Raw genomic sequence first — 49,202 nt, 5'->3', positions numbered from 1 at the left:
CATGATCACCAGCCCGGTTACGCTGGTCTCAATGTTGTAGTTGTCGGTCTGGATCAGCACGTAGCCCTGGTGGCCCGCCAGCAGCGGCCCGACGACGATGCCGGCAATCAGGATAAGGAACAGCACCAAAACACGAATCATGTTTTAGCCCTCCTGATTGGCGGAAGCCGGCGCTTGCGCCAGCAGGTTACGGACGCGCGTCTGCATCAGTTTTTCCAGCATCGGCTGGCTCTTCAGTTCCGCAGGCACATCCATCGAAATAGATTGCTGGCTCAGGTTATCCAGATCGTCCAGGAAGGCCTTGGTGGCCGGGTCATTGGCATCAAAGTAAGAGCGCACCCAGCCGGAGACCGTCTCCAGCGACTGTTTGTACACTTCGTTCTGATGGCGCGGCACCGCCTGGGCGGCCACTAACAGACGCGAGCGGATGTTTTCACGCAGGTAAACATCCTGATTTGGGGCCAGCAGCGGCTCGGCGCTGGTGTCACGGCGGCGGATGGTGATGAAGTCATCCATAAAGTTGTGCCAGCTTTTGGTCAGGTTCTGCCGCCACTCGGCCAGCGACGCAGACAGCTCGCTGCTGTCTTCGTCCATCGGCGAATCATCGGTGTTGTCATCGGCCAGGCGCAGGTTATCGACCTGATTGGAGAGCTGGTTCACTTTCAGAATGATGCCGTCGAAATCGACCTGCGACACCACCGACAGCGCGCTGACGTCTTCGGTAATTGCGCGGCGCGCCTCCAGCAGGCTCGGGTCATTCATGTCCGCCAGGCTGGCGTCAGCGCTTTTCAGCAGGGCTGCCGCGGTGGTGACGTCCTGATCGCTCCAGAGCTTGCGCCCGGCGAGTTTGACCAGAAAATCAGCCTGCGCCAGCAGCCAGGTTTTGGCATCACTGCCGGAAATGGTCGCGACCTTCTCCTGCAACTCATTCAGCTGGCGCGCCAGCGCCGCCTGTTGCTGACCGGCATTTTGCAGCGCACCGGCCTGCTGTTGCAGCAGTGTGCTCTGCTGCTGTTTATCCTGCTGCTGGCTCTGCTGCAATGCGGTTAACTGCGTGCGCAGGGCCTGGTTCTCTGCCAACTGCGCCCTGGCCTGCTGCTGCCCGTGGTAGTAAAGGCCGGCGCTCAGGGCGAGGGCCAGCGCAATGGCCACGGCACCCAGCACCAGCCCAGTGCGGTGCGCCTTGCGGGGTTCAGCATCTGGCTGGAGGGGTGTCTCCACCGCTGGCGTGATCTCATCTACCGGCGCGGATGGGGTTTTTTGTTCCGTCATGTTGGCACATCCCATAGTCAGGTTATTGTAGCGCGCGGATCAGCGCGTCATTATCGGCATTGTCAGCAACACGGACATCCTGCCAGCCAAGCCGGCGCGCCAGTGTTGCCAGGCGTTCACTTACCACTATCAGGTTGCAGCGCAGCAACCATGAAGTCCGATAGTAATCAGGAACTAAAGTATAGAGCTGTTGTAACATTTCACCGCTGGTGACCACCAGCCTGCTGACGCCCATCCGTTGCCAGTGGGCGCTCTGCTCACTGCCGTCATAGTGGATGGGGCTGCGCTGGTAGCATTCGCAATAGCTGACGTCGGCCCCGCGTTCCGCCAGGGTCTCAGCCAGCAGCTCCCGGCCGCCGTTGCCGCGCAGGATCAGCGCCTGTTTGCCGGTGACCTGTTGCAGGTCAGGCAGGCAGAGCAGGGTTTCGCTGGTTTCGCTGCCCGGTGGGTAGGTTACCGGCAGGCTGGTCAGGGTATGGAGTTTCAGGCCGGTGGTCCGGCCGATGGCATAATAGTGAAGGTGCGCGGGCCAGGCCGCCTTGCGGAGGGTCAGGGCGCGGTGGGCGTAATCCACCACATGCTGCGACAAAACAAACACCAGATCGCCCGGTGCCAGAGCGGCAAGGCGATCCGGCAGGGTGGCCACGTCCCGCCCCGGGGTGAACGCAATCAGCGGCGCGTGATACGCGGCCAGGCCAAGCTGGCGTAACCGGCTGACCAACTGTTCGCCTGACGGGGAAGGGCGGGTCACCAGAATGGTCATGCAGGCGGGTTCCCCTGGTAGACCTCGGCGAGGATCTCGCGCGCGCCGCGGGAGAGCAGCTCCTCGGCGAGGTCGATGCCCATCTGCTCAGCCTCTGCCGCGCTGCCGTAGCGCTCACCGCGTACAATTTCACTGCCGTCCGGTGCGCCGACCAGCGCCCGCAGCCAGAGGCGATCGCCCTCCAGCACCGCGTAACTGCCGATCGGCACCTGGCAGCCGCCTTCAAGGCGGGTGTTCATTGCGCGTTCAGCCCGCACGCGGATGTCCGTTTCCGTGTGGTTCAGCGGTGCCAGCAGGGCGCGGGTGACGCTGTCATCCAGGCGGCACTCAATGCCCACCGCCCCCTGGCCCACTGCCGGCAAACACTCTTCCGGTGAGATGGCATTGCGGATGCGGGACTCCAGCCCCAGGCGCTTCAGCCCGGCCACGGCCAGGATGATGGCGTCATACTCGCCCTTGTCGAGCTTGCTGAGCCGGGTGCCGACGTTGCCGCGCAGGTCACGGATCACCAGATCCGGGCGCATTTCACGCAGCTGGCACTGGCGGCGCAGGCTCGAGGTGCCGACCACGCTGCCCGGCGGCAGGTGCGCCAGGCTTTCAAAATTCGGGGAGACAAAGGCGTCACGCGGGTCATCACGCTCGCAGATGGTCACCAGCCCCAGCCCTTCGGGGAAATCGACCGGCACATCTTTCATCGAATGCACGGCGATGTCCGCCCGGTTCTCCAACAGCGCCAGCTCCAGCTCTTTGACGAACAGCCCTTTGCCGCCGACTTTGGCCAGCGGCGTATCAAGAATAATGTCGCCGCGTGTCACCATCGGCACCAGCTCGACGCGCAGGCCGGGGTGGGCTGCCTCCAGGCGGTGTTGCACGTAGTGGGCCTGCCACAGGGCCAGCGGACTTTGACGGGTGGCAATCCGGATAATTTTGTCTAACATGCTTGTTACCGTTTTACGATTTCGCCCACATCCTACCATCTACCGGGGAAAGCTGTCAGCGGAAGAAGCCCCGGCTTGCCGGGAAGAGGTCGGTCAGAACGGCGCGCCCAACAGGTTTTACATGACATGGCGGGTGGAGAAGAGTATACAAAGGGACCAGAATAAGTCTGGTGCTATACTTTCTTTACGGTCAATCAGCAAGGTGTTAAATTGATCACGTTTCCAGCAATTGCCTGTCAATTATTCGTCTAAAACAGAGACAGGTGTGGAAAACGGGGATTTTCAAAGACACTGGGATAAATCAGGCGAAACGTCTTGTACCTCTACATTGAGACACTCAAGCAGAGACTGGATGCGATCAACCAACTGCGTGTCGATCGCGCCCTGGCGGCCACCGGGCCGGTTTTCCAACAGGTCTACAGTCTGCTGCCGATCTTATTGCATTACCACCATCCTCTGATGCCCGGCTACCTTGAAGGCAGCGTTCCGTGCGGCATCTGCCTGTTCACGCCTGATGAAAAGCAATCTCGTTATCTTGCTGATATAGAAGAAAAAATCGGCAAACCCCTGGATAAGACCCCCCACGGCGAATTGCCGGTTACCGCCCTCTATACCATGGGCAGCACCTCCTCGATCGGCCAGAGCGACAGCTCAGACCTCGACATCTGGGTCTGCCACCAGTCCTGGCTTGACCCGGAAGAGCGCCAGCGCCTGCAACAGAAATGCAGCCTGCTGGAAGCCTGGGCCGCCGATCTGGGCGTTGAAGTCAGCTTCTTCTTAATTGATGAGAACCGCTTCCGCCACAACGAGAGCGGCAACCTGGGCGGCGAAGATTGCGGCTCCACCCAACATATTCTGCTGCTGGATGAGTTCTACCGCAGTGCGGTACGGCTGGCCGGCAAGCGCATCCTGTGGAACATGGTGCCGTGCGAGGAAGAGGGCAACTATGATGACTACGTCATGTCGCTCTATGCGCAGGGCGCGCTGACGCCCAATGAGTGGCTGGATCTCGGCGGCCTGAGCACGCTGTCGGCGGAGGAGTACTTTGGTGCCAGCCTGTGGCAGCTCTATAAAAGTATCGACTCGCCTTACAAAGCGGTGCTGAAAACCCTGCTGCTGGAGGCCTACTCCTGGGAGTACCCGGAGACCCAGCTGCTGGCGATGGACATCAAACGCCGCCTGCACGGCGGGGAGATCGTCTCCTTCGGGCTGGACGCCTACTGTATGATGCTCGACCGCGTGACCCGTTACCTGACGGCGATTGAGGATGAGACCCGCCTCGACCTGGTGCGCCGCTGCTTCTACCTGAAAGTGTGCGAAAAGCTGTCACAGGGGCGCGAGTGTGTGGGCTGGCGGCGTGAAATCCTGGTGCAGCTGGTGCAGGAGTGGGGCTGGAGCAGCGAGAAGCTGGCGATTCTGGACAACCGCAACAACTGGAAAATCGGCCGGGTGCGCGAGGCGCATAACGAACTGCTGGATGCGATGATGCAGAGTTACCGCAACCTGATCCGTTTCGCCCGCCGCAACAATCTAAGCGTCAGCGCCAGCCCGCAGGACATCGGCGTGCTGACCCGCAAACTCTACGCCGCTTTTGAGGCGCTGCCGGGGAAAGTGACGCTGGTCAACCCGCAGATTTCGCCGGACCTGTCAGAAAACGATCTGACCTTTATCCATGTGCCGGTGGGCCGGGCCAACCGTACCGGCTGGTACCTCTATAACCAGGCGCCGTCGATGGACTCCATCATCAGCCATCAGCCGCTGGAGTATAACCGCTACCTGAACAAGCTGGTGGCCTGGGCCTACTTCAACGGCCTGCTGACGCCGCGCACCCGGCTGCATATCAAAGGCGGCAGTCTGTGTGATATGGCCAAACTGCAGGAGCTGGTGGCGGATGTGTCGCACCACTTCCCGCTGCGCCTGCCGGCCCCGACGCCGAAAGCGCTCTACAGCCCGTGTGAAATCCGCCATCTGGCGATTATCGTCAATCTGGAGCATGACCCGACCGCAGCGTTCCGCAACCAGGTGGTGCATTTTGACTTCCGCAAGCTCGACGTGTTCAGCTTCGGCCAGCAGCAGCAGTGCCTGGTGGGCAGCATCGACCTGCTCTACCGCAACTCCTGGAATGAGGTGCGCACGCTGCATTTCAGCGGCGAACAGGCGGTGCTGGAAGCGCTGAAAACCATCCTCGGCAAAATGCACCAGGATGCCGCGCCGCCGGAGTCGGTCGAGGTCTTCTGCTACAGCCAGCATCTGCGCGGGCTGATCCGCACCCGCCTGCAACAGCTGGTTTCCGAGTGCATTGAGCTGCGCCTCTCCAGCACCCGGCAGGACCCGGGCCGCTTCAAGGCGGTGCGCGTCTCCGGCCAGACCTGGGGGCTGTTCTTTGAGCGCCTGAGCGTGTCGGTGCAGAAGCTGGAAAATGCCGTGGAGTTTTACGGTGCCATCTCCAACAACAAGCTGCACGGCCTGTCGGTGAAGATGGAGTCAGATCAGGTGCATCTGCCGGCGGTGGTGGACGGCTACGCCAGCGAGGGGATTATCCAGTTCTTCTTCGAGGACTCGCCGGACGACCGCGGCTTCAACATCTATATTCTGGATGAGTCGAACCGGGTAGAGGTGTTCCACCATTGTGAAGGCAGCAAAGAGGAGCTGGTCAAAGATGTGAGCCGCTTCTACTCCTCCTCCCATGACCGCTTCACCTACGGCTCCAGCTTTATCAACTTCAACCTGCCGCAGTTCTACCAGATCGTGGTACTGGACGGCCGCAAACAGGTGATCCCGTTCCGCAGCAAGGCGCTGTCGGCGCTGAACCTGGCGGTAAACAACGACGCGTTGCCGCAGTCGCTGAAGCAGTTTTACCAGTTGCATTAAGGGCTGCCGCGGGTGGAAAAAAGGGTCCGGCTTGCCGGGCCCTTTTTTATGGCGCGCCGGTAACGGCAATGCCGCGGGCCGGATGCAATTCCTATTGCTTTTCATGATCCACCTGCGATTATAGAGAGCTTGGACGCACGAAACACAGGCATCAATCGAATGAAAAAAGAATTACGCTGGGCGCTGGCGGCGGTGGCATTGCTGAGTCTTTCCGGCTGTGGCCTGAAAGGCCCGCTCTACTTCCCCCCGGCGGACAAGCCGAAGGTCTCTACCGCACCGTCTGACTCCGGTGACGTGCAGAAAAACCAACAATCCTCGTCCGGTACGCAGAGCACCTCATCGTCTGCCGGTATGTAACAGGGTGAACCACGGCAGGCGCGGCCTGCCCGGGCACCCGGCGTCCGGAATTCGCCGGCAGTAAGCGGAGTATGATATGCAGTTCTCCAAAATGCATGGGCTGGGCAACGACTTCATGGTTGTCGATGCCGTAACACAGAACGTCTATTTCTCACCCGAGCTGATCCGGCGGCTGGCCGACCGCCATACCGGCGTCGGTTTTGACCAGCTGTTGATCGTCGAACCGCCCTACGACCCGGAACTGGATTTTCATTACCGTATCTTCAATGCGGACGGCAGTGAAGTGGCCCAGTGCGGCAACGGCGCACGCTGTTTTGCCCGCTTTGTCCGCCTCAAAGGGCTGACCAACAAACGCGACATCCGCGTCAGTACCCAGACCGGCCGCATGGTGCTGAGCGTGACGGAAAATGATGATGTCTGCGTAAACATGGGTGAACCGAATTTCGAGCCGCAAGGGGTGCCGTTCCGCGCCGCCAAAGCGGAAAAAACCTACATCCTGCGCGCCGCGGAGAGGACGATCCTGTGCGGTGTGGTGTCGATGGGTAACCCGCACTGCGTGCTGCAGGTCGAGGATGTGCTCACCGCCGACGTGGAAACGCTGGGGCCGGTGCTGGAAAGCCACGACCGCTTCCCGGAGCGTGTGAACGTCGGGTTTATGCAGGTGGTGAGCCGTGATCACATCAAGCTGCGCGTGTTTGAGCGCGGAGCCGGGGAAACCCAGGCCTGCGGCAGCGGTGCCTGCGCGGCGGCGGCGGTCGGCATTCTGCAGGAGCTGCTCACCGAGAGCGTGCTGGTGGAGCTGCCGGGCGGCAACCTCAACATCCGCTGGAAAGGGCCGGGCCACCCGCTGTTCATGACCGGGCCGGCCACCCATGTTTATGATGGATTCATTCATTTATGAGTAATGTTGACGATCAGGCGGCCGCCGTCGCGGACCTTAACGACGAGCGGGTACTGCACTATCTGCTGGAACATCCTGATTTCTTTATCCGCAATGCGCGCCGCGTGGAGCAAATGCGCGTCCCGCATCCGGTGCGCGGCTCGGTGTCGCTGGTGGAGTGGCAGCTTGCGCGCCAGCGTAACCAGATCGGGCGGCTGGAAGAGGAGATCACGCTGCTGATGGAGCAGGCCACGGTGAACGAAAGCCTGTTCAACCGCCTGATCCAGCTCCAGGCCGATCTGGCCGGGGCGGAGAGCTTGCAGGATATGCTCGACCGCCTGCACCGCTGGGCGCGCAGCCTCGGGCTGGCCGGGGCGCATGTGCGCCTTTTCACCGAAAGCTGGAAGCTCGGCGCGCCGTCGCACTTTACCCACCTTGGCCTGCCGCGCATGACGTTCGAGTCGTTCCGCATTCCCCGCATGGGCGAGGATAACCACTTCCTCGGCAGCCTCACCGGCCCGGAGCTGCTGCTGCTGTTGCCGCAGGCGAAGCAGGTCGGTTCGGTGGCGCTTTCGCTGATGGGCAGGCAGGGCGAGCTGGGGATGCTGATCTTCAGCAGCCGTGACCCGCACCACTACCACAACGGCATGGGCACCGTGATGCTCGACCAGCTGGCGCGCATGTTGCCCGGCCTGCTGGCGCGCTGGGTGGAACGCGCATGACCGGTTCAGCGGGTGACGCCCTGTTCCCGGCGCTCAGTGAGCCGGTAGAACACTTTCTGCGTTTTTTGAAAAACGAACGGCAGCTCAGCCCGCTGACCATTAAAAATTACCAGCGTGAACTCACCCTGCTGGCGGCGATGGCCGCTAAAGCCGGGGTGCAGGCGTGGCCGCAGCTTGACCCGGCGCGGGTGCGATCACTCGCCGCCAACAGCAAACGCAGCGGCCTGAAAGCGGCCGGCCTGGCGTTAAGGATGTCCGCGTTGCGCAGCTTCCTGGACTGGATGGTCAGCCAGGGCGCGTTGCCGGCCAACCCGGCCAAGGGCATCTCCACGCCGCGCGCGCCGCGCCACCTGCCGAAAAACATGGATGTCGATGAGGTAGACAAGCTGCTCTCCATCGACGTCAACGACCCGCTGGCGGTGCGCGACCGGGCGATGCTGGAGATCATGTACGGGGCCGGGCTGCGTCTGGCGGAAACCGTGGGCATCGACTGCCGCCATGTTGACCGCGCAGGCGGCGAGGTGTGGGTGCTGGGCAAAGGCAGCAAAGAGCGCAAAGTGCCAATCGGCAGCACCGCCTTGCAGTGGCTGGAGAAGTGGCTGGCGCTGCGCGACCAGTTCGGCCCCTCGGATGATGCGCTGTTCCTGTCAAAACAGGGGAAACGTATCTCGGCGCGCAACGTGCAGAAACGCTTTGCCGAGTGGGGCATCAAGCAAGGGGTGAACAGCCATATCCACCCGCATAAACTGCGCCACTCTTTCGCCACGCATATGCTGGAGTCGAGCGGCGATCTGCGGGCGGTGCAGGAGCTGCTGGGCCACGCCAACCTCTCCACCACCCAGATCTATACCCACCTCGACTTCCAGCATCTGGCATCGGTGTATGATGCCGCGCACCCGCGAGCCAAACGAGGAAAATCCTGATGATTGTCTACCGCCCGTTACAGACCATCTCGGCCCTTACTTTCGATCTGGATGACACGCTGTATGACAACGCGCCGGTGATCCGCCGTACCGAGCTGGAGTCGATGAACTTCCTGCGCGGTTACCATCCGCTGCTGGCGGAGGTGGAGTCCGGCCACTTCCAGCAGTTGCGCGCCGAATTGCGCCGGCAGGAGCCGGAGATTTACCACGACGTCACCCAGTGGCGCTGGCGTGCGGTGCACCTCGGGTTGACCCGGCTGGGGCTGAGCGAGGCCCAGGCCTCACAGGGCGCAGACGAGGCGATGGCGCACTTTGCCGAATGGCGCAGCAAAATTGAGGTGCCGCAGGAGACGCACGACACCCTGGCGGCGCTGGCCGCCCGCTGGCCGCTGGTGGCGGTGACCAACGGCAACGCTGACCCGGCCGCTTTCGGGCTGAATGACTATTTCCAGTTCGTGCTGCGTTCAGGGCCGCATGGCCGCGCCAAGCCCTATGAGGACATGTACCACCTGGCGGCGCGCCAGCTCGCCCTGCCGCTGCATGAGATCCTGCATGTCGGTGATGACCTCACCACGGACGTGGCGGGATCGGTGCGCTGCGGGATGCAATCCTGCTGGATTAACCTGCGCGAAGGCAATCTGATGAAAATCCGCGACGCGCGCTTATTGCCCCATATTGAGATTTCGCGGTTGGCTTCGCTGACAGCATTGTTATAATCCTCTGCAATTCTGTATATATCCCCAGTGAAATGCCCGGCAACGTGTTGCCCGGCATTTTCTTCTTACCCAGACAGACGGTGCCTATGGACGTTTCTGACCTGCTCGACAGCCTGAATGATAAACAACGCGAAGCCGTGGCGGCGCCACGCAGCAACCTGTTGGTGTTGGCCGGCGCGGGCAGCGGCAAAACGCGGGTACTGGTGCACCGCATCGCCTGGCTGCTCTCGGTAGAGAACTGCTCGCCCTATTCGATCATGGCGGTGACCTTTACCAACAAAGCGGCGGCCGAAATGCGCCACCGCATCGAGCACCTGATCGGCACCAGCCAGGGCGGGATGTGGATCGGCACCTTCCACGGGCTGGCGCACCGCCTGCTGCGCGCCCACCACCTGGATGCGCGGCTGCCGCAGGATTTCCAGATCCTCGACAGCGAAGACCAGCTCCGCCTGCTCAAGCGCCTGATCAAGGCGATGAACCTGGATGAGAAGCAGTGGCCGGCGCGCCAGGCGATGTGGTACATCAACGGCAAAAAAGATGACGGCCTGCGCCCGCAACACATCGAGAGCTACGGCAACCCGGTGGAGCAGACCTGGCTGCGCGTCTATCAGGCGTATCAGGAGGCGTGTGACCGCGCCGGGCTGGTGGACTTCGCCGAGCTGCTGCTGCGCGCCCACGAGTTGTGGCTGAACAAACCGCACATCCTCAACCACTACCGCGAGCGCTTCACCAATATTCTGGTGGATGAGTTCCAGGACACCAACAGCATCCAGTACGCCTGGATCCGTCTGCTGGCCGGGGATCAGGCCAATGTGATGATCGTCGGCGACGATGACCAGTCGATCTATGGCTGGCGCGGCGCACAGGTAGAGAACATCCAGCGCTTCCTGAACGATTTCCCGAAAGCGGAGACCATCCGCCTGGAGCAGAACTATCGCTCCACCAGCAATATCCTGACCGCAGCCAACACCCTGATCGCCAACAACAACGGCCGGATGGGCAAAAACCTCTGGACGGAAGACGCCGAGGGCGAGCGTATCTCCATCTACTGCGCCTTTAACGAGCTGGACGAAGCGCGCTTTGTGGTGAACCGGATTAAAACCTGGCAGGAGACCGGCAACGCGCTGAATGACTGCGCCATTCTCTACCGCAGCAACGCCCAGTCGCGCGTGCTGGAAGAGGCGCTGTTACAGGCGTCGATGCCGTACCGCATCTATGGCGGGATGCGCTTCTTCGAACGCCAGGAGATCAAGGATTCGCTGGCCTACCTGCGCCTGATCGCCAACCGCAACGACGATGCCGCCTTTGAACGCGTGGTCAACACGCCGACCCGCGGCATCGGTGACCGCACCATCGACGTGGTGCGCCAGACGGCGCGTGAACGCCAGCTGACGCTCTGGCAGTCGACCCGCGCCCTGTTGCAGGAGAAGGCGCTGGCCGGGCGGGCGGCCTCGGCGCTGCAACGCTTCACCGAGCTGGTGGACGCGCTGGCCCATGACACCAGCGAAATGCCGCTGCATGTGCAGACTGACCGGGTCATCAAAGATTCCGGCCTCTGGATGATGTACGAGCAGGAGAAGGGCGAAAAGGGGCAGGCGCGCATCGAAAACCTGGAGGAGTTGGTCAACGCCACCCGCCAGTACAGCTATCAGGATGAAGATGAAGACCTGATGCCGTTGCAGGCGTTCCTCTCCCATGCTGCGCTGGAGGCGGGCGAAGGCCAGGCGGACGCCTATCAGGATGCCGCCCAGCTGATGACGCTGCACTCGGCGAAAGGGCTGGAGTTTAAACAGGTGTTTATCGTCGGCATGGAAGAGGGCATGTTCCCGAGCCAGATGGCGCTGGACGAAGGCGGGCGTCTGGAGGAGGAGCGGCGGCTGGCCTACGTGGGTGTGACGCGCGCGATGCAGAAACTCACCCTGACCTACGCGGAGACGCGCCGCCTCTACGGCAAAGAGGTGTTCCACCGGCCGTCGCGCTTTATCGCGGAGTTGCCGGAGAACTGTATTGAAGAGGTGCGGCTGCGCGCCAGCGTGTCGCGCCCGGTCAACACCCGCCGCATGGGCGCGCCGGTGGTGGCCAATGACAGCGGCTACAGCCTCGGCCAGCGTGTGCGCCACCCGAAATTTGGTGAAGGCACCATTATCAATCTCGAAGGCAGCGGCGACCACAGCCGGTTGCAGATCGCGTTTAACGGCGAAGGCATCAAGTGGCTGGTGGCCGCCTACGCCCGGCTCGAAACGGTCTGACCCGCTTCGCCGGAAGCCCGCCGCGGCGCGGCTTCCGGCCTGCACTTTCCCCTTCCCAATGCCGTGATCCTTTGTTGCACATTAACTGTCGGGCGGCGGTTGACAGTCTTTTTCGTCTCAGCGTAACATGCGCGCACTATTCTTAATGAGGATCTTCGCCTTGGACACACCCAGTAGATACTGGCTCAATAACCTGTTCATAAGGTACAACTTCTAAGGCTATCCTCCTTGCTGATAGCCTTCGTGGTTGTCAGCGACCCTCCTATTGCGTCGCCCCTGAGTCAGAGCCTATCGCGGTCTGAAACACATCCGTGTGACACACCCTTTCGGTGCCGGTGATCCATTGCGTTGCCTCTTTTTGTCGTCACAAGGGAGCCATCGCCTATGCTGAGCGCATTCAAATTAGATAACAGCCGCTTATCCCGCTTAGAGCTGGATGACGCGGACGACCTCACCACCTCGCTGTGGGTTGACCTGATCGAACCCGACGTGGATGAGCGTGAAAAAGTTCAGGCGGAACTGGGCCAGAGCCTGGCGACCCGCCCGGAACTGGACGACATCGAAGCCTCGGCGCGCTTCTTTGAAGATGAAGACGGCCTGCACATTCACTCCTTCTTCTATTACGAAGATGCGGAAGACCACGGCGGCAACTCCACCGTGGCCTTTACCATCCGCGACGGCCGCCTCTACACCCTGCGTGAGCGGGAGCTGCCGGCGTTCCGCCTCTACCGCATGCGCGCCCGCAACCAGATGCTGATTGACGGCAACGCCTACGAGCTGCTGCTGGATCTGTTTGAGACCAAAATCGAACAGCTGGCGGATGAGATTGAGAACATCTACAGCGATCTGGAAAAACTGAGCCGCGTGATCATGGAAGGGCACCAGGGCGACGAATATGACGCCGCGCTCTCGACGCTGGCGGAGCTGGAGGACGTCGGCTGGAAAGTGCGCCTCTGCCTGATGGACACCCAGCGCGCCCTCAACTTCCTGGTGCGTAAGGCGCGGCTGCCGAACGGCCAGCTGGAGCAGGCGCGTGAAGTGCTGCGCGACATCGAATCCCTGCTGCCGCACAACGAGTCGCTGTTCCAGAAGGTGAACTTCCTGATGCAGGCGGCGATGGGCTTTATCAACATCGAGCAGAACCGCATCATCAAGATCTTCTCGGTGGTCTCGGTGGTGTTCCTGCCGCCGACGCTGGTGGCCTCCAGCTACGGGATGAACTTCGAATTTATGCCGGAGCTGAAGTGGTCATTCGGTTACCCGGCGGCGATCGGCCTGATGATCCTGGCCGGGCTGGCACCCTACCTCTATTTCAAACGCAAAAACTGGCTGTAATGGCGTGTCGCTCCCCGGCCCTCGGGGAGCAACGTTCCTTTCTGTGATTTCCCGCACACTTCATCGCCTTTTCCCCCCGCTTCAGCGTACACTGGTCTCTTAATTGTTAACGAAATGTAGATATGGGCACCATGCAGATTAAAAGGATGTCACCCGGCGGCCAGTGGGCACTGCTGTTGTCGTTGTCACTGGTACTGGGCTTCGGCTTACAGTCGGTTCACCTGCCGGCGGCGCTGCTGCTCGGCCCGATGATCGTCGGCGTGGTCATGGGGCTGCTGGGGGCAACCATCCGCGTGCCGCCGCGCGGCTTTATTCTCTCGCAGGGGATTCTGGGCTGTATGATCGCCCAGAGCCTCTCACCCGGCATCCTCACGCCGCTGCTGAATGACTGGCCGATGGTGGTGGCGGTGCTGCTCGGCACCCTGCTGGCGAGCGGCCTTTCCGGCTGGCTGCTGGTGCGCTTCAGCGCGCTGCCGGGGCCGACCGGTGCCTGGGGGTCGTCACCCGGCGGGGCGTCCGCGATGGTGGCGATGGCCGGTGACTTCGGCGCGGATGTGCGGCTGGTGGCCTTTATGCAGTATCTGCGGGTACTGTTCGTCGCCACTGCCGCTGCGCTGGTGGCGCGCATCGGGCTGGGGGATGAGGCGGGCAGCCAGGCGGTGGCGCAGGTGTGGTTCCCGGCGCTGGACTGGCGCTTCCCCGGCACGCTGGCGGTCGCCCTGGTGGGTATCCTGCTCGCGCCGCGGCTGCGCATTCCCTCCGGGGCGCTGCTGGTGCCGGCAATCCTCGGCGCGGTGGTGCACTCCGGCGGCTGGATGACGCTGCAAATCCCGGAATGGTTGCTGGCAATCGCCTATGCGCTGATTGGCTGGACGGTGGGGCTGCGCTTCACGCGCGACATTGTGCTGCTGGCGCTGCGCACCCTGCCGCAGATGCTGGCGTCGATTTTCGGGCTGATGCTGGTGTGCGGGGTGATGGCCTGGGGGCTGACGCAGGTGCTGCCGGTGGATCTGATGACGGCGTATCTCGCCACCAGCCCTGGCGGGCTGGATACGGTGGCAATCATCGCCGCCGGCACCCGGGTGGATATGTCGTTTGTGATGGCGATGCAGACCCTGCGGCTGGTGACAATTCTGGCTACCGGCCCGGCGATGGCGCGCTTTATCTCGCGCCATGCCGGTCAGCCGCAGCCGCGTTAACGCGGTTTGCGCGTGCTGTAGAGGGCGTCCAGGGTGAACAGCAGCAGGCCTCCCCAGATGAAGGCGAAGGTCACCAGCTTGTCGCGGCCGATGGTTTCACCGAAGAAGGTCACTGCCAGCACAAACATCAGCGTCGGGCCGAGGTACTGGAAGAAGCCCAGCGTCGAGAGGCGCAACCGGGTAGCGGCCGCGGTGAAAAACAGCAGCGGGATGGTGGTGACAATCCCGGCCGCCACCAGCAGCAGGTTCAGCGTCATCGGGTTGGTGGTGAGGTGGCTGGTCGGCGTATCGGCAATAAAGAACAGGTAAACCACCGCCGCAGGCAGCAGCCACAGCGTCTCAATCAGCATCCCGGTCTGGGCGTCGATGCCGATCTTCTTACGCAGCAGCCCATACAGCGCGAAGCTGAAGGCCAGCCCCAGCGCAATCACCGGCAGGGAACCGAACTGCCAGAGCTGCACCAGCACGCCGCACACGGCCAGCGCCACCGCTACCCACTGCAAACGGCGGAATCGCTCTCCCAAAAACAGCATCCCAAGCAGCACATTCACCAGCGGGTTGATAAAGTAGCCGAGGCTGGCTTCCAGAATGTGGTGGTTATTCACCGCCCAGATAAACAGCAGCCAGTTACTGCCCACCAGCAGGGCGGTGACGGCCAGCAGCAGCAGTCGTTTCGGCTGGCGCAGGATCCCGCGCACCTTGCCCCAGTTGCGGCTGACGGAGAGCAGGATCAGCATAAAGAAGAATGACCAGACTACGCGGTGGGTCAGGATTTCGCCGGGCGGCACCTGCTGGATCAGTTTGAAATAGGCGGGGGCGATGCCCCAGATAAAATAGGCGGCCAGGGCAAAGAAAATGCCGTGCCGGGTCTGTTTCGCATCCATGTTGTTGGCCTGAAAGAAAAAAGAGGGGGTAGTGTACCGGCATCACCGGGCATTTTCCCGACACTTGTGTGCCGCACAGGGACGATTTAACCGACCAGGTAGGTCGCGGTCGCGCTGGCAATATGCAGCTCGGCGTCATTGTGCAGCTCTACCCGGGCCACGGCCACCTTATTGCCGGCGCGCAGCAGGGTGCCGGTGGCGGCGAAGTGCTCACCGCGCCCCGGCCGCAGGTAATCGACCCGCAGGTCGATGGTGCCCATTTTGGCCATCCGCTCATAGAGCATCTGTTCGGTCAGTTCGCTGTGGCGCAGCAGGGCGCTGCCGACGCACACCAGCCCGGCGGCCACGTCCAGCACGGAGGCGATCACCCCGCCGTGCAAAATCTGCTGGGCGGCATTGCCTACCAGCCGCGTCTGGTGGGTGAAAGTCAGCACCACCTGCTGTTCATCAAACGCGGCCAGCTCCAGGCCAAGTTCACGGTTAAAGGGCATGTCATACACAAAACGTGAGCCGATAAGGCGGCGGGCTGTATCCTGGGAGAGTGGCGTGGCGGTCATAGATCCTCTTGCTGAAAACGTAGGCGGAAAAAGGCGTTAATGTTAATGTAATGTGGATTCTATGCTTCTAATTTGTTGCTTTCCAGCCGCGTGCCGATAATTCGAAACACCACTAATCGCCAATCGCATTTGTGTGTAAAATGGCCTCCCTTCGGGGTGAGCCTATTTTTTTTAAGAATGATTGGAGGGGTTATGCGCAGTTATTGGGGGATCGGCATGGTGTTATTAGCAGCACCGGCACTGGTTCAGGCTGAAGAGGCCACCGTTAAAAAAATTCATGATTACCCCACAGTACGTGGCAGTGTGATTGCCAGTATGTTGCAGGACCATGATAACCCTTTTACCCTGTACCCTTACGAAACCAACTATCTGCTGTATACCTACTCAGATAAGATAAACACCAAGGCGATTGAGTCCTACGACTGGGCCGACAACACCAAAAAAGATGAGGTCGAGTTCCAGCTGAGCCTGGGCTTCCCGATCTGGCGCGGCATCGCCGGGGACAACTCCCTGCTGGCGGCCTCCTATACCCAGCACTCATTCTGGCAGCTCTCCAACCGCGGCGAATCGTCACCGTTCCGCGAAACCAACTATGAGCCGCAGGTGTTTGTGGGCTGGGCCACGGACTATACCTTCGCCGGCTGGACATTGCGCGAAGTGGAGACCGGCTTTAACCATGACTCCAACGGCCGTTCCGACCCGACCTCCCGCAGCTGGAACCGCCTCTACGCCCGGTTCATGGCGCAGCACGGCAACTGGCAGGTGGATCTCAAACCCTGGTATCGCCTGCCGGAGAGCGAGGCCAACGACGATAACCCGGACATCACCAAATACATGGGCTATTACCGCCTGAAAGTCGGGTACGCCTGGGGCGACAGCGTCTTCAGCGTCAACGGCCGCTATAACTGGAACACCGGCTACGGCGGCGCGGAAGCGGGGTGGAGCTATCCGATCACCCGCCATGTCCGCTTCTACACGAAGGTCTTCAGCGGCTACGGCGAATCGCTGATCGACTACAACTACAAGCAGACGCGCATTGGTGTCGGTGTCATGCTCAACGACATCATGTAACCGGCGCGTTTGCGCATCATCACCGGCGGGGCGGTTGCCCGCCGGTTCGTAAAAATTGGGGAAACGAGTGTCTACGGCGGCAGTAATCAATAAAGCGTTGCTGGCCGAGCAGGTGTTGCACGACACCTTCGGCTACCAGCAATTCCGTCCGGGTCAGCAAACCATCATTAACACCGCGCTTGAAGGGCGCGACTGTCTGGTGGTGATGCCCACCGGTGGCGGCAAATCCCTGTGTTACCAAATCCCTGCCCTGGTTATGGATGGCCTGACGCTGGTGGTCTCACCGCTGATCTCCCTGATGAAAGACCAGGTTGATCAGCTGCTGGCCAACGGTGTGGCGGCGGCGTGCCTCAACTCCAGCCAGACGCGCGAGCAGCAGCACGAGGTGTTGTCAGCCTGCCGCAACGGCCAGATCAAGATGCTCTACATCGCGCCGGAACGGCTGATGATGGACAACTTCCTCGACCAGCTGCCGCAGCTTAACCCGGCGTTGCTGGCGGTGGACGAAGCGCACTGTATCTCCCAGTGGGGCCACGACTTCCGCCCGGAGTACCGGGCGCTGGGGCAGCTGAAATCCCGCTTCCCAAATTTGCCGGTGATCGCCCTGACGGCCACCGCCGACGACGCCACGCGCAACGACATCGTGCGCGGGCTGGCGCTGCACGACCCGCTGATTGAGATCAGCAGCTTTGACCGGCCCAACATCCGCTACACGCTGGTGGAAAAGTACAAACCGCTCGACCAGCTCTGGCGCTTTGTGCAGGACCAGCGCGGCAAATGCGGCATTATTTACTGCGGCAGCCGGGCGAAGGTGGAAGACACCACCGCCCGGTTGCAGGCGCGCGGCCTGAGCGTCGGCGCGTACCACGCCGGGCTGGAGAGCGAGCGCCGCGCCCAGGTGCAGGACGCCTTCCAGCGTGATGATTTGCAGGTAGTGGTGGCGACCGTGGCGTTCGGCATGGGCATCAACAAGCCCAACGTGCGCTTCGTGGTGCATTTCGACATCCCGCGCACCATTGAGGCCTACTATCAGGAGACCGGGCGCGCCGGGCGTGACGGCCTGCCCGCCGAGGCGATCCTGCTCTACGACCCGGCCGACATGGCCTGGCTGCGCCGCTGCCTGGAGGAGAAACCCGCCGGGCCGCAACAGGATGTGGAGCGCCACAAGCTCAACGCGATGGGCGCATTTGCGGAAGCGCAGACCTGCCGCCGCCTGGTGTTGCTGAATTACTTTGGCGAAGGGCGGCAGACGCCGTGCGGCAACTGCGACATCTGCCTCGACCCGCCGAAACGCTACGACGGCCTGCTCGACGCGCAAAAAGCGCTCTCCGCCGTGGCGCGTGTCGGCCAGCGGTTCGGCATCGGCTATGTGGTGGAGGTGCTGCGCGGGGCGAATAACCTGCGCATCCGGGATAACGGCCACGATAAGCTGTCGGTGTATGGCCTCGGCCGTGACCAGACCACCGAGCACTGGGTCAGCGTCTTCCGCCAGCTGATCCACCTCGGGATGATCAGCCAGAACATCGCCATGCATTCGGCGCTGCAACTCACCGAGGCAGCCCGCCCGGTGCTGCGCGGTGACGCGCCGCTGCAACTGGCGGTGCCGCGCATCCAGGCGCCCAAAGCGCGCAGCGGCAGCAGCCCGAAAAGCTACGGCGGCAATTACGACCGCAAACTGTTCGCCAAATTGCGCAAATTGCGCAAGTCGATCGCCGACGAGGCGAACGTCCCGCCCTATGTGGTGTTTAACGACGCGACCCTGCTGGAGATGGCGGAACAGATGCCGACCTCGCCGGGCGAGCTGCTCAGCGTCAACGGCGTCGGCCAGCGCAAACTAGAGCGCTTCGGTACGCCGTTCCTCAGCATGATCCGTGATCATCTCGACAACGACGATGACTGATCCCCGCCGGTAAAAAGCCTCACCGTATGTGATGGCGGCGTTGCCCGCCATCACATACTATGTAGGCCTCTCTTCTCTTTTGTGAGCGTCCTGCTGATGTTAATCCTGTTTTTGACTGTTGCTCTGGTTCATCTGGTGGCATTAATCAGCCCCGGCCCTGACTTTTTCTTTGTCTCCCAGACGGCCGCCAGCCGTTCGCGCCGTGAGGCGATGATGGGCGTGGTGGGGATTTCACTGGGGATCGTGATCTGGGCGGGGGTAGCGCTGATGGGCCTGCACCTGCTGCTGGAAAAAATGGCCTGGCTGCACCAGGGGATCATGGTCGGCGGCGGCCTCTACCTGCTGTGGATGGGCTACCAATTGCTGCGCTCCGCGAAAGCCAAGGCCGCGCAAACGGCCTCCGCCACCGGTGAGACCCCGAAAGTGGAGCTGCCGGCGCGCGGCCGCACCTTTATGCGCGGCTTCCTGACTAACCTCTCCAACCCGAAAGCGGTGATCTACTTCGGCAGCGTCTTCTCGCTGTTTGTCGGGGATGACGTCGGCAGCGCTGAGCGCTGGGGCCTGTTCGTGATGATTGTGGCGGAAACCTTCGCCTGGTTCTCTATCGTCGCGGTGGTGTTCGCCCTGCCGGTGATGCGCCGCGGCTATCAGCGCCTGGCGAAGTGGATTGATGGCGTGGCGGGGGTGTTGTTTGCGGGGTTCGGGATTCACCTGATTATCTCCCGCTGACGTGCCGGCGATTAACGCAGAACAATAAAAAAGGGCAGCCTCGCGGCTGCCCTTTTGCGTCAGGGGTTTCTACACCCGCCGGGCGGTCGCCAGCAGGGCACCGACCAGCATAAACAGCGAGCCGAAAATGCGGTTGAGCAGGGTCATCTGTTTCGGCGCTTTCACCCAGTTGGCCAGGCGGCGGGCGAGGGTGGCGTAACCAACCATCACGATAATGTCCACCACCACGGTGGTGACCCCGAGGATCACATACTGCATCGCCTGCGGCTGGTGCGGCACGATAAACTGCGGGAACAACGCGGCCAGAAACACGATGCTTTTCGGGTTGGTCAGGTTCACCAGTACCGCGCGGCGGAACAGCTGGCGGCGCGGCATACTGCCCGCCAGCGCGTGCAGATCCACCGCCCCGGCGGCGCGCCACTGCTGGATGCCGAGCCAGATCAGGTAGGCCGCGCCCAGCCACTTCAGCAGCTCAAACGCCAGCAGCGATTGTGAAATCAGTGCCCCCAGCCCAATCCCCACCAGCACGATGTGCAGGCTTAAGCCGAGCTGCAACCCGGCGATAGAGGCCACCGCGCCGCGGTAACCGTGGCTGAGGCTGGTACTCATGGTATTAATGGCACCCGAACCGGGCGACAGGCTGAGAATAACGGTTGTCAGAAGGTAGGTTAACCACCAGTCCAAGGTCATGGGCAAAGCTCCCTGATTGCGCTGTTTTGTGCCACAATACGCTATTGTCAGGGGTTGCGCTACAGCCTGACATGGCGCGTATTTCGCGGTATTACCGGGCTACGGACAGACACGATGTCACACATTTACGAGAGCTGGCTTACACGGGAATTAGGCTTTGCCGCCTTTTCTACCGGGCCGCTGCTGGATTTCTGGCGCGGGCGGCAGGAAGGCGAGTTCATGGGCGTCAATAACGTGCCGATCCGCTATGTGCGGTTCTGCCATCCGGCGGGTGAGAAAGTGATTGTGGTGTCGCCGGGGCGCATCGAGAGCTACATGAAATACCCGGAAGTGGCTTACGATCTGTTCCACTGCGGCTATGACGTGATGATCCTCGACCACCGCGGCCAGGGCCGCTCCGGCCGGGTGCTGGAAGACAGCCACCGCGGCCATGTCCACCTGTTCGATGACTACGTGGATGACTTCGCCACCTTCTGCCGTGAGGTCGTGGCCCCGGCCGGTTACCGCCACCACTATGCGCTGGCGCACTCTATGGGCGGCGCGATTCTGGCGCTGTTCCTGGCGCGCCGCCGCGCCGCCGGCACCCCGCGCTTTTTTGAGGCCGCGGCCCTGTGCGCGCCGATGACCGGCATCTTCCTGCCGATGCCGGGCTGGATGGCGCGCCGCATCCTGAACTGGGCGGAGAGCAAACCGGCGCGGCGTGACTTCTACGCCATCGGCACCGGCCACTGGCAGCCGTTGCCCTTTCTGGTGAACCGCTTAACCCACAGCCGTGAACGTTACCGGCGCGCCGTGCGCTACTACGCGGATTACCCGGAGCTGCAGGTCGGCGGGCCGACCTACCACTGGGTGCGCGAAGGGGTGCAGGCCGGGGAGCAGATCCTGGCGCAGGCGAAACACATTGATACGCCGCTGCTGCTGTTACAGGCCAGTGAGGACCGGGTGGTGGATAACCGCTCGCAGTTGTTATTTTGTCAGGCGATGGCTAAAGCGGGGCGCCCGTGTGAAGGGGGCAAGCCGCTGGTCATTAAAGGCGCGCGCCATGAGATCCTGTTCGAACGGGACGACCAGCGCGCGGAGGCGCTCAACGCCATCATGCGCTTTTTTGCGCAACACCCTCAATCCGGCGGCGATGGCTGCCCTTAACTCCATCAGAGGTTAGAAGTATCGCTATGTACCATGTTGTCGCATCCGATTTAGACGGCACCCTGCTGTCGCCCGACCACACCCTGACGCCCTACGCCAAAGAGACGCTGAAACTGCTGACCCGTGAGGGCATCCATTTTGTGTTTGCCACCGGCCGCCACCATGTGGACGTCGGCCAGATCCGGGATAACCTGGAGATCAGCGCCTTTATGATCACCTCCAACGGCGCGCGCGTGCACAATACCGAAGGCGAGCTGATCTTCTCGCATAACCTCGACGGCGAGATCGCCCGCGATCTCTATGGGATCGTGCATGACAACCCGGCGATCCTCACCAACGTCTACCGCAATGATGACTGGTACATGAACCGCGACCGCCCGGACCAGGATGAGTTCTTCCAGGAATCCGTGTTCAACTACACGCTGTTTGAACCAGCGCTGCTGGAAACCGACGGCATCTGCAAAGTCTACTTTACCTGTGAAGACCACGACGAGCTGCTGCGCCTGGAAGAGACCATCAATACGCGCTGGGGCGACAGGGTCAACGTCAGCTTCTCTTTCCCGACCTGCCTGGAAGTGATGGCGGGCGGCGTCTCCAAAGGCCATGCGCTGGAGCAGGTCGCGGCGCTGCTGGGCTACTCGCTGGCGGACTGCATCGCCTTTGGTGACGGCATGAACGATTTCGAAATGCTCTCAATGGCGGGCAAAGGCTGCATCATGCGTGACGCGCACCAGCGCCTGAAAGATCGCCTGCCGCACCTGGAGCAGATTGGCTCAAACGTGGATGATGCAGTGCCGCACTACCTGCGCCGGATGTACCTGTCGGGCGGCTAAGCCCACAAAAAAGAAAAGCGAGGCCGGGGCCTCGCTTTTTTTAGGTCAACGGCTGGGTTACTTGAACTTCAGCGTGTTGATGATGCTTTCCGCCTGGGTCTGCGCCTGCTGCTGGTTATCTGCCGGCAGGGTGATTTGCAGAGTCAGCAGGTGGTTATCCACCTTCGCCAGCACCACGGAGGAGTAGGCTTTCTTACCGCTGGTGGCGATGACGCTGTCCAGCTGTTGTGCCGGCTGGCCGTCAACGGTGATGCTCTTATTGGTCACGACCTGCAGATCCGGGTCGCGTGAGCGCTGCTGATCTTCCAGGCGTGTCGCCAGCACATCCAGCCCGTCAGGGCTGTTGTCGCTCAGCAGCACAATAATCGCTTTCTGGCCGCTCTCATCAGCGTAGACGTGCATATTATTGGCCTGGGTGCCCAGCTTGCCGCTCTGGTCCGTCATGTCACCCGGCATGGTGAATGTGACGTTGCCGTTGAGCAGGTTCACCTGCTGGCCGGCCGCGGTCTGGGTGGTGGTCTGGTCGGCGTCCGGCGCAGCGTGGGTCTTCTCATCGCTGTTGCCGTCACAGGCCGCAAGGCCCGTAACCAGCAGGCCAATCCCGATATAGCTAACAAGTTTACGCATTAGGGCTTCCTTCTTGATCATGAATCCATGACTTTCGGCCCTTATCGCACCTTATTCAGTTCCGAAAAGCAAGTCAGACTTTTGCGCAAACTGCCCGGCAATCAATGCATCCGGTACTGCATCTGTTGGCTGCCGTCGCTGAGGCGCTTCAGCAGGCGGTTCAGCAGCAGGCCATACATCGGCAGGAAGAAGATCAGGCAGATAAGCACCTTGAAACTGTAGTCCACCAGCGCGATCTCCACCCAGTGCTGCGCCATGAACAGGTCGCTGCTCTTGTAAAAGGCGATGAAGAAGAAGGAGAGCGTGTCACTGATGTTGCCGAAAAACATCGAGGCGGCCGGGGCGACCCACCAGCGGTGCGTCTGGCGCAGGCGGTTGAACACATGCACATCCAGGATCTGGCCGAGCACATAGGCCATAAAGCTGGCGATGGCGATACGCGCCACAAACAGGTTGAACTGCGTGACGGCCTCCATCCCCTGCCAGTTACCCTGGTAGAACACCACCGAGACCAGGTAGGAGATCAGCAACGCCGGCACCATCACCGCCAGGATAATCCGCCGTGCCAGTGACGCGCCGAAGATGCGTACCGTCAGGTCAGTGGCCAGGAAGATAAACGGGAAGGTGAACGCGCCCCAGGTGGTGTGGAAGCCGAAAATGTCGATCGGCAACTGCACCAGATAGTTACTGGAGGTAATGATCAGGATGTGGAACAGGGAAAGCCAGACCAGCGCAGACATCCGCTGCTGCGGGGAAAAATGGTACATCGATGTCACCTTTTTAGTGATGGGGTGAGGGAACCCAGTAGTGCACCCGCCGCCCCAGAGCGGGCAGGCGCGCGATTCACCGCAGTATAGCGGCGCGGCGCGCATATTACCTGTTTGCGCAACTGATGCAAGTGGTTAAATGATGCGCAAACGTTCACGTGGCTTGCGCCAGATTTCAGCGGCGGTACACTGTGCCCCTTTCCGGCCGCGGCCTGCTGCCGCGCCCTGCCGGGTCATGCCCGGCCAGCTTTGAGTGAGAGAAACCATGACAGACTTATTTTCCCAGGCAGATAAAACGCTGGATGCGCTGGGTCTGCGTTGCCCGGAGCCGGTAATGATGGTGCGCAAAGCGGTGCGCCATATGGAAGAGGGGGAGACGTTGCTGATTATCGCGGACGATCCGGCCACCACGCGGGACATCCCCGGTTTCTGCCGTTTTATGGAACATACCCTGCTGGCCTCGGAAACGGACACCCTGCCGTACCGTTACCTGCTGCGCAAAGGCGTCGCCTGAAGGGAAGCGGGCCTGCGCCGGGGCGGCGCAGGCCTCTGGGTTACAGCACCATCGACCGGACAATCATAAAGTGCCCGCCGAAATAGCAGGCCGCGACCAGCGCATCCGCCGCGCGGAATTTTATGCGGTAGTGGTTTACCAGCCCCAGAATCACCGACAGCAGCAGCAGTGAAGAGCCGACCAGGATGGAGAAGGTGAAATCGGTGCTGCGCATGTAGTACTGCTCACCCGCCAGCCACACCATCAGCAGCGTCATCGCCACAAAGGTCACCACCGGCCAGCGCAGATCCTCCAGCCTGCTCCAGATTACCGCCAGCAGCACTGCCCCGATGATCACCAGCGTCAGCGGCAGCGGCCAGAACAGCGAAATGGTCATCTGGGTGGCGAAACTCAGCGTATAGAACAGGTGGGAGAGGAAAAACGCACCGAGTGCGTACATCACCCGCGATTTCGGCAACAGCATCAGCGCGTCACCGAGCAGGGTGGCGACCAGCCCCATGATAATCAGGTAGCCATACACCGACAGCACCGGGGTCTCCAGCGCCAGCAGCAGCAACAGCAGCAGGGTGACCGGCTTAAACAGCCAGCGCTGCCAGTCCGGGCCGCGATAACTGGCATCCACATATAGCCAGGCCGAAAAAACTACCGCAAGTAAAGGCCAACTCATTCTGTTTCCCTCTTAACGTTTATGTTTTTCATCATGACAGCCCTGCGGCTGCCTTTCCCTCTGTCTGATTCAGTGTAGGGGAAAGCGCCGGGGGCGGACAATCGGATTCCCGGTGCTTTACCGTCCGTTACACTGGCCGCCGCCACCGTGATATGTTAGCGAAAAGCGGGCGTTTTCCCGCTGACAGCAGGAGGGGAGAGTGATGAGCAATGAGCAACCGCTGTACCGGATTCAGTTCATGAATAACGGCAAGAATTATCAGCTCTATGTGCGGGAAGTGGTGCAGGGCGCGCTGTTCGGCTTTATAGAGATTGCGGACTTCGTGTTTGACAGCCACTCCACGGTGCTGGTGGACCCGTCCGCGGAGCGGCTGAAAAGCGAGTTTGCCGGGGTGACCCGCAGCTACATTCCGCTGCAGGCGGTGATCCGTATCGATGCCGTGACCGAGCGCGGCAGCGCGCGCATTTCAGAACTGGGCGATAACGTCGCGCCTTTTCCCCACCTGCCCGGCAGGAAACCGTGACGCCGCGCCCTGGGGCGGATTATTTCTTCTTCTTCAGGGCCGGTTGTTTCTTCTGCCACGCCAGCAGCTCAAACACCCCGAACAGGAAAATGCGGAACTGCTGCGCGCGGCTCAGCGCCGGGCCGTCTTTCGGCTGGGTCGACTTCAGCAGCGTCAACTGCAGGCCATGCATCAGCGCCATAAAGATCATCGCCACATTCAGGAAGATGTTCAGCGGCTTCGGGAACGGGTGAACCAGGTTCGCGAGCAGGAAAGCCCAGATGCAGAGCATCAAAACGCGGCCAATATTAATCAACATCAGGGGAGTTCTCCTCAGGTGCCGGCGGCGTCTCTGCACACGGGCGGATATAGAGCCGGTAGGCGACCTGCCCGGCGACTTTTTCACGGTGTAACTGCCAGCCCGCAGGCACGGCGGTGGCCGCGCTTTCGGCCTCTGCTTCAATATAGATCCAGGCATCCGGCGCCAGCCAGTTGCGCTGCTCCAGCAGCGTGACGGTGGCGTCCAGAATGCCTTTGCGGAACGGCGGGTCGAGGAACACCACATCGTACGGCGTGCCGGGCTGATCCAGCCAGTTCAGGGCGTTGGTGTTGACCACCTCGGCGCTCTCCGGGCGCAGCAGCGCCAGGTTTTTCTCCAGCTGCTGCGCCACCGGGCGCTCATACTCCAGCAGAGTGGCGTGCGCGGCGTAGCGGGAGAGCGCCTCCAGCCCCAGCGCGCCGCTGCCGGCAAAGCAGTCCAGGCAGCGTGCGCCGCGGATCACCGGGGCGAGCCAGTTGAACAGGGTTTCACGTACCCGGTCGGTGGTCGGGCGCAGGCCGGGGCTGTGCGGCACCGGGAGTTTCCGGCCACGCCACTGCCCGCCGATAATGCGGATTTGCCCGGCCGGGGCGGATTGCGGTTTTTTTGCCATATCTCGTTTCAATTTTCAGCGGCCGAACCGGCAGCACTCACATACAGTTTGGTGGGCTATTCTACCGGTGTGGCGTTTCAGGGCAAATGTTTCGCCATGCCCGTGAAAACAGCGGCTTTGCACCGGCTGAGGTGTATTGACGCTTACATAAAGTGATAGACTGCCGGGTTCATAACGTTTTAATGCCCTGACGCCCGGTCACTGGCGAGGAGTGAAGTCTAAAAATGGCAAAAGAGAAAAAACGCGGGTTTTTCTCCTGGTTTGGTCGTAACCGTCAGGAAGAGAAAACCGAACAGGAAGAGGTTGTCGTCTCACCGGAAGAGGCCACCGCACCGGAGGCACCCACCGCGGAGCCGCACGTTGAGCCGCCGGTCGCTGAGCCTGCCCCACCGCCGCGCGCTGACGCGCCGGCCCCTGCAACCGCCGAACCTGAACCGGTCGCTGAACCGGCAGAACCCGAGCCGGTGGCGGCTGCCGTGCCGGAGCAGCTGGCGCAGGAGATTGTTACCATCACTGAGCAGGTGGCTGACGAGCAGGCTACCGCCCACCAGCCGGTGGAGCAGACCAGCGCCGCCATCCCGGCGCTGGCAAACGACCGCGGCGAGACGCTGACGGAAGCGGCGCTGGAAGAGGACGCGGCCCCGCTGGATCTCGCGCCGATTGTGCCCGCCGAGGCGCTGCCGCAGGAGCAGGAACGCCCGACCAAAGAGGGCTTCTTCGCCCGCCTGAAACGCAGCCTGGTCAAAACCAAACAGAACCTCGGCTCCGGCTTTATCGGCCTGTTCCGCGGCAAGAAAATTGATGACGACCTGTTCGAGGAGCTGGAAGAGCAGCTGCTGATCGCCGACGTGGGCGTTGAGACCACCCGCCGCATCATCACCTCGCTGACCCAGCACGCCAGCCGCAAAGAGCTGAAAGATGCCGAGCAGCTCTACGGCAAACTGAAAGAGGAGATGGCGGAGATCCTGGCGAAAGTCGATGAGCCGCTGGACGTCACCACCCATACGCCGTTTGTGATCCTGATGGTCGGCGTCAACGGCGTCGGGAAAACCACCACCATCGGCAAGCTGGCGCGCCAGTTTGAGGCGCAGGGCAAATCCGTGATGCTGGCCGCCGGTGACACCTTCCGTGCCGCGGCGGTGGAGCAGCTCCAGGTCTGGGGCCAGCGCAACAACATCCCGGTGGTGGCACAGCACACCGGCGCGGATTCCGCATCAGTGATCTTTGACGCCCTCCAGGCGGCCAAAGCGCGCAAAATCGATGTGCTGATCGCCGACACCGCCGGCCGTCTGCAGAATAAATCGCACCTGATGGAAGAGCTGAAGAAGATTGTCCGCGTCATGAAAAAACTGGACGAGAACGCCCCCCATGAGGTTATGCTCACGCTGGATGCCAGTACCGGGCAGAATGCGGTCAGCCAGGCGAAATTGTTCAATGAGGCCGTGGGCCTGACCGGCATCACGCTGACAAAACTGGACGGCACGGCGAAGGGTGGGGTGATCTTCTCTATCGCTGACCAGTTCGGTATCCCGATCCGTTACATCGGCGTCGGGGAAAGCATTGAAGATTTGCGGCCGTTTAAGGCCGACGATTTTATTGAGGCACTTTTTGCCCGAGAGGATTAATACGGATGATTCGCTTTGAACAGGTCAGTAAAGCTTATCTCGGTGGCCGGCAAGCGTTGCAGGGGGTGGATTTCCACCTCCGTCCGGCGGAAATGGCGTTCCTCACCGGCCACTCCGGGGCCGGGAAGAGCACGCTGCTCAAGCTGATTTGCGGCATTGAGCGCCCCAGCGCCGGGCATATCTGGTTCGGCGGGCATGACATCAGCCGCCTGAAAAACAGCGAAGTGCCGTTCCTGCGCCGCCAGATTGGGATGATTTTCCAGGATCACCACCTGCTGATGGATCGCACCGTCTATGACAACGTGGCGATGCCGCTGGTGATCGCCGGGGCCAGCAGCGAGGACATCCGCCGCCGCGTCTCAGCCGCGCTGGACAAGGTCGGCCTGTTGGACAAAGCGAAAAACTTCCCGATCCAGCTCTCCGGGGGTGAACAGCAGCGCGTCGGCATCGCCCGTGCGGTGGTCAACAAACCGGCGGTACTGCTGGCGGATGAGCCGACCGGCAACCTTGACGAAGCACTCTCCGAAGGCATTCTGCGCCTGTTCGAAGAGTTCAACCGGGTGGGCGTCACCGTACTGATGGCCACCCACGACATGGGCCTGATCGCCCGTCGTGATTATCGCATTCTGACCCTGAGTCAGGGACGCATGGGCGGAGGGCACACGCATGGCCAGTAATCCGAAAACCACCCGCAACGCCGCACCGGCCAACACCGCCAAAAGCAAATCTCTGCGCGGCGGCTGGCATGAGCAGTGGCGTTACGCCTGGTCAAACGCCTTTTCCGATATGCTGCGCCAGCCGCTGGCGACGCTGCTGACCATCATGGTGATCGCCATCTCGCTGACGCTGCCGAGCGTCTGTTACCTGGTGTGGAAGAACGTCAGCACCGCGGCCCAGCAGTGGTATCCGACGCCGCAGCTCACGGTCTACCTCGACAAGGCGCTGGATGATGACGCGGCAGAGAACGTCATCAAGGCGCTGAGGGCCGAAGCCGGGGTGGAGAAGGTCAACTACCTCACCCGGGACGAGGCGATGGGCGAGTTCCGCAACTGGTCAGGCTTTGGCGGCGCGCTGGACATGCTGGAGGAGAACCCGCTGCCGGCGGTGGCGATTATCACGCCGAAGCTCAACTTCCAGAGCCAGGAGACGCTGAACACCCTGCGTGACCGGGTCTCCGCCGTGCAGGGCATCGACGAAGTGCGGATGGATGACAGCTGGTTCGCCCGGCTGGCGGCGCTGACCGGGCTGGTTGGCCAGGTGGCGGCGATGATCGGCATCCTGATGATCGTCGCGGTGTTCCTGGTGATCGGCAACAGCGTGCGGCTCAGCATCTTCAGCCGCCGTGACACCATCAATGTCATGAAGCTGATTGGCGCGACGGACGGCTTCATCCTGCGGCCGTTCCTGAACGGCGGCGCGATGCTCGGCCTGTTCGGGGCGCTGCTGTCGCTGGTGCTCTCCGAGGCGCTGGTGCTGCGGCTGGAGAGCGTGGTGCTGCATGTCGCCGCGGTGTTCGGCACCACCTTCACCCTGCATGGGCTGGCGTGGGACGAAAGCCTGCTGCTGTTGCTGATTGCCGCGATGATTGGCTGGATCGCCGCGTGGCTTGCTACCGTGCAACATTTACGGCGCTTTACACCACAGTAACGATTTTTTGATATACTCTTCCCCTGCTGCTCTGAGTGTGTACGCAGGGGAAGAGCCTCCACGCAGTCACCTTTCCGGCCTCTTCCTTTCGCACATTTTCCCTACCTAAAGTTGACGCCATCACGTAGGGTTGGCTGTCCGGTAAAGATTGTCTGGGAACTTGTGACGACGATCACGGTCAAAGAGTGAGCAATGTAAGGGCGGCTGCCCGTGGCTACGCAAACAGATGAAAAAAGCCCGGCGGTAAACGCAACCTGCATGAACGTTCTAATCAAGAGAGGGTTTGAATGACCAAAGAAATGCAAACTTTAGCCTTAATTCCCCAAGGTAGCCTGGAAGCCTATGTGCGGGCCGCCAATGCTTATCCGATGCTGACGGCAGAGGAAGAGCGGGAGCTGGCTGAACGGCTGCATTATCAGGGCGATCTGGACGCAGCTAAACAGCTTATCCTGTCTCACCTGCGCTTTGTCGCTCACGTAGCCCGTAACTATTCAGGCTATGGCCTGCCGCAGGCAGACCTTATCCAGGAAGGCAACATCGGCCTGATGAAAGCGGTACGCCGCTTCAACCCGGAAGTTGGGGTGCGTCTGGTCTCCTTCGCGGTGCACTGGATCAAAGCGGAAATTCACGAGTACGTGCTGCGTAACTGGCGCATCGTGAAAGTCGCGACCACCAAGGCTCAGCGCAAACTGTTCTTCAACCTGCGCAAAACCAAGCAGCGTCTGGGCTGGTTCAACCAGGATGAAGTGGAGCTGGTAGCGCGTGAACTCGGCGTGTCGAGCAAAGACGTGATGGAGATGGAATCCCGCATGTCGGCGCAGGATATGACCTTCGACCCGACGCCGGATGATGAAGGCCGTGACGGCCAGGCGATGGCCCCGATGCTCTACCTCCAGGATAAAAGCTCTGACTTTGCCGAAGGCATTGAAGAGGATAACTGGGAGAGCAACGCCGCCGACAAACTCAGCTATGCGCTGGAAGGGCTGGACGAGCGCAGCCAGGACATTATCCGCGCCCGCTGGCTGGACGATGACAACAAGTCCACGCTTCAGGAGCTGGCTGACAAGTACGGCGTTTCCGCTGAGCGCGTGCGCCAGCTGGAAAAAAATGCCATGAAGAAATTGCGACTGGCGATCGAGGCGTAACCGCCGCCCGTCACCGCACTGAATAAAAAAGCCCGGCTTGCCGGGCTTTTTTGTGCCTGTTATTTAACGATCTATCTGGCGGTCTGGCTATTTCTGCCAGCACCCCGCCACGTTCCGGAAACCGCACGCGGCCATAAACGCCTGTAATACCGCATCGCCGCCCGCCTCCTCCAGCCACCAGTGGTTCACCTCCGGCATCTGGCGCAGCGTCTCCTCCAGCAGGTAGCGCCCCACGCCGCGGCGGCGCGTTACCTCGCGCACCATCAGGTCATGCAGGCGGGCCGACGCCCCCTCCGGTTCCACTTTCACCGCCGCCAGCAGCCGTTGGTTAAAGCGCGCGGCGAACAGCGCGTTCCCCTCGTCCAGCCACTGTTGCCAGATGCCAGGCGTCTGGCCCGGCCAGATTTTGCCGAGGTCGAGAAGATCCTGCGCGGAGAAAGAGGTTAAACGCTCAATGGTCAGTTTCATGCTTTCTGTCCTGGGCGAAGCCGGTTATGAACTGAAAACCGCAAGGCCTGCCTGATAGGGCCGCTGCCTCCGCCGTGTAATGTTAAGTGTACGAAAACTGCGCACAATGTTTTTTCCGGCGCGCATTTTCAGAGTTATAGATCACCGGCTGCGGCAAAAGCCAGCATAAGCGACCATACTGATCTCAAGGTGCGCGAATTTACTCCGATTTTTATTCTGTTTACACCGCTTGTTCCTGAGGGGGCGAGTTGATTTGCAGAAGAATATTCCTGTTTAATGGCATGAAAAATAAAGTCTTATTATAAAAAAACGCCTGCGAGAAAACTAACCCGTTATTACCTATACAGAAAAAGGCATAAAGGATCGTTTTCCAGGCAATAACCACAACAATGACATCACAAACACACATGGGGTAGTTCGGATGAAAGTAACCAGAACAGGCAGGGCACTGCTGGCAGGGTGTATCGCCATGGCGATGGCGCAGGTTGCCGTGGCAAAAGAGATTAAAATCGCCATCGTCGGCGCGATGTCCGGCCCGGTCGCCCAGTATGGCGACATGGAGTTCACCGGCGCGCGCCAGGCGATTGCCGACATCAACGCCAAAGGGCTGCTGAAAGGCGATACCCTGGTCGGCGTGGAATATGACGACGCCTGCGACCCGAAACAGGCGGTGGCTGTCGCCAACAAAGTGATCAATGACGGCATCCGTTACGTCATCGGCCACCTCTGCTCCTCCTCCACCCAGCCGGCGTCTGATATTTATGAAGACGAAGGCATCATCATGATCACCCCGGCCGCCACCAACGCTGACCTGACCACCCGCGGCTACAAGATGATCATGCGCACCACCGGCCTGGACTCCGACCAGGGGCCGACGGCGGCGAAATACATTGTTGATACCATCAAACCGCAGCGCATCGCCGTGGTGCATGACAAACAGCAGTATGGCGAAGGGCTGGCGCGCTCGGTGCAGGATAGCCTGAAGAAAGCCGGTGCCAACGTGGTGCTGTTCGAAGGGATCACCGCCGGGGATAAAGACTTCTCCACGCTGGTGGCGCGCCTGAAGAAAGAGAACGTCGATTTCGTCTACTTCGGCGGTTACTACCCGGAGATGGGGCAGATGCTGCGCCAGGCCAAACAGGCGGGGCTGACCGCCAAATTCATGGGGCCGGAAGGGGTCGGCAACTCCTCCCTGTCGAACATCGCCGGGGCCGCTTCTGAAGGGATGCTGGTGACGCTGCCGAAGCGCTACGACCAGGTGCCGGCCAACCAGCCGATTGTTGACGCGCTGAAAGCCAAGAAACTTGACCCGACCGGCCCGTTCGTCTGGACGACCTACGCGGCGTTGCAGTCCCTGACCACCGGCATGGTGCGCAGCGGCAGCCAGGAGCCGGAAGATATCGTGAAGGATCTCAAAGCCAAACCGGTTGAGACGGTGATGGGCCCGCTGAGCTGGGATGAGAAGGGCGACCTGAAAGGGTTCGAATTCGGCATCTTCGAGTGGCATGCGGACGGTACGTCCACACCGGTTAAATAATCCCCCGTTATTGCTGGACGCCGACGGGTAAACACACAGGGAGGGGCGCGGAGAACCGCGCCTCTTCTGCCTTTATCACCCCGGGCCGGGCGTCCGCTCGCTAAGGTCAGAGTATGTCAGAGCAGTTTCTCTATTTTCTGCAGCAGATGTTCAACGGCGTCACGTTGGGCAGCACCTATGCACTCATCGCCATCGGTTACACCATGGTCTACGGCATCATCGGCATGATCAACTTCGCCCACGGCGAGGTTTATATGATCGGCAGTTATGTCTCCTTTATCGTGATCGCCGCCCTGATGATGATGGGCATCGACGCAGGCTGGCTGCTGATTGGCGCAGGCTTTATCGTGGCGATTGTCATCGCCAGCGCCTACGGCTGGAGCATTGAGCGCGTGGCCTACAAGCCGGTGCGCAGCTCAAAAAGGCTGATCGCGCTGATCTCCGCCATCGGCATGTCGATCTTCCTGCAAAACAGCGTCAGCCTGACGCAAGGCTCGCGCGATCTGGCGCTGCCGGCCATCGTCACCGGCAAATGGACGCTGGGCGAAAGCAACGGCTTTGCCGCCACCATCAGCACCATGCAGATCACCATCTGGGTGGTTACCTTCCTCGCCATGCTGGCCCTGACGCTGTTTATCCGCTATTCGCGGATGGGCCGCGCCTGCCGCGCCTGTGCGGAAGACCTGAAGATGGCCAGCCTGCTCGGCATCAGCACCGACCGGGTCATCTCCCTGACCTTCGTGATCGGCGCGGCGATGGCGGCAGTGGCAGGTGTGCTGCTCGGCCAGTTCTACGGCGTGATTAACCCCTACATCGGCTTTATGGCCGGGATGAAGGCCTTCACCGCCGCGGTACTGGGCGGCATCGGCAGTATTCCGGGCGCGATGATTGGCGGGCTGATCCTCGGCGTCGCCGAGGCACTCACCTCCGCCTACCTGAGCACCGAATACAAAGATGTGGTCTCCTTTGCGCTGCTGATTGTGGTGCTGCTGGTGATGCCGACCGGCATCCTTGGCCGCCCGGAGGTTGAGAAAGTATGAAACAACTCAATCTGGTCAACGCGCTGGTCTCGTCGCTGGTCTTACTGGTGCTGGCCTCGCTGCTGATGGGGGTGCAACTGAGCCTCGACGGCACCCGGCTGGTGGTGAACGGCGCATCCAGCGTGCGCTGGGAGTGGATCGGCATCGGCTGTGCGGTGGTCTTCTTCTTCCAGCTGTTCCGCCCGCTGCTGCAAAACACGCTTAAGCGCGGCAGTGCGCCTGCCTTTGTGCTGCCAAGTTTTGACGGCTCCACGCCGCGGCAGAAAGTGCTGGCACTGGTGCTGCTGGCGGCGGCGATCGCCTGGCCGTTCCTGGTGTCGCGCGGCACGGTGGACGTCGCCACTCTGACGCTGATCTACATCATGCTGGGGCTGGGCCTCAACGTGGTGGTCGGCCTCTCCGGGCTGCTGGTGCTGGGGTATGGCGGCTTTTACGCCATCGGCGCGTACACCTACGCGCTGCTCAACCACTACTACGGGCTGGGCTTCTGGGAGAGCCTGCCGTTGGCGGGGCTGATCAGCGCCGCGTTCGGCTTCCTGCTTGGCTTCCCGGTGCTGCGGCTGCGCGGGGATTACCTGGCGATTGTCACCCTCGGCTTCGGCGAGATCGTGCGCATCCTGCTGCTGAACAACACCGAGATCACCGGCGGGCCGAACGGCATCAGCCAGATCCCGAAACCGACGCTGTTCGGGCTGGAGTTCAGCCGCACGGCGCGTGACGGCGGCTGGGACACCTTCAGCAACTTCTTCGGCCTGCCTTACGACCCGAGCGACCGCATCATCTTCCTCTATATGGTGGCGCTGCTGCTGGTGGTACTGACGCTGTTCATCATCAACCGCCTGCTGCGGATGCCGCTGGGGCGCGCGTGGGAAGCGCTGCGTGAGGATGAGATCGCCTGCCGGTCGCTGGGCCTCAGCCCGACCCGCATCAAGCTGACCGCCTTTACCATCAGCGCCGCCTTTGCCGGGTTCGCCGGGACGCTGTTCGCGGCGCGCCAGGGCTTCGTCAGCCCCGAGTCCTTTACCTTTGCCGAATCCGCCTTTGTGCTGGCGATTGTGGTGCTCGGCGGCATGGGGTCGCAGTTCGCGGTGATTCTGGCGGCGATCCTGCTGGTGGTCTCCCGCGAGCTGATGCGCGACCTCAACGAATACAGCATGCTGGTACTGGGCGCGCTGATGGTGCTGATGATGATCTGGCGGCCGCAGGGGCTGCTGCCGATGAAGCGCCCGCAACTGAAAATGAAAGCGGCGGCCTTGCAACAGGCAGCCAATGCCGGTGATAAAGGAGAGCAGGCATGAGTACCCAACCTTTATTGCAGGTAGATGGCCTGATGATGCGCTTCGGCGGCCTGCTGGCGGTCAACAATGTGGCGCTGACGCTGAACCGGGGCGAGATTGTCTCGCTGATTGGGCCGAACGGCGCGGGCAAAACCACGGTGTTCAACTGCCTGACCGGCTTCTACAAGCCCACCGGCGGCAGCATCAGACTCCACGATCAGCACCTTGAGGGGCTGCCGGGGCAGAAGATCGCCCGCATGGGGGTGGTGCGCACCTTCCAGCATGTGCGGCTGTTCCGTGAGATGACGGTGATCGAAAACCTGCTGGTGGCGCAGCATCAGCACCTGAAAAGCGGCGTGCTGGCCGGGCTGTTCAAGACGCCGGGCTTCCGCCGCGCCGAGGCGGACGCCCAGGCACGGGCGGCGGTGTGGCTGGAGCGCGTCGGCCTGCTGGAGATGGCGAACCGCCAGGCGGGCAACCTCGCCTACGGCCAGCAGCGGCGGCTGGAGATCGCCCGCTGCATGGTGACGCGCCCTGAGTTGCTGATGCTGGATGAACCGGCCGCCGGGCTGAACCCGAAAGAGACTGATGAGCTGGACGAACTGATCGCCGAACTGCGCGGCCACCATAACGTGTCGGTGCTGCTGATCGAGCATGACATGAAACTGGTGATGGGCATTTCCGACCGTATTTACGTGGTCAACCAGGGCACGCCGCTGGCACACGGCACCCCGGCGGAAATCCGTAACAACCCGGACGTCATCCGGGCCTATCTGGGCGAGGAATAATTACTGTGTCATTAAATCCGATGTTGTCGTTAAATCAGGTTTCCGCCCATTATGGCAAGATTCAGGCGCTGCATGATGTCACGTTGCATATCGACAAAGGTGAGATCGTCACGCTTATCGGGGCGAACGGCGCGGGGAAAACCACGCTGCTCGGCACCCTGTGCGGCGAGCCGCGCGCCAGTTCCGGCCGGATCCGCTTCGAGGGCCGGGATATTACCGACTGGCAGACGGCGCAGATCATGCGCGGGGCGATCGCCATTGTGCCGGAAGGGCGGCGGGTCTTCTCCCGCATGACGGTGGAAGAGAACCTGGCGATGGGCGGTTTTTTTGCGGCGAAAGATCAGTTCCAGCAGCGGCTGGCGCGGGTTTATACCCTGTTCCCGCGGCTGAAAGAGCGCGAGGCGCAGCGCGCCGGCACCATGTCCGGCGGCGAGCAGCAGATGCTGGCCATCGGCCGCGCGCTGATGAGCCAGCCGAAACTGCTGCTGCTGGACGAGCCGTCGCTGGGACTGGCGCCCATCATCATCCAGCAGATTTTTGACACCATCCAGCAGTTGCGGGAAGAGGGCATGACCATCTTCCTGGTGGAACAGAACGCCAACCAGGCGCTGAAGCTGGCCGACCGCGGCTACGTGCTGGAAAACGGCCACGTGGTGCTGGAGGACAGCGGCGAAGCCCTGTTGGCAAACGAAGCGGTACGCAGCGCCTACCTGGGCGGCTGACCGGACGGGGGCGGCAACGCCCCTTTTTTCAGGCACCTATTTTTAGCGAATTAACCGATGAAAAAAGAGATGAACACTGAAGGATTACTGGCACAGCGTATGATCAGGCTGAAAAGTTCGGCCATCCGCGAGCTGCTTAAGCACAGTAAAATGGAGAACGTCATCTCGCTGGCCGGCGGTATTCCGTCGGATGCGCTGTTTGATTTTGAGGGGCTGAGCCAGGCGACCCAGCTTGCGATCACCGAGCAGCCAAAAAATGCGTTCCAGTATGGCCTTACCGAAGGCAGCCACACCCTGCGTGAGCGCATCACCGGCTTATGCGCCGAGCGCGGCATCGTGACCCGTCCGGAAGATATCGTGGTCACTGCCGGTTCCCAGCAGGCGCTGGATCTGGTGATGCGGGCGCTGGTCAACCCCGGCGACGTGTTTGTGGTGGAAAGCCCGACCTACCTGGCGGCGCTGCAAACCCTGGAGCTGGCCGAGGCGAAGCTGCTTACGGTGCGATCCGACCGCGACGGCATGATCGTTGACGATCTGGCCGAGCTGCTGAAAACCCAGATCATCAAGGGCGTCTACCTGGTGCCGACCTTCGGCAACCCGAGCGGCGTCTCCCTGAGCCGGGCGCGCCGCGAACAGCTGGTGACGCTGGCCGCCGAGCACCGTTTCCTGATCATTGAGGATGACCCCTACGGCGAGCTGCGTTTCACCGACGAACGCAACCCGACGCTGTTTGAGCTGGCGACCGCCCTGAACGGCCATACCGACAACGTCATCTACACCTCCACCTTCTCCAAAATCCTGGCACCGGGCCTGCGTCTGGGCTGGGTGATCATGCCGTCGTGGCTGCTGCACAAAGTCGCCAGCATCAAGCAGGCGGCGGATCTGCACGCCAGCTCGCTGTCGCAGGTGGTGGCGGAATATTACCTCGGGCTGGGGCGGTTACCGGCGCAGATCGAGACCATCCGCGCCGCCTATAAGCACAAGTGTGAAGTGCTGGCCTCGCTGCTGGAGCAGGAGCTGGGCGATCAGGTGACCTTCGAGATGCCGAAAGGCGGCATGTTCCTGTGGGCGAAATTCCGCCAGCCGCGCAACACCGCGGAGTGGTTGCAGGAGACGCTGAAACAGGGCGTGGTGTTTGTGCCGGGCGAATACTTCTTCGCTGCCGAGCCGGACCACTCCACCTTCCGCCTCTCCTTCGCTACCGCGACCGAACAGCAGATGCAGGAAGCCGTGGCCCGCCTGAAACGCGCTCTGTAATTGTTAACGGCGAAGCGTCTTTCCGGCGCTTCGTCCCATTTTTGCCATCTTCCCGTCACCCTCACTTCATTCACTTGTCATTTTATTGTCATTTAACGGTTATTTTTCTATCATTTTATCGTGTCATGTTAGCTCCCGGTTTCGAAAATGTGTTAATGCATGAGTGGCTTACCGCACCGTGCCGTACACCCCCCCTTTTCAGGAGACAGGCATGTTTATTTCCCCTACCTTTTCACCCCGGCTCAAAACCGCTGCGCTCTGTACGGCACTGGCACTGACCTTCAGCACAAACGCACTGGCCGTCACCACCATTCCGTTCTGGCACTCTATGGAAGGCGAACTGGGCGTGGAAGTGGATTCCCTCGCGGATCGCTTTAACCAGGCCCACCCGGACGTGAAAATCGTGCCGGTCTATAAAGGGAATTATGAGCAGAGCCTGGCGGCCGGGATTGCGGCGTACCGCTCCGGCAATGCGCCCGCCATCCTCCAGGTGTATGAGGTCGGCACTGCCACCATGATGGCCAGCAAAGCGATTAAACCGGTTTATCAGGTGTTCAGTGAAGCGGGCGTGCCGTTTGATGAGTCGGTGTTTGTGCCGACCGTTTCCGGTTACTACACCGACGCCAAAAGCGGCCATTTGCTCTCCCAGCCGTTTAACAGCTCCACGCCGGTGCTCTACTACAACAAAGATGCCTTTAAGAAAGCGGGGCTGGACCCGGAGCAGCCGCCGAAAACCTGGCAGGATCTGGCGGCCTACACCGCCAAACTGCGCGCGGCCGGCATGAAGTGCGGCTACGCCAGCGGCTGGCAGGGCTGGATTCAGATCGAGAACTTCAGCGCCTGGCACGGCCTGCCGGTTGCCAGCAAAAACAACGGTTTTGACGGCACCGACGCCGCGCTGGAATTCAACAAGCCGGAGCAGGTCAAGCACATCCAGATGCTGGCTGACCTCAGCAAAGCGGGCGGCTTCACCTATTTCGGCCGCAAAGATGAGTCCACCGCCAAGTTCTACAACGGGGACTGCGGCATCACCACCGCCTCTTCCGGCTCGCTGGCCGACATCCGCCACTATGCCAAATTCAACTACGGCGTCGGCATGATGCCGTATGACGCCGACGTCAAAGGCGCGCCGCAGAACGCCATTATCGGCGGGGCGAGCCTGTGGGTCATGAACGGCAAAGACGCGGCGACCTACAAAGGCGTGGCGCAGTTTATGCAGTTCCTGACCCAGCCGGAGATCGCCGCCGAGTGGCACCAGAAAACCGGCTACCTGCCCATCACCACTGCCGCTTACGAGCTGACCCGCCAGCAGGGCTTCTATGACAAGAACCCGGGCGCGGACACCGCCACCCGCCAGATGCTGAACAAGCCGCCGTTGCCGTTCACCCGCGGCCTGCGCCTGGGCAACATGCCGCAGATCCGCACCGTGGTGGATGAGGAGCTGGAGAGCGTCTGGACCGGCAAGAAAACCGCGCAACAGGCGCTGGATTCTGCCGTTAAGCGCGGTGACGTGCTGCTGCGCCGCTTCGAAGCCTCGACCAAATAACACAAGGCTACGTCACACAAGGAGAGCCTGATGTCCCTGTCGCGCCCCGGGTTCCGCAGTCGCTGGCTGCCCTATCTGCTGGTTTTGCCGCAACTGCTGATTACCGTGATCTTCTTTATCTGGCCGGCAGGGGAGGCGCTGTGGTACTCGGTGCAGCGCCTCGATCCGTTCGGCATCTCCAGCGAGTTTGTCGGGCTGGAGAACTTCAGCGCCCTGTGGCAGGACGACACCTACCTGGAATCCTTCTCCACCACGCTGATTTTCAGCGGGCTGGTGGCGGTGAGCGGGCTGGTGATCTCCCTGCTGCTGGCGGCGCTGGTTGACCGGGTAGTGCGGGCGCGCCGGATCTACCAGACGCTGTTTATCCTGCCTTACGCGGTCGCCCCGGCGGTGGCCGCGGTGCTCTGGATGTTCCTGTTCAACCCCGGCATGGGGCTGATCAGCCACTGGCTGGGGGAGATGGGCTACGACTGGAACCACGCCCAGTTCAGCGGGCAGGCGATGGCGCTGGTGGTGGTGGCCTCGGTCTGGAAACAGGTGAGCTATAACTTCCTGTTTTTCCTCGCGGCGTTGCAGTCTATCCCGCGTTCGCTGGTGGAAGCGGCGGCGATTGACGGCGCAGGGCCGGTCCGGCGCTTCTTCAACCTGGTGCTGCCGCTGATCTCGCCGGTGAGTTTCTTCCTGCTGGTGGTCAACCTGGTCTACGCCTTCTTCGACACCTTCCCGGTGATCGACGCGGCCACGGCCGGCGGGCCGGTGCAGGCGACCACCACCCTTATCTACAAAATTTACCGTGAGGGCTTTGCCGGGCTGGATCTGGCCAGTTCCGCCGCGCAATCGGTGGTGCTGATGCTGCTGGTGATTGGGCTGACGGTGCTCCAGTTCCGCTTTGTTGAGCGTAAGGTGCGCTACCAATGATCGAAAACCGTAGAGGGCTGGATATTTTCTGCCATGTGATGCTGCTGCTCGGCGTGCTGGTGGTGCTGTTCCCGCTCTATGTGGCCTTTGTGGCCGCCACGCTGGATAACCAGCAGGTGTTCCAGGTGCCGATGACGCTGCTGCCCGGCAGCCATTTATGGGAGAACATCAGCACCATCTGGACGCAGGGGGTCAGCCGCCACAGCGCGCCGTTCAGCCTGCTGCTGTTCAACAGCTTTGTGATGGCGATTGTGATCACTATTGGCAAGATCAGCGTGTCGATTATCTCGGCTTACGCCATTGTCTATTTCCGGTTCCCACTGCGCAGCCTCTTCTTCTGGATGATCTTCCTCACCCTGATGCTGCCGGTGGAGGTGCGGATCTTCCCCACGGTCGAGGTGATGGCCGGCCTGCACCTGATGGACAGCTACACCGGCCTGACGCTGCCGTTAATGGCCTCCGCCACCGCGACCTTCCTGTTCCGCCAGTTCTTTATGACACTGCCGGACGAGCTGCTGGAAGCGGCGCGCATTGATGGCGCGGGGCCGATGCGTTTCTTCTGGGATGTGGTACTGCCGCTGTCAAAGACCAATCTGGCTGCGCTGTTTGTTATCACCTTTATTTATGGCTGGAACCAATATCTGTGGCCGATCCTGATCACCAGCGATGTCTCGATGGGCACCGCCGTGGCCGGGATCAAAAGCATGATCTCCCTTGGCGATGGGGTAACCCAATGGAACCAGGTGATGGCGGCGATGCTGCTGACCCTGTTGCCGCCGCTGGTGGTGGTGCTGACGATGCAGCGTTGGTTTGTCCGTGGTCTGGTTGACAGTGAGAAGTGAGTTATGGCGAATCTGAAATTGCAGGCGGTCAGCAAGAGTTATGACGGCAAAACCCCGGTGATCCGCCAGATTGATCTGGACGTGGCCGACGGCGAATTTATTGTGATGGTCGGCCCCTCCGGCTGCGGCAAGTCCACGCTGCTGCGGATGGTGGCCGGGCTGGAGCGCACCAGCAGCGGCGACATCTACATCGGCGACCGGCGCGTCACCGAGCTGGAGCCAAAAGATCGCGGCATCGCGATGGTGTTCCAGAATTATGCGCTCTACCCGCACATGAGCGTGTTTGACAACATGGCCTACGGCCTGAAGATCCGCGGCTTCGGCAAGGCGCAGATCGCAGAAAGGGTCGGAGAGGCGGCGCGCATTCTGGAGCTTCAGCCGCTGCTGAAGCGCAAACCGCGTGAGCTTTCCGGCGGCCAGCGCCAGCGGGTAGCGATGGGGCGGGCGATTGTGCGTGAACCGGCGGTGTTTTTGTTTGATGAGCCGCTGTCGAACCTCGATGCCAAGCTGCGGGTGCAGATGCGGCTGGAGCTGCAACAACTGCACCGCCGCCTGCGCACCACCAGCCTCTACGTCACCCACGATCAGGTGGAAGCGATGACGCTGGCGCAGCGGGTGATTGTGATGAACAAAGGGGTGGCGGAGCAGATCGGCACGCCGTCGGAGATTTACCAGCGCCCGGCCAGCCGTTTTGTCGCCGGGTTTATGGGCTCCCCGGCGATGAATTTGCTGGACGGCGAAGTCGATGCCGAGGGCAGTGCGCTGCTGCTGGCGGACGGCACCGCCCTGCCGCTGCCGGAGGTGCGCCCCGCCTGGAGCCGCCGGGCGTTGACCGTGGGCATCCGGCCGGAGCATATTCAGCTGGCGGACGGCACCACCCGCGGCCTGCCGCTGAAAGTGGTGACCCTGGAGCGGCTGGGGGCGGATAACCTCGCCCACGGCCAGTGGGGCGGGCAGGGCGTGGTGGTGCGGCTCTCCCATGAGCACTGCCCGGCGGTGGGGTCTGAGCTTTCGCTGGTGCTGCCGCCGCAGGCGCTGCACATTTTTGACACGGCTGATGGATTACGGATGGAATAATGACAACAGACTGGCCTTACCCGCGCATTGTGGCGCACCGGGGCGGCGGCTCGCTGGCCCCGGAAAATACGCTGGCGGCGATTGAGACCGGGGTGCGCCTTGGCCACCGGATGATTGAGTTTGATGTGAAGCTGGCGCAGGACGGCCAGATCTTCCTGCTGCACGACGACACGCTGGACCGCACCAGCAACGGCTGGGGCGTGGCGGGTGACCTGCCGTGGGAGAAGCTGGTGACGCTGGATGCCGGGAACTGGTACAGCACCGCCTTTCGCGGCGAGAAGCTGCCGCTGCTCTCGGAAGTGGCAGACCGCTGCGCACAGCACGGGCTGATGGCGAACATTGAGATCAAGCCCACCACCGGCACAGAGGAGGAGACCGGCAAAGTGGTTGCCTCCGCCGCCCGCCTGCTGTGGGAGGGGCAACCGGTGCCGCCGCTGCTCTCCTCCTTCTCGGTGGAGGCGCTGGCCGCCGCCCAACAGGCGGTGCCGGAGCTGCCGCGCGGCCTGCTGCTGGATGAGTGGGACGAAGACTGGCAAACGCTGACCACCCAGCTCGCCTGTGTGTCGTTGCATATCAACCACCAGGCGCTGACGCAGGCGCGGGTGGAGGCGCTGAAAGCGGCCGGGCTGCGGATTCTGGTGTATACCGTGAACAGCCCGGAGCGTGCGCGCCTTTTGCTCAGTTGGGGCGTTGACTGTATCTGTACTGACCGGATAGATTTGATGGGCGCGGACTTTACGTAGCAGGCGAAGTAGTAGACGCCTAACGATACGCAGGCCGTGTTCACTCACTTCCCGGGGCCTGCGGTATCTGGCGTCGGCCGTTTATGCAAGGATTGTCATGCCTGCTTTTATGCTGTCGCTTTGGCATCAGATTTTGCTGTCGGTGCCGTTATTTGTCTTGATCGTGCTGGGATATGGGCTGGTTCGCTGGGGGAAATGGCCCGCCTCCATTACTGACGGCATGACCCGCCTGGTCTTCTCCGTCGCGCTGCCCGCCATGCTGTTCCGCATGATGTGTGATTTCACCAAACGCCCCGCCGTGGATGCCCGCCTGCTGATCGCCTTTTTCGGCAGTTGCCTGATTGTGTTCGTGCTGGGCCGGGTGCTGGCAAAGCACCTGTTCCGGCTCGACGGCATCTCCGGCTCGGTGTTTGCCCTCGGCGGCATCTTCTCCAATAACGTGATGCTGGGGCTGCCGATCGCCACCGTGATGCTGGGTGAGGCCGCCGTGCCCTCGGTGGCGCTGGTGCTGGTGTTCAACGGGCTGATCCTCTGGACGCTGGTCACCATCTCGATCGAGTGGGCGCGCAACGGCTCGCCGACGCTGGCGGGCTTCGCCAAAACCGCCCGCAGTGTGCTGACTAACCCGCTGATTATCGGCATTATCTCCGGCACTCTGTTCAGCCTGACACGCCTGCCGCTGCCCCGTTTTATCGACCAGCCGGTGTCGATGCTGGGGCAGAGCGCGGCACCGCTGTCGCTGGTGGTGCTGGGCATGGGGCTGGCGGAGTACCGGGTACGGGACGGCTGGAAGCTCAGCTCCGCCATCTGTGTGATGAAGCTGCTGGTGCAGCCGCTGGTGGTCTGGCTGCTGGCGGTGGCGCTGCATCTGCCGGCGATGGAGACCCGCGTGGTGGTGCTGCTCGGGTCGATGGCGGTGGGGGTAAACGTCTACCTGATGTCGCGCCAGTTCAACGTGCTGGCCGGGCCGGCGGCCGCCAGCCTGGTGATGTCCACGGCGCTGTCGGGCATCACCACGCCGCTGATCCTGACGATGCTGGGCGTCCGGATCTGACGCCCTTTACGCCCTATCGGTTGCCGGGCTGGTTCTGCTGGATGCGCTGCTGATTGGTCTGCATCTGGGTACGCAACTGCTGGTTCTGCTGCTGTGTGCTGGCGCGGCGATCCACCTCCAGCTGGCGTTGCTGGAGCTGCTGGTTAGTCTGCATCCGCTGCTGGGTGTTGCGCTGCGCCGGGTTGTTCAGCAGTTGCTGCTGGCGCTGCTGCGGCGACAGCGGTTTCAGGGTGTCCGCCACGGCGCTGCCGGTGATAAGGCCGGTGGCCAGGGCGCAGGCGATCAGGGTGATTTTCTTCATGGTGCTCCTCCGTTGCTGTTCGCGGGCGTGGTCTTCCTAAGCTTTCAGTGTATGCCATCCCGGCGGCCCTGTACCGGAACAAGGCCGTAAAGGTGCGTCTGTTTGTGTAAATAATAATCACCTGTAAACCATCTTCGATGATTTTTGCCTGCCCGCTTCCGTTACAATCCCCTTTTCCCTTTGATAGCGACAATCACCGTGTTTTTACTGATTATCACCACCATTTTGTGGGCGTTCTCCTTCAGCCTGATCGGCGAGTACCTGGCCGGGCAGGTGGACAGCGTCTTCTCCGTGCTGGTACGGCTGGTGCTGGCGGCGCTGGTGTTCCTGCCGTTCCTGCGCTGGCGCGGCCATAAAGCCTCGACGCTGCTGTTCTATATGGGCGTCGGCGCGATGCAGCTCGGCATCATGTACCTGATCAGCTTTCAGGCCTACCTCTACCTGACGGTGCCGGAATTCCTGCTGTTTACCGTCATGACCCCGCTCTACGTGACGCTGATTTATGACCTGATCAGCGGGCGCGGCGTGCGCCTGGGGTATGCCCTCAGCGCCCTGCTGGCGGTGGTGGGCGCGGCGATCATCCGTTACGACCACATCAGCGAGCACTTTGTGATCGGCCTGCTGCTGGTGCAGGCGGCGAACCTCTGCTTCGCCATCGGCCAGGTGGGGTACAAACGGCTGATGGAGACGCGGCCGATGCCGCAACACACGGCTTTCTCCTGGTTCTACATCGGCGCGGTGCTCTGTGCGATTGTGGCGTGGGCGCTGTTCGGCAACCCGCAGAAGCTGCCGACCACCTCGCTGCAGTGGGGCATCCTGATCTGGCTGGGGGTAGGGGCGTCCGCGCTGGGCTACTTTATGTGGAACGTCGGGGCGACGCAGGTGGATGCCGGAACGCTGGGGATTATGAATAATTTCCACGTCCCGGCCGGGCTGCTGGTCAATCTGGCGATCTGGCAGCAGCAGCCCCACTGGCCGAGCTTTATTCTGGGAGGTGCAGTGATAATGGCATCGCTGTGGGTACACCGGCGCTGGGTCGCGCCGCGTCCCGCACAAACGGCAGATGATCGCAGGCGTGCTGGCGCGCCGAACGAATAAAGGCGTCTGTCACCGGCTGGCGCTGCTCGCCTTCGCGCACCGCGGCATACAGCCGGCTCCATAATCCGCTCCCCAGCGTCTTGGTCACAATCAGTCCCTGGCGCTCAAAACTCTCCACCACCCAGTGCGGCAGCGCAGCAATCCCCATGCGCGCCGCCACCATCTGAATCAGCAGCAGGGTGTTATCCACGTTTTTCAACGCCGGGCTGACGCCTGCCGGTTGCAGGAAGTGACGCCAGATGTCGAGCCGCTGGCGCTGTACCGGGTAGATCATCAGCGTTTCGTCACTCAGGTCTTCCGGCAGGATCTGCGCTTTGGTGGCCAGCGGGTGATCCGGTGCCAATACCAGCCGCACTTCGAAATCAAACATCGGCGTGTAGTGCAGGCCGCTGTGCGGCAGGATGTCCGAAGTCAGCACCACGTCCAGCTCGCCCTGTTGCAGCGCCGGTTGCGGGTCAAAGGTCACGCCCGATTTGAAATCCATGATGACCTGCGGGAAGCGCTGGCGGAAGTTGTCCAGCGCCGGGGTCAGCCACTGGATGCAGCTGTGGCACTCAATGGCGATGCGCAGGGTGGCCTGCTGCGGCTCATGGCACGCCTGAAGCGCCTGCTGGATCTGCGGCAACACCTGTTCCGCCAGTTGCAGCAGGATGTCGCCCTGCGGCGTAAAGCGCAACGGCTGGCTCTTACGGACGAACAGCCGGAAGCCCAGCCGTTGCTCCAGGTCGCTGAACTGGTGTGACAGCGCCGACTGCGTCTGATGAAGCTGCGCGGCGGCGGCGGCCAGGGAGCCGGTGTTCCGCAACGCCTGCAGCGTCCGTAAGTGTTTAAGTTCGATCATGAGAGTCCTTCACAGTGACAGTGAACATTTTGCGCTTGTGGAATATACAGTACCTGCGGATTATGGATGTGTAAACATCTGGACGGCTAAATGAGGGCGTTAACCATGACAATTCTGAACCATACCCTGGGTTTTCCGCGCGTCGGCCTGCGCCGTGAGCTGAAAAAAGCCCAGGAACGTTACTGGGCAGGCAAGGCGACGCAGGAGGAACTGCAGGCGGTGGGCCGGGAATTGCGCGCCCGTCATTGGCAACAACAGCGCGATGCCGGGGTCGATCTGCTGCCGGTGGGCGACTTCGCCTGGTACGATCATGTGCTGACCACCAGCCTGCTGCTGGGCAATGTGCCGCCGCGCCACCAGGACGCCGGCGGCAATATCGATCTCGACACGCTGTTCCGCATCGCCCGTGGGCGCGCGCCGAACGGTGAACCGGCCGCCGCCGCGGAAATGACCAAATGGTTCAACACCAACTACCACTACATCGTGCCGGAGTTCCATCAGGGCCAGCGCTTTACCCTGGCCTGGACGCAACTGCTGGATGAAGTGGATGAAGCATTGGCGCTGGGCCACCCGGTCAAGCCGGTGCTGCTCGGCCCGGTCACCTACCTGTGGCTCGGTAAAGTGAAAGGTGAACCGTTCGACCGCCTCACCCTGCTGGATGAGATTTTGCCGGTTTACCAGCAGGTGCTGGCAGAGCTGGCCGGGCGCGGCATCGAATGGGTACAGATTGATGAACCGGCGCTGGTGCTGGAGCTGCCGCAGGCCTGGCGGGAGGCGTTCAAACCCGCCTATGCCACGCTCAGCGGCCGGGCTAAGCTGCTGCTGACTACCTATTTCGACAGCATCGGCCATCACCTCGACACTATCCGTGAACTGGATGTGCAGGGGCTGCACGTCGACCTGGTGGCGGGGAGTGATGAACTTACCGCGCTGGACAACGCGCTGCCCGCTGACTGGGTGCTCTCGCTGGGGGTGATCAACGGCCGCAACGTCTGGCGGGCTGACCTCGGCCGCTGGCTGAACCGCCTGCAACCGCTGGCCGGTGGGCAACGCACGCTGTGGCTCGGCAGCACCTGCTCCCTGCTGCACAGCCCGATTGATCTGGATGCCGAAACCCGGCTGGATGCCGAGGTAAAAAGCTGGTTCGCCTTCGCGCTGCAAAAATGCCGCGAGCTGGCGCTGCTGACCCGCGCCCTGAACCGGGGCGACCGGGCCGCGCTGGACGACGTGGAGGCCTACAGCGCGCCGATCCGCGCCCGCCGCGACTCCCGCCGCGTCCATAACGAGGCGGTCGCCAGGCGGCTGATGGCGGTCACCGCCCGGGACAGCGAGCGCCCGCACGCCTACCCGATCCGCGCCGAAAAGCAGCGCGCCAGATATCACCTGCCGCCCTGGCCAACCACCACCATCGGCTCCTTCCCGCAGACCACGGAGATCCGCGGCCTGCGTCTGGACTTCAGGCAGGGCCGCCTGGACGGCAACACCTACCGCACCGGCATCAGTGAGCACATCAGACAGGCGATCGCCGAGCAGGAGCGCCTGGGCCTCGACGTGCTGGTACATGGCGAAGCGGAGCGTAATGACATGGTGGAGTATTTCGGCGAACACCTCGACGGCTTCGCCTTCACCCAGAACGGCTGGGTGCAGAGCTACGGCTCCCGCTGCGTGAAACCGCCGGTGATTATCGGTGACATCAGCCGCCCGGAGGCGATCACCGTGGAGTGGGCGACCTATGCCCAGTCGCTGACCGGCAAACCGGTGAAAGGGATGCTGACCGGGCCGGTGACGATTCTCTGCTGGTCATTCCCGCGTGAGGATCTCTCCCGTGAGGCGATCGCCAGACAGATCGCGCTGGCGCTGCGTGACGAGGTGGCCGATCTGGAAAAAGCCGGTATCGGCATCATCCAGATTGATGAACCGGCCCTGCGCGAAGGGCTGCCGCTGCGCCAGTCTGACTGGCCGGCGTACCTCGCCTGGGCGGTAGAGGCTTTCAGGCTCAACGCCGCGGTGGCCGCCGATGAGACGCAGATCCATACCCATATGTGTTACTGCGAGTTCAACGACATCATGGACGCCATCGCCGCGCTGGATGCCGATGTGATCACCATCGAAACCTCCCGTTCCGACATGGAGCTGCTGGAGGCGTTCAACGCATTCGACTACCCGAACGAGATCGGCCCCGGCGTGTATGACATCCACTCGCCAAACGTGCCGAGCGTGGAGTGGATTGAAGCGCTGCTACGTAAAGCCGCACAGACCATCCCGGCGGAGCGCTTGTGGGTCAACCCGGATTGCGGCCTGAAAACCCGCGGCTGGCCGGAGACCCGCCAGTCTTTGGCGAACATGGTGAAAGCCGCCCGCCGCCTGCGCACCGAAGCGGTGTAAAGGCCGGACGCGGGTACCCTGCCGGAAAAGCAAAAGGGCGCATCTGCGCCCTTTTTTGATCGTGCCGGAGGTCAACGCCGCCCGGGTTTGTTATGGCTGTGCCCCGCCTGCGCCGGCCATGCCATGTTGCGCGAACCAGGCCAGCATCCGCTGCCAGCCGTCGTCGGCCGCTTCCTGATGGTAGCTTGGGCGGTAATCGGCATTGAACGCATGCCCGGCTTCCGGGTAGACCACGATTTCCGCCGTGGCATTGGCCGCGCGGATCGCCTGGCGCATGCTCTCGACCGTGTCCAGCGGGATGCCGCTGTCCTGCCCGCCATACAGCCCCAGCACCGGCGCGTTGAGATCCACGGCCACATCCACCGGGTGTTTCGGCTGGTTCAGGGACTTTTCGCCCACCAGTTTGCCGTACCAGGCCGCGGCCGCTTTCAGCTGCGGGTTGTGGGCCGCGTAGAGCCAGGCGATGCGCCCGCCCCAGCAGAACCCGGTGATCGCCAGCCGGTTGGCCTCGCCGCCGTGGCGGCTGGCCCAATGGGCGGTGTGGTCAAGGTCTGCCAGCACCTGCTGGTCGGGCACTTTGCTTACCAGCTGGCTGAACAGCTCATCAATGGTGGCGTACTGCTGCGGATCGCCCTGACGGAAATAGAGCTCCGGCGCAATCGCCAGGTAGCCCTCTTTGGCCAGCCTGCGGCAGAGATCGCGGATGTGTTCATGCACGCCGAAAATTTCCTGCACCACAATCACCACCGGCAGCGGGCCGGACGCGGCCGCCGGGCGCGCCAGATAGGCGGGCATATTCTCACCCTGCGTCGGGATGGTGGTTTCGCTGGTATGCAGATCGTGATCT

The 49,202-nt window shown here is 61.8% G+C and carries 49 protein-coding genes and 1 pseudogene; 34 read left to right on the top strand and 16 right to left on the bottom strand.

What is annotated here, in order from left to right:
- The 4 genes and pseudogenes from CYR32_RS18485 to hemC all read right to left on the bottom strand — a co-directional run.
- Positions 1-141 (bottom strand): annotated as a pseudogene (locus tag CYR32_RS18485) (protoheme IX biogenesis protein HemY); the annotation flags it as partial.
- Between the two features lie 3 nt (positions 142-144).
- Positions 145-1,272 carry a uroporphyrinogen-III C-methyltransferase gene (gene hemX / locus CYR32_RS18480; RefSeq protein ID WP_101826621.1) on the bottom strand — a complete coding sequence of 376 codons (1,128 nt, stop codon included), beginning with the start codon at positions 1,270-1,272 and terminating at the stop codon, positions 145-147.
- A 22-nt stretch (positions 1,273-1,294) separates the two neighbouring features.
- Positions 1,295-2,035 carry a uroporphyrinogen-III synthase gene (gene hemD / locus CYR32_RS18475; protein WP_101826620.1) on the bottom strand — a complete coding sequence of 247 codons (741 nt, stop codon included), beginning with the start codon at positions 2,033-2,035 and terminating at the stop codon, positions 1,295-1,297.
- Positions 2,032-2,973 (bottom strand): hydroxymethylbilane synthase, encoded by a 942-nt coding sequence (hemC, locus tag CYR32_RS18470; RefSeq protein WP_101826619.1) that lies wholly within the window; start codon positions 2,971-2,973, stop codon positions 2,032-2,034. Before hemC ends, hemD begins: the two co-directional genes overlap by 4 nt.
- A 315-nt stretch (positions 2,974-3,288) precedes the next feature.
- Here hemC and CYR32_RS18465 point away from each other — a divergent pair, with 315 nt between their 5' ends.
- The 9 genes from CYR32_RS18465 (at position 3,289) to CYR32_RS18425 (ending at position 14,225) form a co-directional block, all read left to right on the top strand.
- Positions 3,289-5,844 (top strand): class I adenylate cyclase, encoded by a 2,556-nt coding sequence (locus tag CYR32_RS18465; RefSeq protein ID WP_101826618.1) that lies wholly within the window; start codon positions 3,289-3,291, stop codon positions 5,842-5,844.
- Positions 5,845-6,003: 159 nt separating this feature from the next.
- Entirely contained in the window at positions 6,004-6,201 is a 198-nt protein-coding gene (gene lptM / locus CYR32_RS18460) for an LPS translocon maturation chaperone LptM (RefSeq protein ID WP_101826617.1), read from the top strand.
- A 76-nt stretch (positions 6,202-6,277) separates the two neighbouring features.
- Positions 6,278-7,102: a diaminopimelate epimerase gene (gene dapF / locus CYR32_RS18455; RefSeq protein ID WP_101826616.1), complete on the top strand. Its 825-nt coding sequence runs from the start codon at positions 6,278-6,280 to the stop codon at positions 7,100-7,102.
- On the top strand, positions 7,099-7,803 hold the full coding sequence (locus tag CYR32_RS18450; RefSeq protein WP_101826615.1) for a DUF484 domain-containing protein: 705 nt from the start codon (positions 7,099-7,101) through the stop codon (positions 7,801-7,803). The genes dapF and CYR32_RS18450 overlap by 4 nt, the downstream gene beginning before the upstream one ends.
- Positions 7,800-8,726, top strand: a complete 927-nt coding sequence (gene xerC / locus CYR32_RS18445; RefSeq protein ID WP_101826614.1) for a tyrosine recombinase XerC — start codon at positions 7,800-7,802, stop codon at positions 8,724-8,726. The genes CYR32_RS18450 and xerC overlap by 4 nt, the downstream gene beginning before the upstream one ends.
- Complete coding sequence (gene yigB / locus CYR32_RS18440) at positions 8,726-9,442, top strand: 5-amino-6-(5-phospho-D-ribitylamino)uracil phosphatase YigB (RefSeq protein ID WP_101826613.1); 717 nt, start codon at positions 8,726-8,728, stop codon at positions 9,440-9,442. The genes xerC and yigB overlap by 1 nt, the downstream gene beginning before the upstream one ends.
- 86 nt (positions 9,443-9,528) lie before the next feature.
- Positions 9,529-11,691 carry a DNA helicase II gene (gene uvrD, locus CYR32_RS18435; protein ID WP_101826612.1) on the top strand — a complete coding sequence of 721 codons (2,163 nt, stop codon included), beginning with the start codon at positions 9,529-9,531 and terminating at the stop codon, positions 11,689-11,691.
- Between the two features lie 384 nt (positions 11,692-12,075).
- Positions 12,076-13,026: a magnesium/cobalt transporter CorA gene (gene corA, locus CYR32_RS18430; protein ID WP_101826611.1), complete on the top strand. Its 951-nt coding sequence runs from the start codon at positions 12,076-12,078 to the stop codon at positions 13,024-13,026.
- 131 nt (positions 13,027-13,157) lie between these two features.
- Complete coding sequence (locus CYR32_RS18425) at positions 13,158-14,225, top strand: AbrB family transcriptional regulator (RefSeq protein WP_420912851.1); 1,068 nt, start codon at positions 13,158-13,160, stop codon at positions 14,223-14,225.
- Here CYR32_RS18425 and rarD read toward each other — a convergent pair.
- Both rarD and CYR32_RS18415 read right to left on the bottom strand, forming a co-directional pair.
- On the bottom strand, positions 14,222-15,109 hold the full coding sequence (gene rarD, locus CYR32_RS18420; RefSeq protein ID WP_101826610.1) for an EamA family transporter RarD: 888 nt from the start codon (positions 15,107-15,109) through the stop codon (positions 14,222-14,224). The genes CYR32_RS18425 and rarD overlap by 4 nt on opposite strands.
- 86 nt (positions 15,110-15,195) lie before the next feature.
- Complete coding sequence (locus CYR32_RS18415; RefSeq protein ID WP_101826609.1) at positions 15,196-15,666, bottom strand: thioesterase family protein; 471 nt, start codon at positions 15,664-15,666, stop codon at positions 15,196-15,198.
- 192 nt (positions 15,667-15,858) lie between these two features.
- Between CYR32_RS18415 and pldA the strand changes: the two genes are divergently transcribed.
- The 3 genes from pldA (at position 15,859) to rhtC (ending at position 19,366) form a co-directional block, all read left to right on the top strand.
- Complete coding sequence (gene pldA, locus CYR32_RS18410; RefSeq protein WP_101826608.1) at positions 15,859-16,737, top strand: phospholipase A; 879 nt, start codon at positions 15,859-15,861, stop codon at positions 16,735-16,737.
- Positions 16,738-16,804: 67 nt separating this feature from the next.
- Positions 16,805-18,637 (top strand): ATP-dependent DNA helicase RecQ, encoded by a 1,833-nt coding sequence (recQ, locus tag CYR32_RS18405; RefSeq protein WP_101826607.1) that lies wholly within the window; start codon positions 16,805-16,807, stop codon positions 18,635-18,637.
- Positions 18,638-18,733: 96 nt separating this feature from the next.
- Positions 18,734-19,366 (top strand): threonine export protein RhtC, encoded by a 633-nt coding sequence (gene rhtC, locus CYR32_RS18400; RefSeq protein WP_101826623.1) that lies wholly within the window; start codon positions 18,734-18,736, stop codon positions 19,364-19,366.
- 69 nt (positions 19,367-19,435) lie between these two features.
- On the opposite strand, the gene rhtB is transcribed toward rhtC, so the two are convergent.
- The gene (rhtB, locus tag CYR32_RS18395) at positions 19,436-20,056 is read right to left on the bottom strand and encodes a homoserine/homoserine lactone efflux protein (RefSeq protein ID WP_101826606.1); all 621 of its coding nucleotides are present in this window, start codon (positions 20,054-20,056) and stop codon (positions 19,436-19,438) included.
- Positions 20,057-20,170: 114 nt separating this feature from the next.
- On the opposite strand from rhtB, the gene pldB reads away from it, so the two are divergent.
- Both pldB and yigL read left to right on the top strand, forming a co-directional pair.
- Positions 20,171-21,202 (top strand): lysophospholipase L2, encoded by a 1,032-nt coding sequence (gene pldB, locus CYR32_RS18390; protein ID WP_101826605.1) that lies wholly within the window; start codon positions 20,171-20,173, stop codon positions 21,200-21,202.
- Between the two features lie 26 nt (positions 21,203-21,228).
- Complete coding sequence (yigL, locus tag CYR32_RS18385) at positions 21,229-22,035, top strand: sugar/pyridoxal phosphate phosphatase YigL (protein WP_101826604.1); 807 nt, start codon at positions 21,229-21,231, stop codon at positions 22,033-22,035.
- A 57-nt stretch (positions 22,036-22,092) separates the two neighbouring features.
- On the opposite strand, the gene CYR32_RS18380 is transcribed toward yigL, so the two are convergent.
- Together CYR32_RS18380 and CYR32_RS18375 are read right to left on the bottom strand one after the other, a co-directional pair.
- Complete coding sequence (locus CYR32_RS18380) at positions 22,093-22,662, bottom strand: DcrB family lipoprotein (RefSeq protein WP_101826603.1); 570 nt, start codon at positions 22,660-22,662, stop codon at positions 22,093-22,095.
- Between the two features lie 101 nt (positions 22,663-22,763).
- Positions 22,764-23,429: a 7-cyano-7-deazaguanine/7-aminomethyl-7-deazaguanine transporter gene (locus CYR32_RS18375; protein ID WP_101826602.1), complete on the bottom strand. Its 666-nt coding sequence runs from the start codon at positions 23,427-23,429 to the stop codon at positions 22,764-22,766.
- A gap of 265 nt (positions 23,430-23,694) precedes the next feature.
- On the opposite strand from CYR32_RS18375, the gene tusA reads away from it, so the two are divergent.
- The gene (gene tusA, locus CYR32_RS18370) at positions 23,695-23,943 is read left to right on the top strand and encodes a sulfurtransferase TusA (RefSeq protein ID WP_101826601.1); all 249 of its coding nucleotides are present in this window, start codon (positions 23,695-23,697) and stop codon (positions 23,941-23,943) included.
- A 40-nt stretch (positions 23,944-23,983) separates the two neighbouring features.
- On the opposite strand, the gene CYR32_RS18365 is transcribed toward tusA, so the two are convergent.
- Positions 23,984-24,610, bottom strand: coding sequence for a lysoplasmalogenase (locus CYR32_RS18365; protein ID WP_101826600.1), 627 nt, complete (start codon positions 24,608-24,610; stop codon positions 23,984-23,986).
- Between the two features lie 202 nt (positions 24,611-24,812).
- Between CYR32_RS18365 and CYR32_RS18360 the strand changes: the two genes are divergently transcribed.
- A complete protein-coding gene (locus CYR32_RS18360; RefSeq protein ID WP_101826599.1) occupies positions 24,813-25,133 on the top strand; it encodes a DUF1820 family protein in 321 nt (106 codons plus the stop codon).
- A gap of 19 nt (positions 25,134-25,152) precedes the next feature.
- On the opposite strand, the gene CYR32_RS18355 is transcribed toward CYR32_RS18360, so the two are convergent.
- Together CYR32_RS18355 and rsmD are read right to left on the bottom strand one after the other, a co-directional pair.
- Complete coding sequence (locus CYR32_RS18355) at positions 25,153-25,431, bottom strand: DUF1145 family protein (RefSeq protein ID WP_101826598.1); 279 nt, start codon at positions 25,429-25,431, stop codon at positions 25,153-25,155.
- Positions 25,421-26,044 carry a 16S rRNA (guanine(966)-N(2))-methyltransferase gene (gene rsmD, locus CYR32_RS18350; RefSeq protein ID WP_101826597.1) on the bottom strand — a complete coding sequence of 208 codons (624 nt, stop codon included), beginning with the start codon at positions 26,042-26,044 and terminating at the stop codon, positions 25,421-25,423. Before rsmD ends, CYR32_RS18355 begins: the two co-directional genes overlap by 11 nt.
- A gap of 224 nt (positions 26,045-26,268) precedes the next feature.
- Between rsmD and ftsY the strand changes: the two genes are divergently transcribed.
- The 4 genes from ftsY to rpoH all read left to right on the top strand — a co-directional run bounded on the left by ftsY (position 26,269) and on the right by rpoH (position 30,461).
- On the top strand, positions 26,269-27,669 hold the full coding sequence (ftsY, locus tag CYR32_RS18345) for a signal recognition particle-docking protein FtsY (RefSeq protein ID WP_101826596.1): 1,401 nt from the start codon (positions 26,269-26,271) through the stop codon (positions 27,667-27,669).
- A 5-nt stretch (positions 27,670-27,674) separates the two neighbouring features.
- Complete coding sequence (gene ftsE / locus CYR32_RS18340; protein ID WP_101826595.1) at positions 27,675-28,346, top strand: cell division ATP-binding protein FtsE; 672 nt, start codon at positions 27,675-27,677, stop codon at positions 28,344-28,346.
- Positions 28,336-29,316, top strand: a complete 981-nt coding sequence (gene ftsX, locus CYR32_RS18335; RefSeq protein WP_101826594.1) for a permease-like cell division protein FtsX — start codon at positions 28,336-28,338, stop codon at positions 29,314-29,316. The genes ftsE and ftsX overlap by 11 nt, the downstream gene beginning before the upstream one ends.
- 287 nt (positions 29,317-29,603) lie before the next feature.
- Positions 29,604-30,461 carry an RNA polymerase sigma factor RpoH gene (rpoH, locus tag CYR32_RS18330; protein WP_101817289.1) on the top strand — a complete coding sequence of 286 codons (858 nt, stop codon included), beginning with the start codon at positions 29,604-29,606 and terminating at the stop codon, positions 30,459-30,461.
- Positions 30,462-30,548: 87 nt separating this feature from the next.
- On the opposite strand, the gene panM is transcribed toward rpoH, so the two are convergent.
- Positions 30,549-30,929 carry an aspartate 1-decarboxylase autocleavage activator PanM gene (gene panM / locus CYR32_RS18325; protein WP_101826593.1) on the bottom strand — a complete coding sequence of 127 codons (381 nt, stop codon included), beginning with the start codon at positions 30,927-30,929 and terminating at the stop codon, positions 30,549-30,551.
- 421 nt (positions 30,930-31,350) lie between these two features.
- Here panM and CYR32_RS18320 point away from each other — a divergent pair, with 421 nt between their 5' ends.
- From CYR32_RS18320 to CYR32_RS18265, 12 genes are all read left to right on the top strand, one after another.
- On the top strand, positions 31,351-32,466 hold the full coding sequence (locus tag CYR32_RS18320) for a branched-chain amino acid ABC transporter substrate-binding protein (RefSeq protein ID WP_101826592.1): 1,116 nt from the start codon (positions 31,351-31,353) through the stop codon (positions 32,464-32,466).
- Positions 32,467-32,579: 113 nt separating this feature from the next.
- Complete coding sequence (gene livH, locus CYR32_RS18315; RefSeq protein WP_101826591.1) at positions 32,580-33,506, top strand: high-affinity branched-chain amino acid ABC transporter permease LivH; 927 nt, start codon at positions 32,580-32,582, stop codon at positions 33,504-33,506.
- Positions 33,503-34,804, top strand: coding sequence for a high-affinity branched-chain amino acid ABC transporter permease LivM (locus CYR32_RS18310; RefSeq protein ID WP_101826590.1), 1,302 nt, complete (start codon positions 33,503-33,505; stop codon positions 34,802-34,804). The genes livH and CYR32_RS18310 overlap by 4 nt, the downstream gene beginning before the upstream one ends.
- On the top strand, positions 34,801-35,571 hold the full coding sequence (gene livG, locus CYR32_RS18305) for a high-affinity branched-chain amino acid ABC transporter ATP-binding protein LivG (protein WP_101826589.1): 771 nt from the start codon (positions 34,801-34,803) through the stop codon (positions 35,569-35,571). The genes CYR32_RS18310 and livG overlap by 4 nt, the downstream gene beginning before the upstream one ends.
- A gap of 20 nt (positions 35,572-35,591) precedes the next feature.
- Positions 35,592-36,293 carry a high-affinity branched-chain amino acid ABC transporter ATP-binding protein LivF gene (gene livF / locus CYR32_RS18300; RefSeq protein WP_101826588.1) on the top strand — a complete coding sequence of 234 codons (702 nt, stop codon included), beginning with the start codon at positions 35,592-35,594 and terminating at the stop codon, positions 36,291-36,293.
- A 69-nt stretch (positions 36,294-36,362) separates the two neighbouring features.
- The gene (locus tag CYR32_RS18295) at positions 36,363-37,550 is read left to right on the top strand and encodes an aminotransferase-like domain-containing protein (protein WP_101826622.1); all 1,188 of its coding nucleotides are present in this window, start codon (positions 36,363-36,365) and stop codon (positions 37,548-37,550) included.
- Positions 37,551-37,761: 211 nt separating this feature from the next.
- Entirely contained in the window at positions 37,762-39,096 is a 1,335-nt protein-coding gene (gene ugpB, locus CYR32_RS18290) for a sn-glycerol-3-phosphate ABC transporter substrate-binding protein UgpB (RefSeq protein ID WP_101826587.1), read from the top strand.
- Positions 39,097-39,126: 30 nt separating this feature from the next.
- A complete protein-coding gene (gene ugpA, locus CYR32_RS18285; RefSeq protein WP_101826586.1) occupies positions 39,127-40,014 on the top strand; it encodes a sn-glycerol-3-phosphate ABC transporter permease UgpA in 888 nt (295 codons plus the stop codon).
- Entirely contained in the window at positions 40,011-40,856 is an 846-nt protein-coding gene (ugpE, locus tag CYR32_RS18280) for a sn-glycerol-3-phosphate ABC transporter permease UgpE (RefSeq protein ID WP_101826585.1), read from the top strand. Before ugpA ends, ugpE begins: the two co-directional genes overlap by 4 nt.
- 3 nt (positions 40,857-40,859) lie before the next feature.
- Entirely contained in the window at positions 40,860-41,933 is a 1,074-nt protein-coding gene (locus CYR32_RS18275) for a sn-glycerol-3-phosphate import ATP-binding protein UgpC (protein WP_101826584.1), read from the top strand.
- The gene (ugpQ, locus tag CYR32_RS18270) at positions 41,933-42,676 is read left to right on the top strand and encodes a glycerophosphodiester phosphodiesterase (protein ID WP_101826583.1); all 744 of its coding nucleotides are present in this window, start codon (positions 41,933-41,935) and stop codon (positions 42,674-42,676) included. The genes CYR32_RS18275 and ugpQ overlap by 1 nt, the downstream gene beginning before the upstream one ends.
- Before the next feature lie 97 nt (positions 42,677-42,773).
- A complete protein-coding gene (locus tag CYR32_RS18265; protein ID WP_101826582.1) occupies positions 42,774-43,730 on the top strand; it encodes an AEC family transporter in 957 nt (318 codons plus the stop codon).
- Positions 43,731-43,743: 13 nt separating this feature from the next.
- Here CYR32_RS18265 and CYR32_RS18260 read toward each other — a convergent pair whose 3' ends face one another.
- The gene (locus tag CYR32_RS18260; protein ID WP_101826581.1) at positions 43,744-44,031 is read right to left on the bottom strand and encodes a DUF2756 domain-containing protein; all 288 of its coding nucleotides are present in this window, start codon (positions 44,029-44,031) and stop codon (positions 43,744-43,746) included.
- 198 nt (positions 44,032-44,229) lie between these two features.
- Between CYR32_RS18260 and CYR32_RS18255 the strand changes: the two genes are divergently transcribed.
- The gene (locus CYR32_RS18255; protein ID WP_101826580.1) at positions 44,230-45,129 is read left to right on the top strand and encodes a carboxylate/amino acid/amine transporter; all 900 of its coding nucleotides are present in this window, start codon (positions 44,230-44,232) and stop codon (positions 45,127-45,129) included.
- Here CYR32_RS18255 and metR read toward each other — a convergent pair.
- Positions 45,014-45,970: an HTH-type transcriptional regulator MetR gene (gene metR, locus CYR32_RS18250; protein WP_146000724.1), complete on the bottom strand. Its 957-nt coding sequence runs from the start codon at positions 45,968-45,970 to the stop codon at positions 45,014-45,016. The two genes, CYR32_RS18255 and metR, sit on opposite strands and share 116 nt — an antisense overlap.
- Before the next feature lie 105 nt (positions 45,971-46,075).
- On the opposite strand from metR, the gene metE reads away from it, so the two are divergent.
- Positions 46,076-48,355, top strand: coding sequence for a 5-methyltetrahydropteroyltriglutamate--homocysteine S-methyltransferase (gene metE / locus CYR32_RS18245; protein WP_101826579.1), 2,280 nt, complete (start codon positions 46,076-46,078; stop codon positions 48,353-48,355).
- A 90-nt stretch (positions 48,356-48,445) separates the two neighbouring features.
- On the opposite strand, the gene CYR32_RS18240 is transcribed toward metE, so the two are convergent.
- Positions 48,446-49,202: dienelactone hydrolase family protein (locus CYR32_RS18240; protein WP_101826578.1), on the bottom strand; the 757-nt coding region annotated here is incomplete at its 5' end.

This window comes from Chimaeribacter coloradensis, assembly GCF_002858715.1.
Lineage (GTDB): Bacteria > Pseudomonadota > Gammaproteobacteria > Enterobacterales > Enterobacteriaceae > Chimaeribacter > Chimaeribacter coloradensis.
Note: the sequence above shows the minus strand (reverse complement) of the source record. Positions and strands in the feature narration are given on the sequence as shown.

Coding starts and splice junctions, on each gene's coding strand:
- CYR32_RS18260 (WP_101826581.1), bottom strand. CDS start 44,031: ATGAAGAAAATCACCCTGATCGCCTGCGCCCTGGCCACCGGCCTTATC.
- ftsE (WP_101826595.1), top strand. CDS start 27,675: ATGATTCGCTTTGAACAGGTCAGTAAAGCTTATCTCGGTGGCCGGCAA.
- CYR32_RS18380 (WP_101826603.1), bottom strand. CDS start 22,662: ATGCGTAAACTTGTTAGCTATATCGGGATTGGCCTGCTGGTTACGGGC.
- ugpA (WP_101826586.1), top strand. CDS start 39,127: ATGTCCCTGTCGCGCCCCGGGTTCCGCAGTCGCTGGCTGCCCTATCTG.
- uvrD (WP_101826612.1), top strand. CDS start 9,529: ATGGACGTTTCTGACCTGCTCGACAGCCTGAATGATAAACAACGCGAA.
- hemD (WP_101826620.1), bottom strand. CDS start 2,035: ATGACCATTCTGGTGACCCGCCCTTCCCCGTCAGGCGAACAGTTGGTC.
- ftsX (WP_101826594.1), top strand. CDS start 28,336: ATGGCCAGTAATCCGAAAACCACCCGCAACGCCGCACCGGCCAACACC.
- livG (WP_101826589.1), top strand. CDS start 34,801: ATGAGTACCCAACCTTTATTGCAGGTAGATGGCCTGATGATGCGCTTC.
- rsmD (WP_101826597.1), bottom strand. CDS start 26,044: ATGGCAAAAAAACCGCAATCCGCCCCGGCCGGGCAAATCCGCATTATC.
- rpoH (WP_101817289.1), top strand. CDS start 29,604: ATGACCAAAGAAATGCAAACTTTAGCCTTAATTCCCCAAGGTAGCCTG.
- panM (WP_101826593.1), bottom strand. CDS start 30,929: ATGAAACTGACCATTGAGCGTTTAACCTCTTTCTCCGCGCAGGATCTT.
- CYR32_RS18295 (WP_101826622.1), top strand. CDS start 36,363: ATGAACACTGAAGGATTACTGGCACAGCGTATGATCAGGCTGAAAAGT.
- lptM (WP_101826617.1), top strand. CDS start 6,004: ATGAAAAAAGAATTACGCTGGGCGCTGGCGGCGGTGGCATTGCTGAGT.
- hemC (WP_101826619.1), bottom strand. CDS start 2,973: ATGTTAGACAAAATTATCCGGATTGCCACCCGTCAAAGTCCGCTGGCC.
- dapF (WP_101826616.1), top strand. CDS start 6,278: ATGCAGTTCTCCAAAATGCATGGGCTGGGCAACGACTTCATGGTTGTC.
- CYR32_RS18265 (WP_101826582.1), top strand. CDS start 42,774: ATGCCTGCTTTTATGCTGTCGCTTTGGCATCAGATTTTGCTGTCGGTG.
- rhtC (WP_101826623.1), top strand. CDS start 18,734: ATGTTAATCCTGTTTTTGACTGTTGCTCTGGTTCATCTGGTGGCATTA.
- CYR32_RS18450 (WP_101826615.1), top strand. CDS start 7,099: ATGAGTAATGTTGACGATCAGGCGGCCGCCGTCGCGGACCTTAACGAC.
- pldA (WP_101826608.1), top strand. CDS start 15,859: ATGCGCAGTTATTGGGGGATCGGCATGGTGTTATTAGCAGCACCGGCA.
- livF (WP_101826588.1), top strand. CDS start 35,592: ATGTTGTCGTTAAATCAGGTTTCCGCCCATTATGGCAAGATTCAGGCG.
- tusA (WP_101826601.1), top strand. CDS start 23,695: ATGACAGACTTATTTTCCCAGGCAGATAAAACGCTGGATGCGCTGGGT.
- yigB (WP_101826613.1), top strand. CDS start 8,726: ATGATTGTCTACCGCCCGTTACAGACCATCTCGGCCCTTACTTTCGAT.
- ugpB (WP_101826587.1), top strand. CDS start 37,762: ATGTTTATTTCCCCTACCTTTTCACCCCGGCTCAAAACCGCTGCGCTC.
- corA (WP_101826611.1), top strand. CDS start 12,076: ATGCTGAGCGCATTCAAATTAGATAACAGCCGCTTATCCCGCTTAGAG.
- hemX (WP_101826621.1), bottom strand. CDS start 1,272: ATGACGGAACAAAAAACCCCATCCGCGCCGGTAGATGAGATCACGCCA.
- ugpQ (WP_101826583.1), top strand. CDS start 41,933: ATGACAACAGACTGGCCTTACCCGCGCATTGTGGCGCACCGGGGCGGC.
- rarD (WP_101826610.1), bottom strand. CDS start 15,109: ATGGATGCGAAACAGACCCGGCACGGCATTTTCTTTGCCCTGGCCGCC.
- CYR32_RS18415 (WP_101826609.1), bottom strand. CDS start 15,666: ATGACCGCCACGCCACTCTCCCAGGATACAGCCCGCCGCCTTATCGGC.
- CYR32_RS18375 (WP_101826602.1), bottom strand. CDS start 23,429: ATGTACCATTTTTCCCCGCAGCAGCGGATGTCTGCGCTGGTCTGGCTT.
- CYR32_RS18425 (WP_420912851.1), top strand. CDS start 13,158: ATGCAGATTAAAAGGATGTCACCCGGCGGCCAGTGGGCACTGCTGTTG.
- ftsY (WP_101826596.1), top strand. CDS start 26,269: ATGGCAAAAGAGAAAAAACGCGGGTTTTTCTCCTGGTTTGGTCGTAAC.
- CYR32_RS18355 (WP_101826598.1), bottom strand. CDS start 25,431: ATGTTGATTAATATTGGCCGCGTTTTGATGCTCTGCATCTGGGCTTTC.
- rhtB (WP_101826606.1), bottom strand. CDS start 20,056: ATGACCTTGGACTGGTGGTTAACCTACCTTCTGACAACCGTTATTCTC.
- CYR32_RS18360 (WP_101826599.1), top strand. CDS start 24,813: ATGAGCAATGAGCAACCGCTGTACCGGATTCAGTTCATGAATAACGGC.
- pldB (WP_101826605.1), top strand. CDS start 20,171: ATGTCACACATTTACGAGAGCTGGCTTACACGGGAATTAGGCTTTGCC.
- ugpE (WP_101826585.1), top strand. CDS start 40,011: ATGATCGAAAACCGTAGAGGGCTGGATATTTTCTGCCATGTGATGCTG.
- yigL (WP_101826604.1), top strand. CDS start 21,229: ATGTACCATGTTGTCGCATCCGATTTAGACGGCACCCTGCTGTCGCCC.
- CYR32_RS18320 (WP_101826592.1), top strand. CDS start 31,351: ATGAAAGTAACCAGAACAGGCAGGGCACTGCTGGCAGGGTGTATCGCC.
- CYR32_RS18310 (WP_101826590.1), top strand. CDS start 33,503: ATGAAACAACTCAATCTGGTCAACGCGCTGGTCTCGTCGCTGGTCTTA.
- CYR32_RS18365 (WP_101826600.1), bottom strand. CDS start 24,610: ATGAGTTGGCCTTTACTTGCGGTAGTTTTTTCGGCCTGGCTATATGTG.
- CYR32_RS18275 (WP_101826584.1), top strand. CDS start 40,860: ATGGCGAATCTGAAATTGCAGGCGGTCAGCAAGAGTTATGACGGCAAA.
- livH (WP_101826591.1), top strand. CDS start 32,580: ATGTCAGAGCAGTTTCTCTATTTTCTGCAGCAGATGTTCAACGGCGTC.
- metE (WP_101826579.1), top strand. CDS start 46,076: ATGACAATTCTGAACCATACCCTGGGTTTTCCGCGCGTCGGCCTGCGC.
- metR (WP_146000724.1), bottom strand. CDS start 45,970: ATGATCGAACTTAAACACTTACGGACGCTGCAGGCGTTGCGGAACACC.
- xerC (WP_101826614.1), top strand. CDS start 7,800: ATGACCGGTTCAGCGGGTGACGCCCTGTTCCCGGCGCTCAGTGAGCCG.